This window comes from Lysobacter fragariae (assembly GCF_054779775.1).
Genome location: NZ_BAAGXP010000011.1, coordinates 57187 through 114857 on the forward strand (window position 1 = coordinate 57187; position 57671 = coordinate 114857).

The 57671-nt window shown below is 68.3% G+C and carries 49 protein-coding genes (1 of these 49 running past the window's edge); 14 read left to right on the forward strand and 35 right to left on the reverse strand.

What is annotated here, in order from left to right:
• Positions 1–155: 155 nt before the first annotated feature.
• From ACYVD7_RS11165 to ACYVD7_RS11175, 3 genes are all read left to right on the forward strand, one after another.
• Complete coding sequence (locus tag ACYVD7_RS11165) at positions 156–866, forward strand: SDR family oxidoreductase (protein WP_460763025.1); 711 nt, start codon at positions 156–158, stop codon at positions 864–866.
• Positions 867–1084: 218 nt separating this feature from the next.
• Positions 1085–1567 (forward strand): tRNA (cytidine(34)-2'-O)-methyltransferase, encoded by a 483-nt coding sequence (locus ACYVD7_RS11170; RefSeq protein WP_460763027.1) that lies wholly within the window; start codon positions 1085–1087, stop codon positions 1565–1567.
• Between the two features lie 709 nt (positions 1568–2276).
• On the forward strand, positions 2277–2855 hold the full coding sequence (locus ACYVD7_RS11175; protein ID WP_460763029.1) for an outer membrane beta-barrel protein: 579 nt from the start codon (positions 2277–2279) through the stop codon (positions 2853–2855).
• Positions 2856–3590: 735 nt separating this feature from the next.
• Here ACYVD7_RS11175 and ACYVD7_RS11180 read toward each other — a convergent pair.
• The 5 genes from ACYVD7_RS11180 to ACYVD7_RS11200 all read right to left on the reverse strand — a co-directional run bounded on the left by ACYVD7_RS11180 (position 3591) and on the right by ACYVD7_RS11200 (position 7118).
• Complete coding sequence (locus ACYVD7_RS11180) at positions 3591–4604, reverse strand: NAD(P)H-dependent glycerol-3-phosphate dehydrogenase (RefSeq protein ID WP_460763410.1); 1014 nt, start codon at positions 4602–4604, stop codon at positions 3591–3593.
• 37 nt (positions 4605–4641) lie between these two features.
• Positions 4642–5160 carry a protein-export chaperone SecB gene (gene secB / locus ACYVD7_RS11185; protein WP_460763031.1) on the reverse strand — a complete coding sequence of 173 codons (519 nt, stop codon included), beginning with the start codon at positions 5158–5160 and terminating at the stop codon, positions 4642–4644.
• A gap of 280 nt (positions 5161–5440) precedes the next feature.
• On the reverse strand, positions 5441–5878 hold the full coding sequence (locus tag ACYVD7_RS11190; RefSeq protein WP_460763033.1) for a rhodanese-like domain-containing protein: 438 nt from the start codon (positions 5876–5878) through the stop codon (positions 5441–5443).
• Positions 5879–6080: 202 nt separating this feature from the next.
• Positions 6081–6497, reverse strand: coding sequence for a hypothetical protein (locus ACYVD7_RS11195; protein ID WP_460763036.1), 417 nt, complete (start codon positions 6495–6497; stop codon positions 6081–6083).
• 150 nt (positions 6498–6647) lie between these two features.
• Complete coding sequence (locus tag ACYVD7_RS11200) at positions 6648–7118, reverse strand: YiiD C-terminal domain-containing protein (RefSeq protein WP_460763038.1); 471 nt, start codon at positions 7116–7118, stop codon at positions 6648–6650.
• A 209-nt stretch (positions 7119–7327) separates the two neighbouring features.
• Here ACYVD7_RS11200 and ACYVD7_RS11205 point away from each other — a divergent pair, with 209 nt between their 5' ends.
• The 3 genes from ACYVD7_RS11205 (at position 7328) to ACYVD7_RS11215 (ending at position 10494) form a co-directional block, all read left to right on the forward strand.
• Complete coding sequence (locus ACYVD7_RS11205) at positions 7328–8026, forward strand: uroporphyrinogen-III synthase (RefSeq protein WP_460763041.1); 699 nt, start codon at positions 7328–7330, stop codon at positions 8024–8026.
• Between the two features lie 59 nt (positions 8027–8085).
• Positions 8086–9078 (forward strand): uroporphyrinogen-III C-methyltransferase, encoded by a 993-nt coding sequence (locus ACYVD7_RS11210; RefSeq protein ID WP_460763043.1) that lies wholly within the window; start codon positions 8086–8088, stop codon positions 9076–9078.
• A 165-nt stretch (positions 9079–9243) separates the two neighbouring features.
• Complete coding sequence (locus ACYVD7_RS11215) at positions 9244–10494, forward strand: heme biosynthesis HemY N-terminal domain-containing protein (RefSeq protein ID WP_460763046.1); 1251 nt, start codon at positions 9244–9246, stop codon at positions 10492–10494.
• Between the two features lie 64 nt (positions 10495–10558).
• Here ACYVD7_RS11215 and ACYVD7_RS11220 read toward each other — a convergent pair whose 3' ends face one another.
• The 3 genes from ACYVD7_RS11220 to ACYVD7_RS11230 form a co-directional block, all read right to left on the reverse strand.
• Positions 10559–11581, reverse strand: coding sequence for a DUF4349 domain-containing protein (locus tag ACYVD7_RS11220; protein ID WP_460763049.1), 1023 nt, complete (start codon positions 11579–11581; stop codon positions 10559–10561).
• A gap of 128 nt (positions 11582–11709) precedes the next feature.
• Positions 11710–13092, reverse strand: coding sequence for a M1 family metallopeptidase (locus ACYVD7_RS11225; protein WP_460763051.1), 1383 nt, complete (start codon positions 13090–13092; stop codon positions 11710–11712).
• Between the two features lies 1 nt (position 13093).
• Positions 13094–14386 carry an acetyl-CoA C-acetyltransferase gene (locus tag ACYVD7_RS11230; protein ID WP_460763412.1) on the reverse strand — a complete coding sequence of 431 codons (1293 nt, stop codon included), beginning with the start codon at positions 14384–14386 and terminating at the stop codon, positions 13094–13096.
• A gap of 134 nt (positions 14387–14520) precedes the next feature.
• On the opposite strand from ACYVD7_RS11230, the gene ACYVD7_RS11235 reads away from it, so the two are divergent.
• Positions 14521–15441 (forward strand): hypothetical protein, encoded by a 921-nt coding sequence (locus ACYVD7_RS11235; RefSeq protein WP_460763415.1) that lies wholly within the window; start codon positions 14521–14523, stop codon positions 15439–15441.
• A gap of 116 nt (positions 15442–15557) precedes the next feature.
• Here the strand turns inward: ACYVD7_RS11235 and ACYVD7_RS11240 are convergent, their stop codons facing one another.
• From ACYVD7_RS11240 to glnA, 9 genes are all read right to left on the reverse strand, one after another.
• Entirely contained in the window at positions 15558–16106 is a 549-nt protein-coding gene (locus ACYVD7_RS11240; RefSeq protein ID WP_460763054.1) for a superoxide dismutase family protein, read from the reverse strand.
• Between the two features lie 118 nt (positions 16107–16224).
• On the reverse strand, positions 16225–16461 hold the full coding sequence (locus tag ACYVD7_RS11245) for a hypothetical protein (protein ID WP_460763057.1): 237 nt from the start codon (positions 16459–16461) through the stop codon (positions 16225–16227).
• A 127-nt stretch (positions 16462–16588) separates the two neighbouring features.
• Entirely contained in the window at positions 16589–18064 is a 1476-nt protein-coding gene (ntrC, locus tag ACYVD7_RS11250; protein ID WP_460763060.1) for a nitrogen regulation protein NR(I), read from the reverse strand.
• Complete coding sequence (locus tag ACYVD7_RS11255) at positions 18061–19149, reverse strand: two-component system sensor histidine kinase NtrB (RefSeq protein ID WP_460763062.1); 1089 nt, start codon at positions 19147–19149, stop codon at positions 18061–18063. The genes ntrC and ACYVD7_RS11255 overlap by 4 nt, the downstream gene beginning before the upstream one ends.
• 59 nt (positions 19150–19208) lie before the next feature.
• Positions 19209–20015 carry a M15 family metallopeptidase gene (locus tag ACYVD7_RS11260; RefSeq protein WP_460763066.1) on the reverse strand — a complete coding sequence of 269 codons (807 nt, stop codon included), beginning with the start codon at positions 20013–20015 and terminating at the stop codon, positions 19209–19211.
• Between the two features lie 137 nt (positions 20016–20152).
• Positions 20153–21556 carry an ammonium transporter gene (locus ACYVD7_RS11265; protein ID WP_460763418.1) on the reverse strand — a complete coding sequence of 468 codons (1404 nt, stop codon included), beginning with the start codon at positions 21554–21556 and terminating at the stop codon, positions 20153–20155.
• Between the two features lie 93 nt (positions 21557–21649).
• The gene (locus tag ACYVD7_RS11270; protein WP_460763068.1) at positions 21650–21988 is read right to left on the reverse strand and encodes a P-II family nitrogen regulator; all 339 of its coding nucleotides are present in this window, start codon (positions 21986–21988) and stop codon (positions 21650–21652) included.
• 87 nt (positions 21989–22075) lie between these two features.
• On the reverse strand, positions 22076–22840 hold the full coding sequence (locus ACYVD7_RS11275; protein WP_460763071.1) for a TorF family putative porin: 765 nt from the start codon (positions 22838–22840) through the stop codon (positions 22076–22078).
• A gap of 482 nt (positions 22841–23322) precedes the next feature.
• Positions 23323–24732 carry a type I glutamate--ammonia ligase gene (gene glnA, locus ACYVD7_RS11280; protein WP_460763074.1) on the reverse strand — a complete coding sequence of 470 codons (1410 nt, stop codon included), beginning with the start codon at positions 24730–24732 and terminating at the stop codon, positions 23323–23325.
• 284 nt (positions 24733–25016) lie between these two features.
• Between glnA and ACYVD7_RS11285 the strand changes: the two genes are divergently transcribed.
• The gene (locus ACYVD7_RS11285) at positions 25017–25841 is read left to right on the forward strand and encodes an undecaprenyl-diphosphate phosphatase (protein WP_460763076.1); all 825 of its coding nucleotides are present in this window, start codon (positions 25017–25019) and stop codon (positions 25839–25841) included.
• A gap of 79 nt (positions 25842–25920) precedes the next feature.
• Positions 25921–26403: an META domain-containing protein gene (locus ACYVD7_RS11290; protein WP_460763079.1), complete on the forward strand. Its 483-nt coding sequence runs from the start codon at positions 25921–25923 to the stop codon at positions 26401–26403.
• A gap of 153 nt (positions 26404–26556) precedes the next feature.
• Here the strand turns inward: ACYVD7_RS11290 and ACYVD7_RS11295 are convergent, their stop codons facing one another.
• The 16 genes from ACYVD7_RS11295 to ACYVD7_RS11370 form a co-directional block, all read right to left on the reverse strand.
• On the reverse strand, positions 26557–27168 hold the full coding sequence (locus ACYVD7_RS11295) for a YbhB/YbcL family Raf kinase inhibitor-like protein (RefSeq protein WP_460763082.1): 612 nt from the start codon (positions 27166–27168) through the stop codon (positions 26557–26559).
• A 120-nt stretch (positions 27169–27288) separates the two neighbouring features.
• Positions 27289–29370, reverse strand: a complete 2082-nt coding sequence (locus tag ACYVD7_RS11300) for a tetratricopeptide repeat protein (RefSeq protein WP_460763085.1) — start codon at positions 29368–29370, stop codon at positions 27289–27291.
• A 93-nt stretch (positions 29371–29463) separates the two neighbouring features.
• Complete coding sequence (locus tag ACYVD7_RS11305; protein WP_460763421.1) at positions 29464–30444, reverse strand: YheT family hydrolase; 981 nt, start codon at positions 30442–30444, stop codon at positions 29464–29466.
• A gap of 8 nt (positions 30445–30452) precedes the next feature.
• Complete coding sequence (locus ACYVD7_RS11310) at positions 30453–30665, reverse strand: hypothetical protein (protein ID WP_460763087.1); 213 nt, start codon at positions 30663–30665, stop codon at positions 30453–30455.
• A 19-nt stretch (positions 30666–30684) separates the two neighbouring features.
• Positions 30685–31488, reverse strand: coding sequence for a lysophospholipid acyltransferase family protein (locus ACYVD7_RS11315; protein WP_460763090.1), 804 nt, complete (start codon positions 31486–31488; stop codon positions 30685–30687).
• Positions 31489–31775: 287 nt separating this feature from the next.
• Entirely contained in the window at positions 31776–32249 is a 474-nt protein-coding gene (locus ACYVD7_RS11320; RefSeq protein ID WP_460763093.1) for a hotdog fold thioesterase, read from the reverse strand.
• Positions 32250–32355: 106 nt separating this feature from the next.
• Complete coding sequence (locus tag ACYVD7_RS11325) at positions 32356–32550, reverse strand: hypothetical protein (RefSeq protein WP_460763095.1); 195 nt, start codon at positions 32548–32550, stop codon at positions 32356–32358.
• Between the two features lie 289 nt (positions 32551–32839).
• Positions 32840–34813 carry a phospholipase D family protein gene (locus ACYVD7_RS11330; RefSeq protein ID WP_460763098.1) on the reverse strand — a complete coding sequence of 658 codons (1974 nt, stop codon included), beginning with the start codon at positions 34811–34813 and terminating at the stop codon, positions 32840–32842.
• Complete coding sequence (locus tag ACYVD7_RS11335) at positions 34810–35358, reverse strand: YceI family protein (protein WP_460763424.1); 549 nt, start codon at positions 35356–35358, stop codon at positions 34810–34812. The genes ACYVD7_RS11330 and ACYVD7_RS11335 overlap by 4 nt, the downstream gene beginning before the upstream one ends.
• A gap of 129 nt (positions 35359–35487) precedes the next feature.
• Positions 35488–35964 (reverse strand): SixA phosphatase family protein, encoded by a 477-nt coding sequence (locus ACYVD7_RS11340; RefSeq protein WP_460763101.1) that lies wholly within the window; start codon positions 35962–35964, stop codon positions 35488–35490.
• Positions 35965–36063: 99 nt separating this feature from the next.
• Positions 36064–36708 (reverse strand): nucleotide-binding protein, encoded by a 645-nt coding sequence (locus ACYVD7_RS11345; RefSeq protein ID WP_460763103.1) that lies wholly within the window; start codon positions 36706–36708, stop codon positions 36064–36066.
• Positions 36709–36845: 137 nt separating this feature from the next.
• Entirely contained in the window at positions 36846–37283 is a 438-nt protein-coding gene (locus ACYVD7_RS11350) for a hypothetical protein (RefSeq protein WP_460763106.1), read from the reverse strand.
• A 96-nt stretch (positions 37284–37379) separates the two neighbouring features.
• Positions 37380–39092, reverse strand: a complete 1713-nt coding sequence (gene ggt / locus ACYVD7_RS11355) for a gamma-glutamyltransferase (RefSeq protein WP_460763108.1) — start codon at positions 39090–39092, stop codon at positions 37380–37382.
• Positions 39093–39281: 189 nt separating this feature from the next.
• A complete protein-coding gene (locus ACYVD7_RS11360; protein ID WP_460763111.1) occupies positions 39282–42218 on the reverse strand; it encodes a hybrid sensor histidine kinase/response regulator in 2937 nt (978 codons plus the stop codon).
• Between the two features lie 348 nt (positions 42219–42566).
• Complete coding sequence (locus ACYVD7_RS11365) at positions 42567–43760, reverse strand: EAL domain-containing response regulator (RefSeq protein WP_460763114.1); 1194 nt, start codon at positions 43758–43760, stop codon at positions 42567–42569.
• 165 nt (positions 43761–43925) lie between these two features.
• Entirely contained in the window at positions 43926–44558 is a 633-nt protein-coding gene (locus ACYVD7_RS11370) for a tetratricopeptide repeat protein (protein ID WP_460763117.1), read from the reverse strand.
• Positions 44559–44929: 371 nt separating this feature from the next.
• Between ACYVD7_RS11370 and ACYVD7_RS11375 the strand changes: the two genes are divergently transcribed.
• Positions 44930–48643 (forward strand): indolepyruvate ferredoxin oxidoreductase family protein, encoded by a 3714-nt coding sequence (locus ACYVD7_RS11375; RefSeq protein WP_460763120.1) that lies wholly within the window; start codon positions 44930–44932, stop codon positions 48641–48643.
• Positions 48644–48874: 231 nt separating this feature from the next.
• Positions 48875–49639 carry a 3-hydroxybutyrate dehydrogenase gene (locus ACYVD7_RS11380; RefSeq protein WP_460763123.1) on the forward strand — a complete coding sequence of 255 codons (765 nt, stop codon included), beginning with the start codon at positions 48875–48877 and terminating at the stop codon, positions 49637–49639.
• Positions 49640–49725: 86 nt separating this feature from the next.
• On the opposite strand, the gene ACYVD7_RS11385 is transcribed toward ACYVD7_RS11380, so the two are convergent.
• On the reverse strand, positions 49726–50316 hold the full coding sequence (locus ACYVD7_RS11385; RefSeq protein ID WP_460763125.1) for a DUF938 domain-containing protein: 591 nt from the start codon (positions 50314–50316) through the stop codon (positions 49726–49728).
• Positions 50317–50610: 294 nt separating this feature from the next.
• Here ACYVD7_RS11385 and ACYVD7_RS11390 point away from each other — a divergent pair, with 294 nt between their 5' ends.
• Entirely contained in the window at positions 50611–51078 is a 468-nt protein-coding gene (locus ACYVD7_RS11390; protein WP_460763128.1) for a guanyl-specific ribonuclease, read from the forward strand.
• Positions 51075–51515, forward strand: coding sequence for a barstar family protein (locus ACYVD7_RS11395; RefSeq protein ID WP_460763130.1), 441 nt, complete (start codon positions 51075–51077; stop codon positions 51513–51515). Before ACYVD7_RS11390 ends, ACYVD7_RS11395 begins: the two co-directional genes overlap by 4 nt.
• Positions 51516–51748: 233 nt before the next feature.
• Here ACYVD7_RS11395 and ACYVD7_RS11400 read toward each other — a convergent pair whose 3' ends face one another.
• Positions 51749–53005 (reverse strand): TCR/Tet family MFS transporter, encoded by a 1257-nt coding sequence (locus tag ACYVD7_RS11400; protein WP_460763132.1) that lies wholly within the window; start codon positions 53003–53005, stop codon positions 51749–51751.
• A gap of 635 nt (positions 53006–53640) precedes the next feature.
• On the opposite strand from ACYVD7_RS11400, the gene gltB reads away from it, so the two are divergent.
• Positions 53641–57671 carry the 5' portion of a glutamate synthase large subunit gene (gene gltB / locus ACYVD7_RS11405; RefSeq protein ID WP_460763135.1) on the forward strand. The gene runs 550 nt beyond the window's last position, so only the first 4031 of its 4581 coding nucleotides appear in the window; its start codon is at positions 53641–53643; its stop codon lies off the right edge, out of view.

Below are 57671 nucleotides of genomic sequence, written 5' to 3' on the forward strand. Positions count from 1 at the left end.
GGGATCTGTTTTTCGTCGCAATCGGCCGCGTTCGCCGGCCGCTGGTGCCTTGCGCTGCGGACGCGGCATCAACAACACGGCGTCCTGGGCCGACTCGACGCCGCGCTCGAGATGAGGGCTGACTGGCCGATACTCTCCGCTCCACAGGAGCCGTCATGCCCACCCAATCTCCGCCACGACGCAGCCTCGTCACCGGTGCCAACCGCGGCATCGGCCTGGAATTCGTCCGCCAGCTGCTCGCCCGCGGCGACCACGTCATCGCCGCCTGCCGCCATCCCGGCAAGGCCACCGCGTTGAACCTGCTCGCCGGCGAACATCCGGGCCGACTGCACGTGTTGCCGCTGGACGTGGCGGACGAGAAGTCGCGCACCGCCTTCGCCCACGAACTGCCGCTGGTGACCGACGGCATCGACCTGCTCATCAACAACGCCGGCGTGCTGCATCCGGGCGAGCGCTGGGGCCACGTCGAAGCACGCGTGCTGGAAGACAGCGTGCGCACCAACGCGTTCGGCCCGTTCCTGCTCACCCAGGCACTGGATGCGCAGCTGGCCGATGGCGCTTGCGTCGCCAACATTTCCTCGATGATGTCGTCGCTCGGCGACGACCCCGGCTTCAACGCACCCAGCTACCGCATCAGCAAGACCGCGTTGAACATGGCGACGGTGATGCTGGCCAAGGCGCTGGTGCCGCGTGCGATCAAGGTCGTCGCGCTGTGCCCGGGCCGGGTGCTGACCGACATGGGCGGTGACGGCGCGCAGATTCCCGCGGCACAGTCGGTGCAGGGATTGCTGCAGGTGATCGCTGGGTTGTCCGCCGAGCAGAGCGGGCAGTTCCGCAACTGGGAAGGGCGGCAGATGCCGTGGTGATGTCGCGTAGGGCGGGTTTTAACCCGCCGCCCACGTATCGATTGATGCGCGACCGAGGAATGCGACGGTGATCGCTCAAGGGTTGTGCATGTTGATCGCGATGAACCGAACACGGCGGGTTAAAACCCGCCTTATCGCAACCGCTGTGTGACGAACGCGACCGACAGTTCCGTCCGTAGCCCCACCAAGCTCACGTCCCCAGCCCCTGATTCCCAGCCATGCTCCACGTCATCCTCTTCCAGCCCGAAATTCCGCCCAACACCGGCAACGTGATCCGCCTGTGCGCCAACACCGGCGCGCAGCTGCACCTGGTCCGGCCACTTGGCTTCACCCTCGAGGACGCGCAACTGCGCCGCGCCGGGCTGGACTACCACGAGTACGCGACGCTGCGCGTGCACGACACGCTCGATGACGCCGTGCAGGCGATCGCGCTGGCGAACGGCCAGGCGCAGGCGCGCCTGTTCGCGCTGAGCACGCGCGGCCGCACCCGCCACGACGCGCCCGCCTACGCGGACGGCGACGCCTTCCTGTTCGGCCCGGAAACGCGCGGCCTGCCTGACGCGGTCCTGGACGCGGTGCCACCGGAGCAGCGCCTGCGCCTGCCGATGCGACCGGACAACCGCAGCCTCAACCTCTCCAACACCGTCGCAGTGGTGGTGTTCGAAGCCTGGCGCCAGCTGGGATTTGCCGGCGGGGCGTAGCGCTGTGTTCCGTCATCCCCGCGAAGGCGGGGATCCAGCGACTTCAAGTCCGTTGAAGGCAAGGCGCTGGATTCCCGCCTTCGCGGGAATGACGGCAACAAAGCTGCTGGCCCACATGCCACCGAGTCGGTTCCAGAACCCGCCCGACCCATCCCGACATACCTCCGAGTCGATTCCGGAACCCTCGCGACCTTTCCCGGCATACCTCCCAGTCGATTCCGGAACCCTCCGGACCGATCCCGGCATACCTCCGAGTCGATTCCGAAACCCTCGCGACCTATCCCGGCATACCTCCCAGTCGGTTCCGGAACCCTCGCGACCTATCCCGGCATACCTCCCAGTCGATTCCGGAACCCTCGCGACCGATCCGGGCATACCTCCCAGTCGATTCCGAAACCCTCGCGACCTATCCCGGCATACCTCCCAGTCGATTCCGGAACCCTCGCGACCTATCCCGGCATACCTCCGAGTCGGTTCCGAAACCCTCCGGACCTATCCCGGCATACCTTCACCCCCCTGGAATGCGGGCTGTCCCCGCCCCGAACGCTCCCGCAGGCACCCCGACCACAGTTCGCCTGCATAGTTCCTGTACCGGCTGGTACAGGATTCAGTCTCGATTCGGCGGCGGTTTGAATACTGGGCGCACCGGACCTGGCGCCCCCTCCCCCAGCCAGGTCCGGCCCCCAACAAATAGAAGGCTGAGACCTTGATGAAGAAGTCCTTGCTTGCCCTGACCCTGATGTCCGCCCTGCCCTTCGCCGCGTCCGCTGCCGAAGGCCTGTCCTACAACTACGTCGAAGGCGGCTACGTCGCGACCAACACCGACAACGGCGATGCCGACGGCTGGGGCGTGAGTGGCTCCGGCGCCATCGCCGACAACTTCCACATCTTCGGCGGCTACAGCGGCCAGAAGACCGACGACCAGACCATCGGAGGCGTGCGCTTCAACGGCGTGGATGTCGACCAGTGGCGCGCCGGCGTGGGCTACAACCACCCGATCGCGACCAACACCGACCTGCTCGCCCGCGTCGCCTACGACAACTACAAAATCCAGGGCGCCGACCGCCTCGACGGCTACAGCGCCGAAGTCGGCGTGCGCAGCGCGCTGACGCAGAACCTGGAAGGCTACGCACTGGCCGGCTACGAAGACGGCGACCAGTTCGATGGCGATTTCTACGGCCGCGTCGGCGCGCAGGTGAAGTTCAACCAGAACTGGGGCGTCAGCGGCGACGTGAAGTTCGCCGATGGCGACACGCAGTACTTCATCGGCCCGCGTCTGACGTTCTGATCGCAACAACGGCCCGGTTCGCCGCAACGCGATCGGGCTACGAAGCAACATCGCGGCAACTCTCTCTCCCCTGGAACGTCGCGATTGGAGCCCGGCTTGATAGCCGGGCTCTTTTTTTGCGCGCGGTTCGTGTCCGGTCTGGGCGGAGCGCGGCGTTTTCATTGAAAAGGCTTGAAGGAAGCCTGCGAAGTCGAAGGAGCTGGCAATGTCCCGCTTGCGCAACATCCTTGCTTTGCTGCTGATGGGTTTTGCATTGGCGGTGGCAGGACATGCGCATTCGATGCCACTCCGGGCCATCGCCGATACGGTGCATGCGCGATAGCCGGCGTGACCGGTTGTCATCGGCATCCGCGCTTCGCACCGGCTCGATTCGTACCGGCAAGCCACCTTGTTCTCGGTCCGCGCGCGGCATCCTGATCGCGCGCCCTCACGAGCCCACGACGCGACATCGCTCTCTCCTCGACGTCGCGATCAGGCCCGGCCTCGCCGGGCTTTTTTTTGCCGCACCCAACGCTCGCCGCGATGATGGGGGCATCGACGCGAGCAACTGCGACATCGGCTGTCGTGATGGAACCATCACTGCCCGCAACATCGATCCCGCGGGCCTGCAGTTCTTTCAAGCATCCGGCATTGGCGAATCGCGCTGGAATATGTACCCGCGACCACTGGACGCGTGCGCCAAGTCGCAATGCCAGGAATCGGACCGTCCGCGGGCGATGCGCCCGCCCCGAGCGCTCAGCCGAACAGGCCGGCCGGATATTCCGGTTTCTGCTCGCGCGACAGCAGCAGCTTCAGCCCTTCGGCGGGCGTGATCTCGCCATGCAGCACCTGCTGCACCGCGCTGGAGATCGGAAGTTCGATGCCGTGCCGGTCCGCCTGGCGCATCACTTCGTCGGCGGTCTGCACCGATTCGACCACCTGGCCGATCTCGCGGACGGCGTCCTCGATCGACTGGCCGCGTCCCAGCGCCAGGCCGAGGCGACGGTTGCGCGAGAGATCGCCGGTACAGGTCAGCACCAGGTCGCCCAGGCCGGCCAGGCCCATGAGCGTCTCGGCTTTGCCGCCGATGGCCTGGTTGAGTCGCAGCATCTCGTTGAGGCCGCGGGTGATGATGCCGGCGCGCGCGTTCAGGCCCAGCTGCATGCCGTCGGCGACGCCGGTCGCCACCGCCAGCACGTTCTTCATCGCGCCGCCGAGTTCGGCGCCCAGCATGTCGTCGCCGGTGTAGGCGCGGAATGCCGGGCCGTGCAGCACGTCGGCGACCTGCTGGGCGAAGGCGGCTTCATCCGAATGCACGGTGAGCGCGGTCGGCAACCCGATCGCGACTTCCTTGGCGAACGAAGGTCCGGTGACGACGGCCAGCGGCACGGCCTCGCCCAGGACTTCTGCCGCGACTTCGTGCAGGAAGCGGCCGCTGCCCGGTTCGAAACCCTTGGTCGCCCAGGCCACGCCGGCACGCGCGGGCCGGTGCGGCGCCACGGCGTGCAGGGTGTGCGCGAACGCGTGCGACGGCACCACCACCAGCACCAGGTCGGCGCTACCGACGCAGGCGGCGAGGTCGGTGGTGGCGCGCAACGATTCCGGCAGGGCGATGCCTGGCAGGTAGCGCGGGTTTTCCTTGCGCTGGTCGATCGCCGCGACGCACGCGGCGTCGCGGCCCCACAGCACGGTCGGGCAACCGTGCCGGGCGATCAGCGCGGCGAGTGCGGTGCCCCAGGAACCGGCACCGACCACCGCCACGGCGGGCATCTGGACTGGCAAGGCGATCCCTGCGGCCGGGCGGGGATCAGGCGTTGCCGGCCGTCTCGGCGTTGGCGAGGGCGTCGCCCGCCTGCGCCTGCTGGGCGGCGCGCTGGCGCAGGCCTTCGCCGTACAGGCCTTCGAAGTTGATCGGCTGCAGGAAGAACGGCGGGAAGCCGCCGGCCTGGATCAGCTCGCTCACCAGCTGGCGGGCGTACGGGTACAGGACAGTCGGGCAATGCACGCCGAGCATGGCGTCCAGGCCCGCGGCATCGAAACCGGACAGGCCGAACACGCCCGCCTGCTTCACTTCGGCCATGTACAGGGTCTTGTCCTCGACCTTGCACGACAGGGTGATGGTCAGGGTGACTTCGAAGGCGGCGTCGTTGAGGCGGTTGACGCCCTGCTGCATGTTCATCTGCAGCTGCGGCTGGGCTTGTTCGTTGAAGGCGGCCGGAGCGCCGGGGACCTCGAAGGAGACGTCCTTGGCGTAGATCTTCTCGACCGTGAACACCGGGCCATTGGTCTCGGCGGGCGCGGTGCCGTTGGCGATTTCGTCGGACATCTTCGTAGCTCCAGCAGGTGAATTTCAGGAAAGAGGGCGATTATGGCACGGCACTTCTGGCCGGCCCGGGTTCAGATCTGGAGGTGATCCAGGCGGTTGCAAGGGGTGGGCGTGGGGAGGATTTGAGCTCCAGCGTAGGGCGGGTCTTGACCCGCCATCTGCCGATGCGCGCCATCTCCAACGCCCGCCACCTGACAATGCCGCCATCTGCATTCACCGGCACTCGAGAGGGAGGCCTCTCAGCGGTGCCGAGGGCGGGTCAACACCCGCCTACACGCTGTCAGCCGCGACCCTTGATCAGCGGCAGGTCGGCCTGCTGCCAGGCAGCGATGCCGCCATCCAGCCAGTAAACCTGTTCGAAGCCGGCCTTCTTCAGCCGCTGCGCGGCCGACGCCGACGCCATGCCGTTGCGGCACACCACCACCACCGGCAGCGCCTTGGCCGACGCGACCAGCTTGTTCTCCGGGTCGAACTGGCTGGGCTGCACCGACTTGCTGCCGGCAATGTGGCCTTTCTCGAAGTCGGCGCTGGCCGACAGGTCCACCACCACGGCGTTGTCGCGGTTCATGAGCTGGGTCAGCTCGGCGGGGCGCAGCGACTTGTAGCCGCGGAACAGGCGGGCGACCTCGGTGTAGAGGATCGCCAGGGTCAGGCCGACGAAGGCCAGCGACAGGATCGGGCTAGCTTCGGCGAAGGCCAGGAGGGCTTTGAAGTCCACGTGCGGTCACGGCGGTAAAAACGGGCCGCGATTGTCGCCCACGCGGTGGTGGGGCGCAAAACGGGCCGTCGCCCCGTCTCGGCTTGCGACATCGGGAACGACCGTGGTTTCTTTCCCGCGCGGGCCGGTTTCAGCACTGCCGGTCCATCAGGCCGACTTTTCAGCCACCGGCCCCGCGCTCGCGATCGTTACGCGACTGCGCTCATTGCCCGTCCCACAAGTCCGGCAGCGAGCTGGTCAGCCACCAGGTCTTGCCTTCCTCGTCCCAGCGCCAGACTTCGCGGTAGCGCACGGTGCGCTCGGTCATGTTGTAGCGGTTGATCACACCGATCTCGATGTCGCGTACCGCCTTGCCTCCCTTGACGTCGGCGCTGGCGCCGAGGTCGCGGTAGGCGGAGATCTGCACCTGCTTGTAGCGTTCCATTTCCGCGGCCGAGACCTTGGTCTTCTCGCGGATCTTCGGGTCGATCATGCTGATCGCGCCTTCGAAATCGCCCCAGCGGATCGCCGCGGACCACGCGTACTGCGACTGGTCGAGCTTGTTCGCCGGCGTACCGATGTTGGAGCACGCGGCCAGCACCAGCAGGCTCAGTGACATCAGGATCTTGATCAGGCGCATGGCGACTTCCCGTGGGCGAAGGCCGCATCGTAGCCGACAACCTGCCGCCCGCGGTGCGCACGCGCTCCCGGTATGCGCGTTCCAGTCATGCGCATTGCTGCGCATTCGCCATGAGGCCGCGCGCCGCTGATCTGGCGATGCAACCGGCGCTTACTTGAGGATCGCGACGTAGCGTGCGGTGAAGTCGGCGGCGAACGGTCCGCGCACCCGTGCTTCCGGCGGCAGCAGCGCCTGCGCGACGATGGACAGCCGCGCCCGCCCGCGCGTGCGCAGGGTGTCGATGAATTCGTCCAGGTCGGCGTCGGCGGCGGGTTCGGCCGACACCTCCAGGTCGGCGAACAACGGCGCGAGGTAACGCACCTGGCTGTCGGCGACGAAGACCTCGGCCGCAAGGCCGGCACGCTCGATCAGCAGCGACACCACGCCCCACGATGCCAGCGTCATCAGCGAAGCCAGGCTGCCACCGAACGCGCAGCCCTTGTCGTTGACGTGCGCCGATAGCGGCGCATGCAGCTGCAGGCGACGGCCGTCGTAGCCGTTGATGCGCAGTTGCATCGCGGCAACGGGAGGCATCGCCTGGTAGTGGCTGTCGAGGTGGGCGAGGTCGGCGGCGTGGGGCATGTGGGGCGGTTCGGTTGTGTCGGTGGGCGGTTGTACGGCAGTCGGCGGTTCCGTGGGTCATGCCGGACGAAGCAGCCTTGTTGCTTCGTCCGATCGCACGACCACCGGACCACGGTGGCGGGTGTGCGAAGCTTTGCGCCATGCCGGCCCGAACCGCCTCGACATCATGGTACGTGGTCTCGTTGCGGCCCAGTGGCGAGCACGAGGCCTTGCGCCGTACTGCCGCGCTCCACGGCGCGCGCCTGGTCGCGCTGTCGCCGTGGCGACTGCGCCTGCTGGACGATGACGACACGCGCGGACAACTGGACGCGGCGCTGGCGGCGACGCGCGTGGTGTTCACCAGTCCTGCCGCGGTGCGTGCGGCGCGCGCGCTGCAACCGTTGCGACCGCGGCGCGGACAAGCCTGGTGCGCAGTCGGCGCGGGCACCGCAGCTGCGCTGCGACGCGCCGGCGTCGCCGAGGTCCAGGCGCCTGCACGCATGGACAGCGAGGGGCTGCTCGACCTGCCTGCGCTGCAGGTCGCCAACGGCGACAGCATCGGGCTGGTCACGGCGCCCGGTGGCCGCGACGCGATCGCCCCGGCATTGCGGTCGCGCGGCGCACGCGTGGTGCGCGCTGACGTCTACCTGCGCGAAACCATCGCCCTATCCCCGCGCGCGCTGGAACGACTTCGCGCGATCCGCGGCCCGCTGGTACTGGCACTCAGCAGTGGCGAGGCATTGCAGCAAGTGCTGGCCAGCGTGCCGGACGACATCGCCACCCGCCTTCGCGACGCGCGCGTGGTCGCCGCCAGTCCGCGGTTGCAGGCACTCGCGCGCACGCTGGGTTTCGTTGACGTCGTGCTCGCGGCCGGTCCGCGCCCCCGCGAGCTGCTCGCCGCCGCGGGGCCCATGGATCGTGTTGGGTAAGGTCCGGTTGGTGCAGTCGAGCGAGGATCCAGCGGAGACGGCCGCACGCATCCGGTAGCATGAAGGCCCCGACCGCGACCAACGGAATATCCGCCGTGTCGACCACGCCCGAGCAGTCCGCCCCGCGCCGCGCCCACCACGCCCTGTGGCTGATTCCGCTGGTGCTGGTCGCGGCCAGCGGTTACCTGGGCTGGCAAAAGTGGCGGCAACACGAGAGCGAAGACCTGGCGCAGGCGCGACAGCAACTCGACGCGATGGGCGAACGCATCAATACGCTGCGCAACGAACAGCGTTCCCACGGCCGTCGCCTGCAACAGGCGGACTCGCTCAACCGGGTGCTGCGCGACGAACTCGACGGCATCACCCAGCGTGCCGCGTTGCTCGAGGACACCGTCAACAAGCTTGCCGATCCCGACCGCCACGGCGCACAGGCGCTGCGCCTGGATGAAACCGAGATGCTGCTGATCCTGGGCGAACAGCGCCTGCAGGTTGCCGGCGATCTGGACGGCGCGCGCCGCGCGTATGCGCTGGCCAGCGGCGTGCTCGACGGCATCGACGATCCCGCCTACCTCAGCCTGCGCCAGACATTGCTGCAGGAACGCGCCGGCCTGGACGCGCTGGGCGTGGATCCGCGCGTGCGTGCGATCGCGCAGCTGGATGTCTTCGCCCAGGGCGTGACCGCGCCCGATTCCGGCGGCGTCGCCACGTCGGCACCCGCGCAGTCGTGGTGGCAGCGCGCGTTCGGCACGGTGCTGCAGGTACAGCCCAGCGACCGCGCCATCGCCGTGCAACCGGCCGACCGTGCCGCCGCGCTGGCCGGATTGCAGCTGGAAGTCTCGCTCGCCCGCGCCGCCGCCGAACGCCGCGACACACGCGGTTACGACGATGCGCTGCATCGTGCCGATGCCTGGCTGCAACGCCTGGCGCCGGATTCGCCGGCGCTGACGCGGCAGCGCGCGTCCCTCAAGGCGATCGCCGCGCTGCCGCTTTCACCTGCGCTACCCACGCTGGGCAGCACACTCAAGCAACTGCGGCAGCTGCGGACGCGGTGAAGCGGCGATGCGACGTCGCCGCCGCACCTGCGAACCCGCTGGCGTGACGCGGGACCCGCGGCGCGCGCACGGAAGCGATGGTCATCGTCGCGATTGTCCGCGTAGTCGCCGACAGCATCGCCGCCGCCACGACCACCGCCTGGAATCCACGCACACGGAGCCTGCATGAACCTCTTCCGCAACCTGCTGTTCTGGCTCGCACTGGCGCTGCTCGGCGCGCTCGTCGCGCAGGTGCTGGTCCGCGATCCGGGCTACGTGCTGGTGCGCTACGGCGGCAACGACTACTCCTCGACGTTGTTCGGCGCGCTGCTGATCGGGCTGGGCGTTTTCCTCGCCGTGTGGCTGGCGTGGAAGGTGCTCAGCCTGCCCTTTGTCGCACTGCGTCGGCATCGCAAGAAGCAGGCCCGCGCGCGGCTCACCGAAGGCCTGCTCGCCGCCGAACAGGGACACTGGGAACGCGCGGAGAAATCGTTGCTGCAGGCAGCCAAGAGCGATGACGTCGCGACCGTCGCCCGCCTCGCCGCCAGTCGCGCGGCCCGCAAGCGCGGCGACCTCGACCAGGCACGCGTGCACGCCGATGAGCTGGCGTCGACACAACCGGCCTCGCATGCCGTCGCCATCGCCGAACTCGCCCGCGCGCAGGGACGTCACGCGGACGCACTCGCCGCGCTCGACGCGCCGTCCGCGCAGCCCTTGCCGCCGCGCGGACTGGCCCTGCGCGCGCAGACGCTGGCCGCATTGGGCCGCGCCGGTGAAGCCTATGGCCTGCTCGGCGCGCTGCGCCGGCAGCAGGCGCTGCCGGCCGCGCAACTGGACGAACTGGAAGCGCACTGGGCGCAGGCCGGCCTGATCGAAGCCAGCGACGCCAACGTCCTGGCGGATCGCTGGGAAGCGTTGCCCAAGCCGCTGCGCAGCAACGCCGCGATCGTCGCCGCCTACGCACAACGCGCGGCCGCGCTGCGCTGGGACGATGCCGCGGCGAAGAGCATCGAATCCGCGCTCGACACGCAGTGGGACGAATCACTGGCCGCGTTGTACGGCCGCCTTCAGATCGGTCGCATCGAAACGCGCACCAGCAACGCGCAGCGCTGGTTGCAGCAGCGTCCCGACAGCCCGTCCCTGCTGCTCACGCTGGCACGGCTCGCCCGCGCACAAAACCAATGGCCGCAGGCCGAAGCGCTGTTGCACCGTGCGATCGGCCAAGGCGCGGGGGCCGAGGCGTGGGAGGAGCTGGGCCACGGCTTCACCGCAGCGGGCGATGAAACCCGTGCGCGATTGAGCTATGTCAACGCACTGCGCGCCACCCGCGGCGAAGCAGTGACCGAGCTGCCCGGCCGCGACCTGCGCCAGAAGATTTCCGACCAGGCCGCGATCGAGGAACGCGACGCACTCGGCCTGCCGCGCCTGCGCCAGTAAGTCCGTGCACCCGCAAGCCGCGTCGCTCATGCCGACGCGGCCTACGGACATCGGGCAACCGTGATCAGCCTTCGCGACGTCCCGTGCGCCGCCAGCGACGCAGCGCAACCGTCAGCGCCGCCACCACCAGCCACAGCGGCCACAACCCGGCCAGCGCGACGACGACGTCGAGCAGCGCGTACCAGCCCACGGCCAGCGAGTGACCCAGCCGGGTGAAGAAACCCGGGCCGCTGTCGCGCACGATCGCCGCCACGTCCGGCCGCTCGGTACGGCGCACCTGTTGCGACTGGTACACCGACAGATCGATGGTGGCGAAGGCGATGCGGTCTTCGTACGTGCGCTGCGCGATCATCGCTTCGTCGCGCTGCGCCTGCGAACCGGTGCGCGCGGCGACGACGTCGGCCCTGTCGCCGACCTTGCCCGGCCCCTGCGCGATGTCGCCCAGCGCGCGCTGCGCCTGCTGCTCGCGTGCATAGGCCAGCTGCTGCCGCAGCAATTCGAACTGCGCGTCCATCGCCTCGAAATTGCGGCTGTCGAGGAACTCCACCTGCCCCGCCATCGCGCGCAGGAACGCCTGCGCCCGCGCACTGGGCACGCGCACCTGCAGGTCGCCGTTGACGCTGTAGGTCGCCAGCTCGATCAGCTTGCCGTCGCCACTGGGATGCGACTGCACGCTCTCGACCTGCGTGCTGATGTTGTTGCGCACGACAAATCCGCCGTGCTGCGCGACCAGGTCCTCGATCGCGAGCGCGGCGCTGTAGACCTCCTTCACCCGGAAGCGCGCGCTGGCAGTGCGGATGAACTTGCGCTCACCGTCGTCCTGCGTCGTGGCCGTCGATTGCAGTTGCGACTGCACGTCGGGTTCGGGCGCGGTAGTGGTGGCGGCGTCGGCAGCCGCGTCTGCGCTTTGTGCCGAGCGCATTGCCATCTCGGCCGGCGGCGCTGCCGCGGGTGCGGCTTCGGCGGTAGCCGCGGCATCCGCGGCATCCGCGGCAACGGATTCTGCCTGTTGCGGCGCTCGCGAACAGGCGCCTATTCCAACCACCATGATGAAAGCCAGCAATCCCGTGCAAAGCCTGGTGCGCATCGAACTATCCCCTGTGAGTGGTTGGCGTGGGACGCCAGCGACGGCCGCATTGGCCGTGTGGCGCGCTCGGACTCTAACGAGCGCGCTGCGGATTCGGGGTTGGTCGGACGCGCTTTCGCAGGCGGCGTTTAGCGGCGATAAATCCACTGCGCGAAGAACGGCGCCAGGTCGTCCGGGCTGTGTCGCTGCATCGCCACCTGCAGGTCGCGGGTGTCCACCGTGCGATCGATGTGCGTCCGCGTGTAGTCCCGCAGTCCCGCCCAGAATGCGTCTTCGCCCAGGCGCAGTCGCAACAGGTGCAGCACGTACGCGCCCTTCTGGTAGACCACGGCCCGGTCGTCGCCGCTGGGGTGATTCCAATCGGGAAATACCAGCGGCTTGTCCTTGCCTTCGGCGCGAAGGCGCTCGACGCGCGTGCGCCAGCGCTCCACCTGCGCGTCGTAGATGACGCGACCGAACCGATGCTCCAGGTAAGCCGCCGCCATGAACGTCGCCACGCCTTCGTTGAGCCAGAACTGCTCCCAGCCCGCGCAGGTGACGCGGTTGCCCCACCACTGGTGCGCGGCCTCGTGCGCGATCAGCCCTGAGCGTTGCGGATCCGCGAGGACTTCGTGGCCGTAGTCCTCGGACAGCAGGGCGAAGCCGGCCAGCTCCTGCCCCACCGTGTTGTCCACCAGCGCCTGCGTGTAACGCGTGCCCGCGTACGGCACGCCGGCCTTGTCGGCGAAGAAGGCCAGCATGTCGCGCGTATCGGTGAAGACGCGCTGCAGCTCCGCCGCGTTGAAGCCCTCGCCCAGGTAGCGCAGCCGGACGTTCCCCGCGTTGCCGAAGGCCTCGTTGAAACGACCGGCGGCAAATCCGTAGACATACGACGGTACGGAATCACGCAGGCGCCAGCGATGCAGCACGCGCGCATCGCCTTGTCGTCGCGGCGACAGCGCCTGGCCATTGCCGACGGCCTGCAGGTCGGCGGGAAGCAGCACCGCCAGGTCGAGCGTGGCGCGTTCGTCCGGTGCATCCACCACCGGCAGCCACTGGCTGGTGGAGAACACGGTGTAGACCTGCGCACGATCCGGTGCGAACTCCAGGCCGTAGGCCGGCGTGCCGTGGTAGCGCAGCGTGATGCGATGACGTTCGCCCGCGCGGGCGGTGCGGGGCAGTCGGATGCGCACGCGCGTGCCTTCGTCGCTGAATTCCAACGCATGCCCGTCTTCTTCCACGGCGTCGATGACCAGCGCACCGCGATCCAGTGCGATGTCCGCCGTCGGCGCGGTGGTGCGCAAACGCACGGTGACGGCGCCACGGATGGAACGCGTGGCCAGATCGGGCTCAACCTGCGCCCGATACGCGACCACGTCGAACGCACGCGGCATCGCCGCCTGCAGCGGCGCGGCGACCAGCAGCGCAACGAGCAGTACCCTTGCGGCAGGCCTGCGACGGCTCACTGGCAAGGCCACGCGCATCGCAGCGACCACGACGCGACCGGCTTCCGCGATCGACGCGCGTTTCAACTCAACGCTCGAGGATAGCCACCACGCCCATGCCGCCGGCGGTGCAGATCGAGATCAGCGCTCGGCCGCCGCCGCGTTCCTTCAGCTGCTTGGCCGCGGTCGCAACAATGCGCGCGCCGGTCGCGGCGAACGGATGCCCCGCGGCGAGCGAGGAACCCACCGGATTGATCTTCGCCGGATCGATGCGGCCCAGCGGCGCGGACAGGCCAAGCCGGTTCCTGCAGTAGTCCTCGCTTTCCCAGGCGCGCAGCGTGCACAGCACCTGCGCGGCGAAGGCTTCGTGGATCTCGTAGATGTCGAAGTCCTGCAGGGTCAGGCTATTGCGCGCCAGCATCTCCGGCACCGCCACGGTGGGCGCCATCAGCAGGCCTTCGCCATGGACGAAATCGACCGCGGCGACGTGCGCGTCGCGCAGGTGGCACAGCACTTCGTGGCCGTTCTTCGCCGCCCACTCCTCCGACGCCAGCAGGCAGGCGGACGCACCATCGGTCAGCGGGGTGGAATTGGCGGCCGTAAGCGTGCCGCGGCCGGAGGTCTTGTCGAACGCCGGCTTCAGCGAGGCGAGTTTCTCCAGCGTCGAGTCCGCGCGCAGGATGTTGTCGCGCGACACGCCGCGGAAGCTGACCACCAGGTCGTCGAAGAAACCGCGCTCGTAGGCGGCGGCGAGCTTCCTGTGCGAGGACAGCGCCCACTCGTCCTGCGAGTCGCGCGAGATGTTCCACTCCTTCGCCATGTCCTCGCAGTGCTCGCCCATCGACTTGCCGGTGCGCGGCTCGGCCACGCCCGGGAAATCGGGCTTGAGTTCGCGGAAGGAGAAACCCTTGAACGCGCGCAGCTTGTCCTGCGTGGTCTTGCCCATCGCTGCGTTGAGCAGGCGTCGGCGCAGCGTCTTGCCGTAGACGATCGGCACGTCGGAGGTGGTGTCCGAACCGCCGCCGATGCCGGCTTCGATCTGCCCGTTTGCGATCTTGTTGGCGACGGCGACGATCGTGTCCAGCGAGGTGCCGCACGCGCGCTGCATCGTGATGCCCGGGGTCAGCGGCGACAGGCCGGAGGAGAGCGCGGCTTCGCGGCCGAGGTTCCAGTCGCTGGAATGCTTGATCACCGCGCCCATGGCGACTTCGCCCAGCTGCTGGCCGTGCAGCCCGAACCGCTCGACCAGCGCCCCGAGCGTACGCACCGACATGCCCAGGTTGCCGACGTCCGCGTAAGCGGTGTTCTGGCGGCAGAATGGAATACGGACGCCGCCGAGCACGGCAACGGGACGGACTGGACGCATCGGGACACCTCGAATGGGGGACGGACCGCGCGGGCGGGCCACCGGAAAACTGCTTCCCGCCCGCCATACCCATGCGGACGGTGATAATGAGCGAGTGTAGCGCCGCATTCCGGTGCGAGAAACCCACAAAGGACCGCGTCTTGACCACGATTCCCGCCACCGCCGACGCCACGCCGCATGAACCACTGCACGTGCTGGGTGCGTTGGCGCTGGAGCTGCGTGGGGACGCGCCGGTCGCGCGCGCCAGCCTGACCCGCGACGAGGCCGCCGCGCTGGTCGAAGGCATCGCCCGCGACCTGGCCGGCTTCGCCCCGGACGCGGCGCAGTTGCAACTGGTCACGGTCGGCGCGCATTACGACCCGGTGGAACTGCTGCGTCCGGGCTGGGCGCTGCATCGCGAACTCGACCAGCTCGCCGCGCGTGCGCCCGGCGACGCCAGCGGCCGCGTGATCGCCTTCGGCGCGCACGACGGCCAGCTGCCCGGTGCGCTGGCGCCGTCAGCGGATTATTTCGGCGGGCCGCTGCGGCTGGTGCCGTTCCTGCTCAGCGGCGCGGCGACTGGCGACGACGCGGCGCGGGTGTCGCGCGTCGGTGACGCCTTCGAGACCGAACTGATCGAACGCGGCATGGCCGGCGCGGCCACCGCATTGGCGGCGCAGCAGGCCTTCGGGCTGGTGGTCGAACACGCGCGCTACCTCACCGCCCACGACCTGGCCGCGATGACCGCGCTGCAGTACGAACACGCGGGCCTGGGAGCCTTGTGGCCGCTGCTGGAAACCGCGCTGCTCGACCCGCAGGGCGAAGCATGGCTGGACGCGCTGCCCGAGCCGCTGGTGCACTACGTCGACGGCGAAGCGCGGATCGCGATGCTCGAACCGCGGGCGTGGAAGGCGCGTTACGCCGCCGAGGCGTCGTGCGACACACCCGAATGCCGCGAACGACTGGAACGCCAGCACCAGCACTTCCAGGCGCGGCAACGGCAGATCGCCGCGGTGCTGGGCGCGCACGGGGTGGCGGTGACGTTCGTGCATTGCGGAAACGACGAAGCCGACGCGCGCGACGCACTGTAGGGCGGGCCTTGGCCCGCCATCCGTTGCATGGACTGCTCCACGTCTCGCGAAATGACTTCCCCGATTGAGAGCGCTCGCGATGGCGGGCCAAGGCCCGCCCTACGAGCTTTGTCCCGCTACTTCGCCCTGATCACGCCGCACGCCACACGCGCCCCGGCATTGCCCGCAGGCTGGCTGTGATAATCATCGGCCACCGCGTGCACGACGATGGCGCGGCCGATCACGTCGGTCGATGCATCGCCGCCGAGGGTCACGCCAAACGCCTGTACATCCACGTGGGCGACGCCATCGCCACTGGCGATGATGTTGTCCATGTCGCCGCCGTGGTGCGGGCCGCTGTCCGCCTTGCCGTGCGGCTGCGCCCGCGGATTGAAGTGACCGCCCGCACTGGTCGCGTCCACCGCCGAGCAATCGCCCTTCTCGTGGATGTGGATGGCATGGGTACCGATCGGCAGGCTGCCGAGCTCACCGGTCACGCGCACGCCGGTCGGCGTCGGTACCAGCGCCAGCTTGCCGCTGACCAGGCTGCCCGAGGCAGGTGTCACAAGTACGCTAGCGGACGCCACGGTCGACACCACCGGCCCGCTCGATCGCGTAGGCGCCGATCCGCAGGCGCTCAACGCCAGGGTCGTGCCGGCAATTCCGGCTAGCAAGACGGTTCTCATGGTGGACCTCCAGATGTCACGGGACGATGTCGCGAATGAGGCACATGGGGCGCCTTCGAAGCGATGGAATCAAGTGCCGGGCGCGTTGCAGCGTGACGCAGCAAGGGGAAAGGTGGCGTCAAGCAGCCGGTGTGGAATGCGCGCTCGGCGTCTGCGCCAGGGAGGGTCTGAATACGTCAAATGTCGTCCCGAGCGCGGCGATGGAGCTGCTGTTTTCGCCGCGGAAAACAGATCCCTCGCTGCGCTCGGGATGACAGTGCAAGACTTTGTTCAGAGGTTCCCTGGTCACGAAGGAAGGGTGACTGCTGCCGTCATCCCCAAGCGCGAAGCGATTTGCAGCAGCGAGGTCGGTCATCAAAACGTCCCGCCGATGAGCAACAGCGTCCCTGGATGATCGGCTTCGCCGTTGTGAAGCGCTTCCGCCTCACGCGGGGATGACGATCAAGGGCGAGTCATCCAGACGCCCGCCATCGCACCGGCATTCACTTCCGTCCGCGTCCCGGCCCGAGCTTGCGGGTGAGCGTGTTGCGACCCAGCCCCAGCAATGCGGCGGCCTGCGAACGACGTCCGCCGGTGTGTTCCAGCGCGGCTTCGAACAGGGCGTGGTCGAAGCGCTCGCGCGCGAGCGCATGCAGGTCTTCGTGCCCGGCGGCGAATTGCGCGCGCGCCCACGCTGCCAGCTGCGCATCCCATGCCCCGGCATCCGCGGGCGTTGCGGCGGCGGTCGGTGGCGTCATCACCGTGTCGAGGTCGCCCGCGCCGATGAGGTCGCCCGGCGCCAGTGCGGCCAGTCGCCAACACAGGTTTTCCAGTTCGCGGACGTTGCCGGGCCAATCGTGGCCGAGCAGGCGTTCGACCGCATCGCGGCGCAGGCGCTTGACCGGTGCGTCGAACCGGCGCGCGGCCGATGCGAGGAAACGCTCGGCCAGCTTCGGCACGTCCTCGCGGCGCTCGCGCAACGGCGGCAGGCGCAGGCGGACAACGTCGAGCCGGTGCAGCAGGTCGGCGCGGAAACGGCCGTCGCGCACCTGCGCTTCCAGGTCCTGGTGGGTGGCGGCGATCACGCGCACGTCGACGCGGATAAGTTCACGCCCACCGACGCGGAAGAACTCGCCTTCGGCCAGTACGCGCAGCAACCGCGTCTGCAGCGGCAACGGCATGTCGCCGATCTCGTCGAGAAACAGGGTGCCGCCGCTGGCCTGCTCGAAGCGGCCGGGATGGCGTCGCGTGGCACCGGTGAAGGCGCCGGCTTCGTGGCCGAACAGCTCGCTCTCCAGCAGCTCGGCGGGAATGGCGGCGGTGTTGAGCGCGACGAAGGGTTTCGCAGCGCGAGGCGATTCCCGATGCAGGGCGCGCGCGACCAGCTCCTTGCCGGTGCCGGTTTCGCCGGTGATCAGCACCGACAGCGGCGCTTGCGCGAGGCGGCCGATCGCGCGGAACAACGCACGCATCGCGGGCGTGTCGCCAATCAGCTGGGCCGACGCGGGGAGATCCGATGCGGTGGGATCCGTGACCGCTGGCGCCGCCTGGTCAGGCGCGGACCCGGAACCCATACCCACACTTCCCTGTGCGGGCAATGAATCAATACGCAAAGGCAGGGCGCGACCGGCCAGCGCCACCGCGTCGTCCAGGTCGAAGGGCTTGGACATGAACTCGTGCGCGCCACCACGGAAGGCGCCGGCGGTGCTGGCGACATCGGTATAGGCGCTCATCACGATCACCGGCAGCGCGGGATGGGACGCCTTGAGCTTCTCGAGCAGCACCAGGCCGTCGTCGCCGGGCATGCGCACGTCGGTGAACAGGAGTGCGGGCGCTTCCCGCGTGCGCAGCGCGGCCAACGCGTCGGCGGCGCTCTCGAAGGCGTCGACGGCATACCCGGCATCGCGCAGCGCGGTGGCGAGCACGAAGCGGACGGCGCGGTCGTCATCGACGATCCAGATGCGGGCGTCAGGCGTCATTCGTGGCTGCCTTCATCGTCGGTGCCTTCTTCGCGGACGGCTTCGCCGCGGTTGTTCTCGATCGCCATCGGCAGCAGCAGCGTGAATACGGTGTGCCCGGGCCGCGAGCGATACGACAGCGAACCGCGGTGCTCGCGCGCCACCGTCTGCGCGAGCGCCAGGCCCAGCCCCGAACCCTCGGCGCGCCCGGTCACCAGTGGCATGAACACGCGCTCGGCCAATTCTTCAGGCACGCCGCGGCCGTCGTCGATGATTTCCAAACGCAGCGCGAGCGAATGCGGGTCGTCGCCGATGCGCGCGCCATGTTCGGCGCGGGTACGCAGGGTGACGTTGACCGCGCCGGCTTCGATCGCGTTGCGCACCAGGTTCCATGCTGCCTGGGTCAGGCGGTCGGCGTCGCCGGTCACGTCGGGCAGGCTGGGGTCGTAGTCGCGTGCGAGTTTCACCGCCCAGCCGGCGTCGGCTTCGGCCAGGCGCAGCACGCGTTCGAGCACGGCGTGGATGTTGAGCGGCTCGTGCGGGCGTGCCGGCGTGGGCGAGAGCAGGCGGTCGATCAGCGCGGTCAGGCGCGCGACTTCGGCATCGATCAGCTCGACCAGTTCACGCGAGTCTTCGCCCTCGGCGGTGCTGGCATCGATCCGCCTGGCCAGCAGTTGCGCCGCACCCTTCAGCCCCGCGAGCGGATTGCGCAGCTCGTGCGCCATGCCCTTGAGCGCGGCGGCAAGCGCGGACGGCAGCGCCAGTGCCGGGTCTTCGCCGGGAAATTCGTCGACCGGATGAGCCTCCACCAGCCAGCCGCCGCCCCAGCGGGTCAGGGTGAGATCAGCGAAACGCACTTCGCCTTGCCCCGGGAAAGCCACGGCCAGGTGGCGCAAGCGGACGGCGTCGCGATCGGACCCCGACAGCACGCCGGCCAGCACGCGGCCGCCGGCCTCGAGCGAAGCCAGCGGCAATCCCGGCAGGCGACGGATGCTGACGCCCAGCCAGTGCGCAAACGCCGGATTGCTCCCGGACACGGCGCCCGCGGCGTCGGTCCACGCCAGGGGGGTGGCCAAGGCGTCCAGATCGGGCGGAGGAAGTGGCATTGCACCATCTTAGTGCAATGCGTGGGACTGGCCGGCGCCGATCGCCCGAAGCCGGGTCGCTAGAGACGCGCCGCCTGGATGTGCATCCAGTCGTAGTTGCGGGTGCGGCCCAGCGACACCCAGCCCTCGTCCTCCCAGATCTTCCAGAAGGCGTCGCAGTCCGGGCGCGCCAGGCGTGCGGTATCGCGGGTGGAATGCAGGCCGTTGCGGTCCGGATCGAAATCGATGGCGATGCCCCACGAGTGCATGGACCAGCTCTCGCCGCCGCGCATCCGCCGGACATTCAGGCAGCCACCAAACAGGTCCAGGCCGAGCTCGCGCCGGCGTGTCGCGCTGTAATTCCTCTCGATTGCACCGAAGCAGCGCAGGGCCGAGGCATGCGCCTTGCGATGGATGGAGAAGCCGTTCACGACGTAGGAAGTGTCCCAGGCCAGGCGCATCGGGAACGGGAGTTGCAGGCGCACCTGGTTCACGCCCTTGGGCCCATAGAACGCCTCGATGTCGCGCTGGCGCGGCCAGGTCGTCGGCGCGGTCGCCGGCTCGGCTGTCGCCGGTTCGATGTCGCGTTCCGGGATCCGCGCCTGTCCGCCACCGTCGAGCCGATCGGCATACACCGCGAACGCGTGGCGGGTCTGCGGTCCATCCAGGCCATCGATCGCGCCGACTTCGATCTGGTCGTGGCGACACACGAGCTGCTTCGCGGCCAGAACCCGGCGCGCCTTTGACCATCCGGGCGGCACCGGCACCCGACCGTTGTTGAGGAAACCGGCTATCGCGTCGAGGGTGGCCCGGTCGACGGTGCCGGAAAGGGGACCCCGATAGAAGTCGAAGCCCTGCAAGCGGCGCTGCAGCTCGCGATCGTCCATGACGTCCCGCTCCTTCGTGTTGGCCTAATCCATCCAACGCGCCGGATCGGGCAGCCCGGTCGCCTGCAACCGGACTGCCCGACGAACGGTGCCCGGCGACCGGCCCGACCGGGCCGGCCACGCGGACGCCGCGCCGCTCAGTTCTCGTACGCGGTTTCGCCATGCGAGGAGATGTCGAGGCCTTCGCGCTCGGATTCCTCGTTGACGCGCAGGCCGACGGTGTACTTCACGATCAGGAAGGCCACCAGCGCGACGCTGCCCGACAACGCCACCGTCACCAGCACGCCCTGCGCCTGGATCCACAGCTGCGCCGCGATGTCGTAATCCGGCAGCGCGGTTTCGGTGACGTAATCCCAGATGCCGGCGCCGCCGAGTTTCGGCGAAGCGAACACGCCGGTCAGCAGCGCGCCAAGAATGCCGCCGAGGCCGTGCACACCGAACACATCCAGTGCGTCGTCCGCGCCGAGCAATCGCTTCAACCCGCTCACGCCCCACAGGCACACCACGCCGGCGAGCGCACCGATGACCAACGCACCGCACAGACCGACGAAGCCGGCGGCTGGCGTGATCGCGACCAGGCCCGCGACCGCCCCCGAGGCCGCACCGAGCATCGACGGCTTACCCTTGCCGATCCATTCCACCGTGGTCCAGCCCAGCACCGCGGCGGCGGTCGCGAGGAACGTGTTGACGAAGGCCTGCGCGGCCACCGCATTGGCTTCCAGCGCGGAGCCGGCGTTGAAGCCGAACCAGCCGAACCACAGGATCGAGGCACCCACCATCGTCTGCGTCAGGTTGTGCGGCTTGATCGCCTCGCGGCCGTAGCCCACGCGCTTGCCGATGACGTAGGCGCCGACCAGGCCGGCGACAGCCGCGTTGATGTGCACCACGGTACCGCCGGCGAAATCCAGCGCGCCCTTGGCGAACAGATAACCCGATTGCGCCAGCACGCCCGGCACCGCGTCATTGCTGGTGAACGCATCCGGGCCCGGGAAGAACCACACCATGTGCGCCATCGGCGCATAGGCGAAGGTGAACCACAGCACGGTGAACACCAGCACGCCGGCGAACTTCACCCGTTCCGCGAACGCACCGACGATCAGTGCGCAGGTGATGCACGCGAACGCGCCCTGGAACACGAAGAACACCAGTTCCGGGATGTAGACGCCCTTGGTGAACGTCGCCGCCATCGCGCTGGCGGTGAGCCCGTTCGCGAACAACCGGTCCCAGCCGCCGATGAACGCGTTGCCGCCGGTGAACGCCAGCGAATAGCCGTACAGCACCCACAACACCGCCACCAGCGAGAACACCAGCAGGCACTGCATCAGCACCGACAGCACGTTCTTGCCGCGCACCAGGCCGCCATAGAACAGCGCCAGTCCCGGCAAGGTCATGAAGATGACCAGCGCCGAGCACACCAGCAACCAGGCGATGTCGCCCTTGTTCGCCACCGGTGCGGGCGCGGCTTCCTGCGCGAATGCGGCCAGCGGCGCTAATCCTGCCGCGACCCCGGCCGCGATGCCCAGCGCGCATCGGCGCAGCATCGTCCTGATGCGCGTCGTCGTGTTGTTATCCATCATTTTCCCGCGTTCGCGGGGTTCGATCGTCATCGTATGCATGTCGAATCTCGCTTGGGGTCAGAGGGCGTCGTCATCGAGCTCGCCGGTGCGGATGCGCACCGTGCGTTCGAGTGCCTGTACGAAGATCTTGCCGTCGCCGACCTTGCCGGTCCGCGCGGCGTTGGCGACCGCCTCCAGCGCCGCTTCCAGCGCGGCTTCCGTGACCGCGCATTCCACCTTGAGCTTGGGCAGGAAATCGACGACGTACTCGGCGCCGCGGTACAGCTCGGTATGTCCCTTCTGTCGACCGAAGCCCTTGACCTCGGTGACAGTGATGCCCGATACGCCGACGTCGGTGAGTGCTTCGCGCACCTCGTCGAGCTTGAACGGACGGATGATCGCGGTGATCAGTTTCATCGATCGGCTCCCATGGTTTTGCTGTTGCGTGGTTTTGCTGTGCGTGATTGCGTGAACGCGTGATTGGAGCGTGTGCAGGGAAACCGCTCAGAACGTTTTCGTGATCGTCAGCAGCACCGTCTCGCCGGCCAGCTTGTTGCCGTAGGCGTTGGTGTAGAACGGCTGGTCGGCGTCGGTGTCGGAGTACGCCAGCGCCGCGGAGAAACCGTTGTCGAAGCCCTTGGTCACGCCCACCTTCCATTCGGCGTATTCGGCGACGTCGTTGTTCTCGACCCACTGCTTTCCGCCATGGACGTTGAGCGTCCAGGTGGGCACGAATTCCCAGTTGGCGTTGAGGTCCAGGTAGCCGCTGCCGTCGGAGGCGGCGTAGCCGAACAGGTCGGTGACGGCGTAGGAGTACTTCGCACCCAGCGTGGTGTGGGCGAACGGGCCCGCGGTGACGCCGACGTAGAGCTCGGCGGTGTCGGCGCTGTTGAAGCCGGAGGGGAAATCGCCGGGATACGCGTAGTAGATCGCGCCGACGTCGAAGGCAACCTTGTCACTGAACTTGCCGCGATAGCCGCCGTAGACATCGAGCTCAAGACTGCTCGACACCGGAATGCCGGCGGCGGTGAGATCGGACAGCCAGCTGATGTTGCTGCCCCAGGTGCCGACGTACAGGCCGCTGTCGGCCGCGTATTCCAGGCCCGCCTGCAACGCGGGTTCCTGGTTGGTTTGCGAGACGCCACGGAAGACGTAATCGCTGGCGAGCGTCACCGAACCGGACGTGCCAGCGTTCGCCTCACTCGTGGCAACGAGGAAGAGCAGGGTCACGGCGATGGTCGTCGTCAGCGCTTTGGCGGCGCGGGTCATGACGACGGGCACTGCAGGCACGACAGTGGAAGCGGATGCTGCGGCTACGGTGGAACGGGCAACTGCGTAGTAACGATGCGACATGACTCAAGGCCTCTCATGGTTGGTGGCCCCTCCCCGGTCAATGGCTTCGTGGTGCGTGTTGCGTGCTTCCCTTCGGTAGCGCTCCGGATACCTGGCCTACGCAGTCCAGGCGCGCGACTGCCCGTGCGCCCTCGCGGGCGCCACAGTCGTTCCTGGTTACTGCGGGAGTGTTGCGACGTCGTGTTGCAGGTGTCGCTTCGCCCGTGCGCGGTGCGCCGGGACGGGGCCTTCAGCCGCCTTGTCGTGCTGTTGTTGTTGGAGACGTCAACAACAAGGCAATTCGCGCCGGTGGCGCTCGTGCTGCGGGCCCGGAACACGCCCCATGGCGCGGGCCACGGGGCGTTTGCTGCGCGCTCCCGCGACGCATGCGCGGGGAGCGTGTTGACGACTGCAGGCGGTTAGATCGTGTAGTACAGCTGGTATTCCAGCGGGTGGGTCGCGGCGCGGAACGCGGTGACTTCCTTCATCTTCAGCGCGATGTAGCCATCGATGAAGTCGTCGGTGAACACGCCACCGGCCTTGAGGAAGTCGCGGTCCTTGTCCAGCGCTTCCAGCGCCTGGTCCAGCGAGTGGCACACGGTCGGGATGCCCTTCTCTTCTTCCGGCGGCAGGTCGTACAGGTCCTTGTCGCTCGGTGCGCCCGGGTCGATCTGGTTCTTGATGCCGTCCAGGCCGGCCATCATCAGCGCGGCGAAGATCAGGTAGCCGGTGTTCATCGGATCGGGGAAGCGGATCTCGATGCGGCGCGCCTTCGGGTTGGCGACGTACGGAATGCGGCACGACGCCGAACGGTTGCTCGCCGAGTAGGCCAGCATCACCGGCGCTTCGTAACCCGGCACCAGGCGCTTGTAGCTGTTGGTGGTCGAGTTGGCGAACGCATTGATCGCGCGGGCGTGCTTGAAGATGCCGCCGATGTACCACAGCGCCATCTGCGACAGGCCGCCGTAGCCGTCGCCGGAGAACAGGTTGACGCCGCCCTTGGCGAGCGACTGGTGCACGTGCATGCCGCTGCCGTTGTCGCCGACGATGGGCTTGGGCATGAACGTCGCGGTCTTGCCGTTGCGGTGGGCGACGTTCTTGATGATGTACTTCATCGTCAGCAGGTCGTCGGCCTTCTTGGTCAGCGAGCTGAACTTGGTGCCGATCTCGCACTGGCCGGCATTGGCGACTTCGTGGTGGTGCACTTCGACTTCGATGCCGACCTGTTCCAGCGTCTTGCACATCTCGGCGCGGATGTCGTGCAGCGAGTCCAGCGGGGCGACCGGGAAGTAACCGCCCTTCACCATCGGACGGTAGCCGGTGTTGCGGCCGTCGTAGTCGCGACCGGAGTTCCAATGCGCTTCTTCGGAATCGACGTGGAAGAAGGTGTGGCCCATTTCATTGGCGAAACGGACGCTGTCGAAGATGAAGAATTCCGGTTCCGGACCGAAGAACGCCTGGTCGGCGATGCCGGTGGACTTCAGGTAGGCCTCGGCGCGCTTGGCGACGCCGCGCGGATCGCGCGAGTAGGCCTGCATGGTCGCCGGGTCGAGGATGTCGCAGGTCAGCACCAGGGTCGGATCGGCGGTGAACGGATCCAGGAACGCGGTCGACGGGTCGGGCAGCAGCACCATGTCGGACTCGTTGATGCCCTTCCAGCCGGAGATCGACGAACCGTCGAACATCTTGCCGTCTTCGAACAGCCCCGGCTCGATGATCGACTTGGGGAAGGTCACGTGGTGCTGCACGCCGCGCATGTCGGCGAAGCGCAGGTCGACGAATTCGACCTTGTGGTCCTTGATGAGTTTTTCGATGTTCTCGATCGACATGGCGGCTCCGGGAGGTGTGGATGGCGAAGGTTTGAAGCGGGACGAAGTCTGTTACGCAAGCGGCGTGCCAACGTTTTTGCGCCCCTAACCAATTGATTCAATTGGAGTAGAGTGGCTTGGCAATCGCAAACTGCACCATTTTGCGTCGCACGCAACCGTGGCGCACCTGAATGGTGCATCTGGTCGCGATTGCGGCCGGCCGCTACCCTTGCCGCTTGCGTCAGGTCCGGCGGTGCAGCTTGCGCCGGTTCCCGTGACACCGACATCCCTCCTGAGCCCGCTTCATGACCGACCCCGCTCTCGTCGACCTGCTTGCCGCCCTGCTGCTGGGCATCATCGAAGGCATCACCGAGTTCCTGCCGATCTCCAGCACTGGGCACCTGCTGATCGCCGAGCGCTGGCTCGGGCAGCGCAGCGACCTGTTCAACGTCGCCATCCAGGCCGGCGCGATCCTCGCGGTGGTGGTGGTCTACCGGCAGCGGCTGTGGCAGCTGGCAACGGGCTTTTTCAGCGATCACGCGAGCCGCGACTACGCCGGCAAGCTCGCGGTCGCGTTTGGCGTCACCGCGGTGCTGGGCGTGATCGTGAAGAAGCTCGGCTTCCAGCTGCCCGACACGGTCGACCCGGTGGCTTGGGCGCTGATCGTCGGCGCGGTGTGGATGGTCGGCGCCGAACACTTCGCCGCCAAGCGCGCGGCCGTGTTGGGCGAACGCGAGGCGATCACGTGGACGGTCGCCCTGCTGGTCGGTCTGGCGCAGGTGGTTGCGGGCGTGTTCCCGGGGACGTCGCGCTCGGCCGCGACGATCTTCGTCGCCCTCCTCGCCGGCACCACCAGCCGCGCGGCGGCGACGGAATTCGCGTTCCTGGTCGGCATCCCGACGATGTTCGCCGCCACCGCGTACGAACTGCTGGAAATGGCGGGCGACCCGCAGGCCGCGCCGGAGGACTGGGCGGTGCTGGGCGTGGCGTTCGTCGCGTCGGCGCTGACTGCGTTCGTCGCGGTGAAATGGCTGCTGCACTACATCCGCAGCCATCGGTTCACCGCCTTCGCGGTGTATCGCGTCGCGGTGGGCGTGGCGCTGCTGTTGCTGGTGCCCAACGGCGGCTGACGGTTCCGCGTCGCCGTGCCTTCATCGCCGCGGCGCGCGCTTGCGGCTATCGTCGCGACAAAACCACGGAGCCATGACGATGCTGATGCCCCGACTGACTGCCGCCTTCGCCACTGCGCTGCTGGTGGCGTGCACCACCGCATCCGGCAGCGGCGAAGCCACGCCCGGCGGCGACGCGACTGGCGCGCCGACGCACGCGGCGCGTCCCACGCTGGAAGGGCAGGCCTGGTCGCTGGTGCGCGCCAGCGATCGCAACGGCCAGGGCATCGCAGCGCTGCAACCGTTACCGGCGCGGCCGTTGCGGGTGGAATTCGCCGGCGGCCGCATCGCCATCGGTGGCGGCTGCAACCGCATCAGCGGTGGCTACGCGCAGCAAGGCGACTCGCTGCAGGTTTCGGCGCTGATGCAGACGAAGATGGCGTGCATGGATTCGCGGCTTATGAAACTGGACGACGCCATCTCGCAGCGCCTGCAGGGCGCGCTGCGCATGACCGGCGATGGCGCGTCGCTGCAGCTGCTGACCGCAGACGGCGAACGACTGGAATTCGCGGCGGCGCCGTAGCGTCACGCGACCGCGGTGCACGCGCCGCGTGGCGCATCATCGTTTCCCTGACGCTGGCATCAGCGAAGAATCGCTCGCCTGGCTCAGCTGCAGGCGGATGAAATGGCCGGGCGCGGCCTGTCTGGAGTGCGCCGAAGGTTCAGCGTTGCCTGCTCAACCCACCACCGCGGGATTGAGCGAATAGGTCCCGTGGATCGTCGCCTCGCCAAGCACGTGGCCGTGCATCGCACGCAGCGCGTCGGCGGCGGTGAAGCGCGCGGGCACGGCGAGCGTGGCGACGTCGAGCGCGAACAGGCGGAAGAAGTAACGGTGCAGGCGCAAGTCGTGCGGCGGCGGGAACGGGCCGTCGTAACCAAGCCAGTCGCCACCCATGTCGGCGTCGCCGGCGAACCAGCCGGTGTAGTCGTTCAGTCCCTGGCGACTACCGGCCGGTCCGGCGGGCTGCGCCTTGCCATGCGGCACGACGCCATCGCTGCAGCTGCCCGCCGCAATCTCGCGCACGTCGGCGGGAATGTCGACCATGGCCCAGTGGGTGAAATCGGTGCGCGGCTGATCGGCGGGAATCTGCGCGCCGCTGGCATCGGTGGGCACGTCCGGATCGATGCACAGCAAGGCGAAGGAACGCGTGCCGGCGGGCACGTCATCCCACGCCAGGTGCGGATTGCGGTTGGCGGCAAAACCGAAGCCGTCGCCGCTGGGCTGGCCGGCGGCGAATTGCGCGGGAATACGCTGGCGGTGTTCGAAGCTGTCGCTGCGGATCTTCATGCTCGTCCCCGGCTCCCTGCGTGATCAGGCCCTGGCGGACGCCACGCGGCATGCGTGTGGCGTCCGGATTTTCGTGCACCGCGACCGCGGCGACCCGTTGCGAAGCGGGTCGGCGCGACCTCAGTTTTCCGGATAGCCCAGGCGCACCGCCACCGGCGTGAGCAGCGCGAAGGCTTCCGCCAGCGGCTGCGCGAACGTGCGCCAGTGGCCTGCACCGAAGCGCTGCGTGCCGAATGCGTTGGCCGGCGCCGGCGGCAGCTCCAGGCCCAGGGTCGTGTTCACCATCTGCGCCAATGCCTGCGGATTGCGCTCGATGTCGTCCAGCGGGATCAGCGCGTTCTGCAGTTGCTTGCCTTCGTACAGGTCGGCGATCTGTCCCAGCATCTGCGCCATCCAGGTCGCGCCGGCGAGCGGCGATTCCAGTGCGAACGGCGTCGCCGCGCCCCAGGCCAGCCAGTCGAGCAGCATGTCGCGCGGGTCGCGCAGGCCGACCATCAGCAGCGCCTCGGGCAGGTGCGGACGCAGCGCCTGCAGCAGGGCGTTATCCCACCACAGCAGCCAGTCGAAGACCGGACCGCCGGTGTTGCCGCGTGCCGGCAGTGCCGCGCGCCACTGGCTGACCATGAAGCCGCCGTCGAGCGTGCCGTCGCGCAGTTCCTGCGCGGTGCCGTAGCGCTGCAACGGATCGCGCGGCGGTTGGGCGCTGGTGCGATCGACGAACAGCGGCGCACCGCCGGCGGACAGGGTGGCGGCGATGGCTTCCACGCGCGAACCCGGCGGACCCCACAGCAGCAGCACGCCCGGGGTGCCTTCGGGGACGTCGGCCAGCGGCGGCAATTCGACATCGGTCGGCGGCACGCTCAACGGCGGCAGCGGCAGGCGCTCGGCGACGACTTCGGCCTGTAGCTCCACCCAGGTGGCGACCGCGGCGACTGGATCGCCAGCCAGGTCCTGGCAGCGGCCCAGCAGCTGGCGGGTGGCGCGGCGCAACGAGATGTCGTTGGTCTTGGCCAGCATGCCTTCGACATGGACGACGGCTTCCTTGGGGTCGCGGCGCAGCAGGATGTCGACGATGCGCAGCTCGGCCGAGCTGCGGCCCGGATCCAGCGCGGCCACCTGGTAGGCGATCGCGTCGGCCAGTTCGGTTTCGCCCTTCTGGTCGTGGATGGTGGCGCGGGCTTCAAGCGCGGGGATGTGGTCGGGCATCGCCTTCAACCAGCGCTCCACCACGTCGGTCGCGCCATCGCCGGCGAAGGGTTCGAACAGCAGGCGCGCGCGCCACAGCGCGTTGCTGGTCGGGCGCTGGGCGAGCGCCGATTCCAGCGCCGTGCGCGCACCGTCGATGTCGTTGCCGTAGCGCCAGGCGTCGACCAGGCCTTCCAGCGTCGGGAGGTCATCGGGATCGCGCTCGAACGCCGCCAGCAACGGCGGCAGGGCGCGCTCCGGGCGGCCGGCCTCGATTTCCAGCCGGGCGTAGGTGCGGCGCAGGCCGGGCGTGGCTTCTTCACTGCGCACCAGCGTGGCCAGGCTGTCGGCGGCTTCACCGGGACGGCCCTGGCGGCGCATCAGGTCGGCGACCAGCGTGCGCAACGGCAGCGAGTCCGGGTTGCGGTCGAGCAGGCTGCGGAAGGTCTGCTCGGCGAAGGCGAAATGCCCGTTCATCAGGTAGGCGAAACCCAGCGCCGGGCGCAGGCTGACGTCGCCGGGTGCGCGCTGGGCGGCATCGGTGAGGATCTTCAGCGCCACGTCGTGTTGGCCGCGGTACAGGGCGACCATGCCGTCGATGCCGGCGATCTGCGGGTGGTTGGGGGCCAGGCGCGATGCGGTACGGGCCAGGCGGTTGGCTTCCTCCAGGTCGCCACGGCCGAGCGCCAGCTGGCCCTGCAGGATGTAGGCGGGGAACTGGTTCGGGTCCAGGCCCAGGGTGCGGGCGAGCGAGGCCTGCACTTCGTCGAGCTGGGCCGGGTCGCCCATCAGCAGGTTGGCGCGCTCCAGGTGCAGGCCGGCATCGTCGGGCGAGAGCGCCAGGGCGCTGTCGATGGTCGCCAGGGCGGCGCTGCTGTCGCCGGACATGCGCTGCGCGGCGGCGAGCAGGCGCTGGGCGTCGGCGTCCTGGGGCTGTTCGGCGACGGCCGCGCGGGCGGCGGTCAGGGCTTCGGCGGCGGCGCCACGGCGCAGCGCATCCTGGATGTTCTCGTACATGGGTGGGGTGCTTCGGGGAAAACGCCGATTGTAGCTGTGGCGACGGGCTCATTCCGGGCGCCGGGCGGGGATTCGTGAAAGCGCCCGACCAGGTCAACCCTGCAGCTGGTCGGCCACCCACCGTTCGGCGAAGCCCTCCAGCCGACGGTTCTCCAGGAAACCGCAGTGGCCGCCCCACGGCGCGATTTCCAGTCGGGCGCCGGCGGGCAGCTGCAGCTGGCGGAAGCCTTCGACCGGGATCACCGGGTCGTCGGCGGCGGTCAGCACGCTCACCGGCACCTGCAGCCCGGACAGGCGGTCGCCGGCGATGCAGTAGCCGTCGAAGTAGTTGTCGAGGGTGCCGAAATCGGTGTGCCGTTCCACCATCCACCGGGTCAGCGGACGCATCCGCAAGCCGAGCACGTCGTCGTCGAAGGCGTGCAGCTGCGGGAACAGTTCGCGCTTGCGCGCCAGCGAGCTGCGCCACTTGTGCTCGAAGTACCACAGGTACAGCGGCAGCCCCTGCTCCATCGATTCCATCGTGCGGGCCGGGTCCAGCACCGGGCACACCGCGGCGACGCGGGCGATCTCCAGTCCCGCCGCCGGCGCACGCAGCGCCAGCCGCAGCGCGAAGTTGCCGCCCAGCGAATAACCCGCCACCACCAGCGGTCGCTGCGCGAAGCGCTGGGCGACGTCGCGGGCCGCGTGCACGACTTCGTCGATGCGATTGGAGTGGAACAGGCCTTCGTTGAGGTGGTGCGTGTCCCCATGGTCGCGGAAGTTGAGGCGGAACACCTCGAACCCGCGGCGCAGCAGCTGCGCGGCCGTCAGGCGCATGTAGCTGGAATCGACGCTGCCTTCCCAGCCGTGCAGCAACAACGCCAGGCCGCGCGACGCCGTGCCGGGAACCGCGCTGTGTAGGCCCTGCAGGCGCACGCCGTCACCGCCGTCGATCAGGTGCGCGGTTGTGACCGCACCGCACTGCGCCAGCGACCACTCGCCGCGACGTCGCCGCCAGGGACTGCTGCTCAGCACCGACTGCACGTGCGCGTTGCGCAGCCAGCGAGGCGGTTGGTAGTCGGCGGCGGTGAGCATGGGGGAGGTCACGGAAACCAGGCCAGGAACGGATGGACGGGAAGCAGGGAAACAGAAAAACACATCACCCCACGCGAAACGAGGAATCTGTCATTGCTTTTGCAAATCGGCATTTGCAAATCGACGGCCAGTCCGTCGTCGCGCCCGGAATGACAAGTCATGTGAATATCGGTCGGCGTTGGCGAATCCGAAACCATCCACGCCGCGCGGCGTAGCGCCACGCGCGGCGATGCTGCGCGCCTACACCGTCATCGCTTCGACAATGCGGCTGCGCGCCAGTTCGGCGATGCGGCGCCGGCCTTCGGCTTCGCCCGGCGCGATCGGTTCCAGGAAATGCACTTCGGCCACGCCCGCCGGCTCACCAAGCAGGCGTACGAAGTTGCCGAAGAAACTCTCGCGCGGCGCGAACGCGACCACGTGCTGGGCGCTGCCGCCTTCGCCATAGCGCAGCGCCACCGGCTGCACCGGCACGCCGGCCTCGACCGCGGCCAGGAAGATGCGCGCGTGGAACGGGCCGATTTCGCGTCCGCCACGGGTGCCGCCTTCGGGGAACACGCCGACGCTGCGGCCGTTGCGCAGCCGCGACAGCATTTCATGCAGCACGCCGCCGAGCGATTCGGTGCTGCCGCGGGCATGGAAGATGGTCTCGCCGCGCTGCGCCAGCCAACCGACGACCGGCCAGCTCTGGATCTCGCGCTTGGCGACGAAACCCATCATGCGCTGGCTGTGCAGGGTCTCGATGTCGATCCAGCTGACGTGGTTGGCGACGAACAGCGTCGCGCCCGGCAGCGGCGTGCCGACGCGGCGCAGGCGGAAGCCGAACACGTGCAGCAGCCCGGCCGACCACGCGCGGATCACCCGGTGTTCCAGGCGTTCGCCACCGATGCGCAGGTTGGCGGTGAGCGGCGTGGTCAGGAGCATCGCCAGCGGCAGGTGCACCAGCACGTGCCAGGCCAGCATCGGGACGCGGTAGGAATAGCGGAAAGCGCGCGCCAGACGCGCCCCGGGCGCGTTGGCGCCGGAAGTGGGGGGCGGCGCAGTCATGGGGTGGCACGATACCGGCCCACGACCATATTTGCATGCGAAAGCACTGATGCCGCGCCGGCGGCCGACCCACCATGGAACGCACTTGCGGCATCTGCTGATGCCGCGTCGGCGGCCGGCATACGCAAAAACGCGAGCGTGGCCGCACCACGCTCCGCACGGCTGCGTACGTTCCGCAGCGATCGCGGCACTGTTGGCGAAGCGCTCGGGGAGTCGCGCTCAGGCTGTCGCGCGGATGTGGCGAAAGCGCCGTTCCCTGGCATTGCCGGCCGCCGGCGCGGCATCAATCATTTCGATGCCTTGGCTGAGTCGAGGGCCGGATCGAGAGACACCACGGCCAACGTCAACCGCGAGATGCACACCAGCCGGCCCGCTTCGTCTTCGATGCGGATTTCCCACACCTGCGTGCTCGCGCCGACATGCAGCGGTCGCGCGGTGCCGGTGACGATGCCATTGCGCACGCCGCGCAGGTGGTTGGCGTTGATCTCGATACCGACCACGCCCCTGCCTTCCGGCGCGGCCAGGCCGCCGGCCGTGCTGCCCAGGGTTTCGGCCAGCAGCACCGAAGCGCCGCCGTGGAGCAGGCCGTAGGGCTGCTTGGTGCGCGCATCGACGGGCATGGTGCCGCGCAGGTAGTCGGCGCCGACTTCGGTGAAGGCGATGCCCAACGGAATCATCGCCGTGTCCTTCGACAGGGCGTTCAGGTCATCGAGCGTGGTGTTGCCGCGGAACAGCGGCCGGGAGGCACGGGGACTGGTCATGGGCGGCACCTTAGCCGCCATCCGGCCTTACCGGCCAGCGCGCAACGTCAGGGGAGGGACCGTTGTCGCGCTGGCCGGGGCCTTGCCCATGCGAGAGAGAGTCGTCTTACGCGCAGCGGAAGTACGGCTGGACCCAGTTGTCGGTGTAACGGCGGTTGCTCGCGTAGCCGCTGCTGTTGCCGTAACCGACGCCGAAGTCGCGTTCGCGGTGCAGATGGCGGACCGGGGCTTCGTTGGGGATGGTGGGGGCCGGCTTGGTAGTCGTGGTCGGGCGGGGTTCGAAAGTGCGGACGACGTTCATGGTTGTTTCCTCTCTGCTTGGGCGGGTGTGCCTTGGTGTGTTGGTAAAGTACAACACCGCACCTACCAATCACCTGTGCCGGAAGTCACCCAACCCGTGGCCTACGGCCCGCCGGCGATGGGAATCTGGCGCAACACCCTGATTCAGATGCTTTTTCCGGCCTAAGGGTTGCCATGACCTATGGCAAGCGTCACCCGTTCGGGGGATGCCTGGTCGTGGTTGGAGGCCAATTCGGTGGCTTGCGCCCGGCGTTTTTCACGGGCTGTGGCCGGTTTCGGGGGTCAGCAGCTCACAGGATCGGCGCCAGTCCCGCGCCGAACGCGGTAAAGATCCGCGTCGTGAGCAACTTCAGGCCGATGTTGACCTCGGGGAAATCGCCCACCGGCTTGTAGCAGGCACGGAAGCGCGGCGCGTTGCGCGCCAACGGGAACGGACATTCCGGGCCGGGCACGAACTCATAGCTGGTCGCGTAGCGCCGCGGCCAGAAATCGAACACCGGCATGTGCTCGGAGATCTTCCCGATCGAATATTCGAGACCCGGGAACAGCAGCGGCCGGTCGCGTGGTGCGATCGCCCACGCGTTGTCGGGCTGCATGTCGTTGCGGATGCTCGCCGCCAGCGCGCGGGCGAAGGCGGGATCGTCGATCACCACCGCGCTCTCGGTATTGAAGTAATCGGCGCGCGGATCGAAGTTGTGCGTGCCGACCACGCCGATGCGTTCGTCGATCACGATCGACTTTGCGTGCAGGCCGATGCGCACGCCGGCGCGCTTGAGCGGCACCGGTTCGTTGGCGCGTTTCAGGGTGTAGCGCTTGGCGCCGTATTCACTGGCCAGCGGCGCGCGACGCAGGTTGCGCCCTTCGTCGGCGCGGTAGTCGCCACGACCCGATTGCGGCGAGGGCAGCGGCAAGGTTTCGCCCGAGCCGCCGGACGCGCGCGGTCGCGTCGCACCGTCATCGAGCAGGTCCGGCAGCTCCGCTCCGGTCGCGGCGATATCGATCGGCATCGCGGTCGGGAAAGGCTTGGTCTCGAAGATGTCGAAGCCGAATTCGCGCAGGTAGCGGCGCTTGTACTTGTACGACAACGCGTAGGCGATGAAGGCGTCGGTCGCCGCCAGCGAATTGGTCGATACGCGCACGCGCGGCCGCGGCGAACGCGCGTGCATGCGCCGGAACATGTCCTGCGCCGGATCGGACATCACCAGGTAGGGCGTCTGCAGCAACACTTCGGTCTGCGCCGATTCGATCAGCGCGCGCAGCAAGTCCGAGGCCCACCGCTGTTCGCGCCCGGCGCGCCGCTGCTTGACCGGGGTGTCGGTGATGTAGCGCACGTCGCCCACTTCCAGCGCGTGTGACGCCAGCCGGGATTGCACCAGTGCGGTGTCGGCGGCGTCGTTGCGCATCGCGTCCGCGCGCTGCGGTCGCTGGAACACGGGCGCCGGCAACGCCGGCACGCCCGCGTCGGTGATGCGGCGGGCAACATCGCGCAGGTGCTCGACGGGCACGCTGCGCGCATCGTTCCAGAACGTCTCGAACGCCGTTTCCATCGTGCCCGCCGCGGGACCGGCGACGACGAGGTCGCGGTCGCGGAAGTTGAACTGCGGATCCCAGTCGTAATAGTCGTCCTGGTAGTTGCGCCCGCCGGTGATGCCGACGATGTCGTCCACCAGCAGCATCTTCGAATGCATGCGCTGGTTGAGCGTGCGCCAGCAACAGGCGGCTGCCACCGCGTACGCCGGATAGCTGATGCGCGCGCGATGCAGCACCGGGTTGTAGATGCGCATCTCCAGGTTGGCGTGCACGCCAGCGATCGCGGCCAGGGTGTCCACGCGCCGCAGCGCGGAGAGCTGGTCCAGCAGCAGGCGCACGCGCACGCCGCGGCGGGCCGCCTTGATGAGTTCGTCCAGCACCAGCAGGCCGGCGTCGTCCTCGTCGTAGATGTAGGTCTGCAGGTCGATCGACGCCTGCGCACCGCGGATCAGGTCCAGCCGCGCGAGCATGGCGTCGGGACCACGATCGATGATCACCACGTTGTGGCGCGGCGCCTCCGGCGTGGATTCCGCCAGCGCGCGCGTGCCCAGGTCGCGCAGCGGCGACGGCTTCGCGCAATGGTCGGGCGTGGTGCAGTCCAGCGTGGTCGGGCGGGCGGCCGTGACGATCTGCGACACCCGTTCGCGCTGCGTCGCAGTCAAGCCGGCACAGGCCGACAACGACAGCAGCAACCACGCGAGCACCAGTCGGGCCACGCGTTGCAGCCCCGTCACGGTGCGACCTCGCGCAGGCGCACGCGCAGGTTGAACGTCACCTCGTCGGCCAGCGCCCAGCGCCAGGTTTCCAGACCGTAGTCGACGCGGCTGATGCGGCCTATGGCAACGACATCGCAATCGCGCGCCGGGCGTTCGCACGCGCTGGGTGCGAGCATGAAGGTCTCGCTGCGACTGACCCCGCGCAGGTTGAGCGTGCCGCGCAGCGGTCCGCCGGCGCGGACCAGCTCGCCGGCATAGGGATCGGACACGAACTCCAGCCACGGGTGGTGCGCGGCATCGAGGAACCGCTCGCTGCGCGCGAAGCGCGTGTACCGCTGCGAGTCGCGCATCTCTACCGCGCCAGTGGCCAGGCGGATGCGGACCTGATGACGGCCATCGGCCAGGACCAGGACTTCGCCTTCGTAGCGTGGGAAGTCGCCGGGCAAGTGCTGGCCCCAGCGCGTGTGCAGCTCGAAACCGAACCGGCTATGCGCCGGATCCAGCGATTGCGCCTGTGCGCCAGCCGCCAGCAGGCCCGGCAGCAATACGCACAGCCACGGCATGCGACGCACGCGTGCCAGCCGGGAAACCGCCCCGCCTGTCCCGCTGTCGTTGGCCTTGCCGGTTGTCGTGCCACTCGTGGTGGCGGGTTTAGCAGTTGCCCGAATCACAGCTATCCAGAATCTACAAAATCACGGCCACCAGAACGCGCTGAGCTGGGCAATGCCGGGTTCCAGCGCCGTGCCCGCGGGCAGGGTGAGTACAGCGATGCCGCCCGGCGGCATGCCGCGATAGTCGCCGGACTGGCCACTGTGGAGCAGCGCGGCGAGTTGCTCGAAACCGGGGTTGTGGCCGACCAGCAACAGCCGTTCGCTCTGGTTGTGGGTGTCGGCCAGCGCGATCAGGGTACCGGGTGTCGCTTCGTAGATCGACGGCTCAATGCGCTGGTCGACGTAGCCGATCGCGCCGAGCACGGCTTCCAGCGTCTCGCGCGTGCGCCGCGAGGGCGAGCACAGCACGGTGTCGGGAACCAGCCGGTTCTGCGCCAGCCAGCGGCCGGCGGCCTCGGCTTCGGCCAGGCCTTCGGCGGACAGGGGGCGGTCAAGGTCGGCCTGGCCCGGGGCGGCCGGTTCGGCGTGGGCGTGGCGGAGCAGGATCAGTTCGCGCATGGGCAGGCCGAGAGGAAGGGATTGGGGAACAGGGAACAGGGAAGCGGCGCGAAGGTCAACAGCGGCGTTGTGACAGGCGATGGGCCCATTCCCCGGGCGCTACTTCTTCAGCCACTTCAGCAATGACGCCCAGTCGGCCTGGTGCTCGCGCACCTGCGCGGAGTGGTAGTCGAAGATGCTCTTGCCCAGCGCCGTGGTGACCACGTAGCCCTGGCTGTCGCGCACCTGCGCCACCAGCGGATAGGGCCATTGCCCGAGCAGGTCCAGCGCCTGCTGCGAGACGTTGGTCCACGGCTTGAGCTTGTTGCCGACCAGGCCCACGCGCAGCTCGCCCTTGCGCACCCGCGGGTGCCCGGCGAGCGTGTCCAGGAAAGGCACGGTCGCCTCGATGTCGAGCGTCGAGGGCACCACCGGCACCACCACTGCATCGACGACGTCGAGAAAGGATTCCAGCTCGTCCGCCATCGCGCCGGCGGCGCCGTCGATGACCAGGCGCTGGGTGTCGTCGGGGACGTGCTTGCGCCAGCCCTTGCGGCGCGTGCCATCGAGGGCGAGCACCGCGCTGTCGACCCCGGCGCGCCCGTCGAGGGCACGCTTCTGCGCCCAGCGCGTCGACGATGCCTGCGGATCGGCGTCCACCAGCGCGGTGCGCAGGCCGTCAATCGCGCTGTGCGCGGCGAGATGGGTCGCGATCGTGGTCTTGCCTGCGCCGCCCTTGGAACTGGCCACCAACACGGTCTTCATGCACACCCCCGGTCGAAGGAAGCCTGAGGGTAACCGGAAATCGCGTCGGGTCGCAGGTGGGGGCGGGGCGGGCCCGATCGGCCCGCGGTCGGGGCGGTGGACGGCGAAGCAGGGTTCCTCTACCGGGCAGCGGCCTGTCAGGGTGACCAGGTCATCTGCAGCGCGGTCATGAACGGTGCCTGCGGCGGCTTGAAGTAGAGCTGTCCCAGCGCCGCGTCGCGCATGCAGGTCGCTACCGTCGTTTCGGTGTCGACCCAGCCGTGCACCACATGGCCGTCGGCGTCGAGCTTGAGCACCAGCCCGAAGGGCGACAGTTCGGCGCGCGCCTTGCCGGCCGCGCACTTGCGGGTGAATTTCCTGGCGAAGTTCGCCTGCGCCTGGGCCAGCGAGGCCATCTGTGCGCCATCGAGCTTCGCCTCGTCGCCGTCGGCCATCTGCTTGGCCTGCGGGTATTCGATGCCGTTGGCAGTCGCCGGCACCAGCACGGCGGTCGCCGCCAGTCCCACCGCCAGCATGGCTGCGAGCCGCCATACACGGCGACGTCCGCCCCCGCCCTGTCCGTTCGTTGCCGTCATGGTCGTGCCTCCGGTTGGATCGGACGACGCAGGTGCGCCGCCACGCTGGTTCGAACGTGGCGCGGCGACCGGTGGGGTCACGCGACGACGCGAAATTCAGTATCCCGCCGCCTGGCCGTCCTTGCGCGACTCGCTGGCGCCGATATAACCGCCGTTCGGATTCACCATGATGGCCTGGTAGCCGCCGTAGGGACCGTCGGCGAACCGCACGCTGTGGCCCTTGCGCATCAGCGCGCGCACGGTCTCGTAGGGGAAACCCGATTCCAGGTCGAGCTCGCCGCCATCACTCATCGCGGTGTTCTGGCCGGCGGGTTCGGTGGACCCGTCGTGCTGGATGCGTGGCGCGTCGCCGGCTTCCTGCAGGTTCATGCCGAAGTCGACCAGGTTCATCACGATCTGCGCGTGGCCCTGCGGCTGCATCGCACCGCCCATCACGCCGAACGACAGCCACGGCTTGCCGTCCTTGGTCACGAACGCGGGAATGATGGTGTGGAACGGGCGCTTGCCGGGCGCGAAGGAATTGGGATGGCCCGGCTTGAGCACGAACTGCTCGCCGCGATCCTGGAAGATGAAACCCAATCCCGGCGGCGCCATGCCGCTGCCCATGCCGCGATAGTTGGACTGGATCAGCGACACCATCATGCCGTCGGCATCGGCGACGGTCATGTAGATGGTGTCGCCTTCGTTGAGTTGCGGGATCACGCCGGGTTCCGCGGATTTCATCGCGCGGTCCATCGCGATCAGCTTGCCGCGTTCGCGGGCGTAGTCCTTGGAGATCAGTTTCGCCACCGGCGTCCTGTAGAAATCCGGATCGGCGTAGGACGCGGCGCGATCGGCGAATGCGAGCTTCTTCGCCTCGGCGAACAGGTGCACGTGCTCGGGGCTGCCGAATCCGTATTTCTTCAGGTCGTAGGGTTCGAGCAGGTTGAGGATCTGCAACGCGGCGATGCCCTGGCCGTTCGGTGGCAGCTCCCACACGTCATAGCCGCGGTAGTTGGTGCTGACCGGATCCACCCACTCGCCGTGGTGCGTGGCGAGGTCCTCATACGACAGAAACCCGCCGTTGGCCTTGAAGTAGGCGTCGATGGCGTGCGCGATCTCGCCCTTGTAGAACGCGTCGCGGCCGCCAGTGGCGATCTTCTCCAGGGTGTTGGCGAGGTTCGGGTTCTTCCACATCTCGCCGGTGCGCGGGCCGCGCCTTTTGCCGGCGCCGTCGTCTACGGTGAATTGTTCGGCGAAGCCGGGCCACTTCGACAGCGTCGGCACGCTGCGACCCCAGTAGTACGCGATCACCTCGTGCACCGGATGGCCGTCGCGCGCGTAGCCGATCGCCGGGGCGAGGTCGTCGCTCATCGGCTTGCGACCGAAGCGGTCATGCAGCGCGAACCACGCATCGACCGCACCCGGCACGGTGACGGGCAGCGGTCCGTGCGATGGCACTTCGGTGAGGCCGCGCTTCCGGAATTCGGCCAGCGTGAGCGACTTGGGCGAACGACCGGAGCCGTTGTAGCCGTAGAGCTTTTTCGATTTCGGATCCCAGACGATCGCGAACAAGTCGCCGCCGACGCCGCTACCGGTCGGTTCCATCAATCCCAGCGCGGCATTCGCGGCGATCGCCGCATCGACCGCGCTGCCGCCCGCCTTCATCACGTCCAGCGCGATCTGCGTGGCCAGCGGGTGCGAGGTCGCCGCCATCGCGTGCGGGGCGTAGACCTCGCTGCGGGTGGCGAATGGCTTGCCGGTGATGCGGTCGGCGCACATGGCGGAGAAAGGTAGCGCGAGTAGCGCGGCGACAACGAGCGTACGCATGTGTCGGAACCCATGTCAGGACTGCCGCATCCTAACGCCGCGACCCAGGCGCGGTGACGCGTGCAATCACGGCCCGCGGGAAAGGCCTGAACCGGCAAATGCGCTGCCCGGGTGACGGGTTCGTCGCGATGCAGCGAGGGAACTCGCCGCTTGGGATGACAGCGAAGAACCAGCCGTTCGTACGCCGGCTCAGGCGGGAAACCGCTCCGCCACGAACAACTTCAGCCGCTCGGCGGCGGTGTCCACGCCGGCGGCGTGCGGCAGGATCGCCGCCCAGTCCGCGCTGTGGCCGGCGGCTTCCAGTTCCTGCGCGGCCTGTGCGAGTTCGCTCGCGCCGACCAGGCGCGCGGCGCCCTTGATCTTGTGCGCCTGGCGGGTGAGTGCGGGGATGTCGCCGCCGTCGCGGGTCTGCGCGAGCACGGCGAGATCCTGCGCGGTGGCATCGAGGAAGTCGCGCAGCAGCGCCGCGGTTTCGCTTTCATCACCGCCGCTGAGTTCATTCAGTGCGGCCATGTCGAGCAGCGTGGGCGTGGCTTCCAGTTGTGGCAGGCCGGCAGGCGCCAGGGCCGCCTGCACGTTCGCCGCTTCGAAGCCACCGGGCGCGCGCGGCGCGTCGTCGCTCGCCAGCGTGTGCGGCAACCAGCGCTGCAGGCACGCAGCCAGCGTCGGCACCGCGACGGGCTTGGCGAGGTAGTCGTCCATGCCGGCGGCGAGGCAACGCTCGGCTTCGCCCTTCAATGCGGATGCGGTGAGCGCGACGATCGGCGTGCGCGACAGGTCGCGCTTTTTTTCTTCATCGCGGATGCGTCCGGCCAGGCCGTAGCCGTCGAGGTGCGGCATGTGGATGTCGGACAGCACCAGCGCGTAGCGGCCGCTGCGCCATTTCTCCAGTCCTTCCAGGCCGTCCTCGGCCGATTCGCTGGCGTAGCCGGCGAGGGCGAGCTGGCGTGCGATCACCATGCGGTTGGTCGGGTGGTCGTCGACCAGCAGGACCAGGCTGCGCTCGCGCAGGGCGTCCTCGACGCTGGGCAGGCGGCGCGGCTTGAATGCCGGCGCGGCGGCGGCGTAGAGCGCGTCGCTGGGCAGTTCCGATTCCAGCGCGCGCGGCACGGTCAGCGCCAGGCGCATCGTCGTGCCGGCATGGGGCACCGATTCCATCGTCACCAGGCCGCCCATCAGTTCGGCCAGGCGCGCGCAGATCGCCAGGCCCAGTCCGGTGCCGCCGTAGCGCCGGGTGGTGTCGCCTTCGGCCTGTGCGAACGGCTGGAACAGGCGCTGCTGCGCTTCGGCGCTGACGCCGATGCCGGTGTCGGTGACGCGGAAGCTGAGCAGGTCGGCGCCGTGCGGATCTTCCGTTCGCGCAGCCGCTTCGCCACGCCATTCCAGGGCGACCTCGACGCCGCCCTTGGCGGTGAACTTGATCGCGTTCGATAGGAAGTTGCTGAGGATCTGGCGCAGGCGCAGCGCGTCGATGCCGTGGGCCGGGCCGATGCGCGGGTCGATGTCGCAGGTCAGGGTCAGGCCCTTGCTCGAGGCGGAGCCGGTGTAGTTGGCAACCGTGCTGCGCAGGACCGTCGCCAGGTTGACGACGCTGGGCGATATCTCCAGCCGCCCGGCTTCGATCTTCGAGAAGTCGAGGATGTCGCCGATGATCTGCAGCAGCGACTGCGATGACTGCTGGATGACGTTGAGCGCGTGGCGCTGGTCGTTGTCGAGTTTCGAGTGACTGAGGATCTCGATCATGCCGGTCACGCCGATCATCGGCGTACGGATCTCGTGGCTCATCGCGGCCAGGAACGAGGACTTGGCGTGGTTGGCCTGCTCGGCGCGCGCCTGGCTGGCACGCAGGTCGGCTTCCAGCTGCTTGATCCGGGTGAGGTCGACGGCGACGCCGAGCAGGCCGTTGCCGCCGTGGCGTTCGTCCGGGATCAACGCGAGCGCGAGCAACGTGTGCACCACGTGGCCGTCGCGATGCAGCATCACGGTCTCGGCCGGCGGCATGCCGAGTTCGGCCGCTTTCATCAGCGCGCGCCAGTCCGGCGGCACCGGCGTGCTGGTGCGATCGCCCAGCATTTCGGCGAGGCGGCGATAGCTGTCGGCCGGCACCAGCGCCGGGGCGAAATCGCCGACGGTGTCCATCTTCGGCGCGTCCTTGCCGATGAAGTCCTCGGCACGGAAACCGAACAGCCGTTCCGCGCCCGGGTTGAAGAGGAAGTAGCGACCCTCGCTGTCGATCGCGGCGATCGCGGTGGGCGCGGCCTCGATCAGCGAACGCTGCAATGCTTCGCGCCGGACCAGTTCGCCGCGGATGCGTTCGTTGCGGCCGAGCTGTTCGGTGAGCTCGGTCTCGAAGCCGAGCACGTCCTCGCGCATTTCCAGCAGCGCATCCATCACCGTGCGCAGCTCGCCCGCCTGCGGCATGTGCCGCGGCTGCGCGGTGTAGTCGTGCTTGCGCATCCGCCTGGCGATGAAGGTCAGGCTCTCGATGCCGCGGTAGGCGTTGCGTAGCACGCGACGGCCCACCAGCGCGACCACGAACAGCGCCGCGAACGACAGCCCGGTGCGCAACGCACTGACCTGGCGGTTGCTGCGCAGGTTGTCGCGCACCACGGCGTCGGCCTTGGCGGTGGCCAGGTCGGACAGCAGCTTCAGGCGTTCGGTGACCGGGTCGATGGAGGGGAACAGCCGGGTGTCGGCGAAATGCCCGAGTGCGCGGATGTCGTGGCGGACCAGGGTCGTGCGCAGCTCGGCCATCGCGGCGTCCGCGGCGACGCGTTCGCGCGCGGCAGCCTGGAAATGCACCTGCTCCTGCGGCGTGCGCGGCAGGTGTTCCAGCGCCTTCCAGCTGGTGTCGATGCGCTGGCGTGCGGCGTCGAGCGACGCGATGCCCTCGTCCCAGCCGATCAGGTAGTTGCGGGTGCGGAAGGTGGCGCCGCTGACCTCGAGCCCGTAGGCGTCCGACACGGTCTTGAACTCGCGCAGGCTGAGCAGCGACTGTCCGCGCAGTTCCAGCAGTGATTCGCGCGCGCGGTACTGCGCGACTTCATCGAGCACCAGCACGGTGGCGCCGGTGAACAGGAACAGGCCGAACAGGGCCCAGAGCTGATGGCGGATGCCGAATTTCATGCCGCGGTGTGGCGCACCTTTGGTTGCTTGGACGTGTCCGGATTTTCCTGGCTGTCATCCCGGGCGCAGCGAGGGATCTGTTTGTCGAAAACTCCCGCACCGCGGTGAATCACCTTCCTGGATCTTCTTGAAGCGCAGTGGCTTGTGCTGCCTCGGCCCGTGCCTGCAAGAAAAAGCAGATCCCTCGCTGCGCTCGGGATGACAACTTCCTTGTGCGTTCGGGACGGCGGCTTCCCGCTGCCTCCGAATCCCACTTCGGCCCCATTTCGAATCCCGCTTCGAAGAAGCGCGACAACGGCAGGTGGATCGTCGCGCCACGAATCGCTCCGCCTGCCCCCGCATCGCCACCTACACCGGCCGGCGCCAGCGCCCGATCGCTTCGGCCAGCTCCTCGCCGGGCACCGGTTCGGCGATCAGGTTGCCCTGCGCCATGCCGCAGCCGAGGTCGGCGAGCATCTGCCACTGTTCGACGGTCTCCACGCCTTCGGCGACGACGTCCAGGTTGAGCTTGCGCGCCAGGTCCAGGCTGGCTTCGATCACCGCGCGCTTGCGCGGCTGGGTGCTGGCGCCGGAGACGAAGCCCTGGTCGATCTTCAATTCGGTGAAGGGAATCTGCGAGAGCTGCGACAGCGACGAATAACCGGTGCCGAAGTCATCGATCGACAGGCCGAAGCCCTTGAGCCGCAGCCGTGCCAACACGCCCAGGCCGCGCGCGGCGTCGGCCATCACCGAGCTCTCGGTGATCTCCAGGACGATTTCGGCCGGATCCACACCCTGTTTCTGCACGATTTGCTGGTAGCGGTCGGCGGCGGATTCGTCGGACAACACCTGCGGCGACACGTTGATCGACATGTTCAGGCGCAGGCCGCGCTGGTCCCAGTAGTGCTTCCAGCGGCAGGCCTGGACGAGCATGTGGTCGGTGAGTTCACTCACCAGGCCTTCGCGTTCGATCAGCGGGATGAAGTTGGCCGGCCGGATGATGCGGCCGTCCTTGCGGCGCCAGCGGGCGAGCGCTTCGGCGGCGACCGGGCGGCCGTTGCCCAGTTCCACCTGCGGCTGGAACCACGGGCCGATCTCGCCGGCGTTCATCGCGGCGCGCACGGCGTCGACGCTGACCTCGACCACTTCGACTTCGTCGTAGGCGTGCAGCGTGTCGTCGAAGCCGTTGAGCACGGCCGAGAGCTTCTCGCGGGTCAGCGGTTTCTCGACGCTGCCAAGCACGCGCAGCCCGTAGGCGCGGGCCATCGTCTGCACGGTGTTGAGCAGGGCAGGATCCAGCGCGCTGGCCACCACCACGGCGCGGGCCAGGCGATCCTTGGCGACATGGCCGATGAACTCGATCCCGTCCATGCCCGGCATGTCGAGGTCGACGATCAATACGTCCGGTGGGGCGCGGCCGTTGCCCAGCAGGCTCAGTGCGGCGTGGCCGTCGGCGGCCTCGCTCAGTTCGCCGATGCCCAGGTCGGTCAGCAGGCGCAGCGCCATGCGGCGCTGGAAGCCGTGGTCCTCGACCACCATCACGCTCAGTTCCGACATGGACATCCCGTCCCCCTTCAGGCTGATGTCGTGCGTCGCTATCCCGGTACAGACGCTCCGGTCCTGCCTGCACTCTAGCCGTGCGCGGCGACGAAAGGGAGTCCCGACCGGCGGGGCATCGCCGTCAGCGCGCGACGCGCCCGTTCATCCGTCGCGTCCGGGTCATATCGCTCATGGCCAGGGCGGTGGATTGGCCGCCCATGCCTCCAGCACTTCGCCCAGCTTCGCGCGCTCGCTGTCGCTCCAGTCCGGAAGCAGGTCGGCGTAGCGCGCGCTGGTCCGCCACAGGTTCGGTTCGGTGCGCACGGCGGCGGCATACCACTGCACGGCTTCGTCCTTGCGGCCGAGCGTCCACAGCGTCAGGGCGAAGGTCGGCGGCATCCAGGAGCCGTTGACGCCGCGCGAAGCCTGCAGCGTGCCCCATTGCTGCAATGCACCTGCGGCGTCGCCGGCGCGGTAGAGGTCCCAGGCATAGTTCCAGGTCCCGGGCCGCCAGACCGAGCTGCTCTTGTCCAGGCGCGACAGCGCGCGCTGGTAGAGCGTCCGGCCGGCTTCGACCTGGCCGCCCTGCATCGCCAGGTGCGCCAGCTGCAGTTGCTCGGCGCGGGCATGCGGGTCGCGCTCGATTTTCTTCATCAGCTTCTGCATGGCGGCGTCGCCGGTTTCGCTCATGACTACCAGTGGCTTGAGCGCACTGGCGTCGGCGTCGAAGTAAAACTCGCCCGGCTTGGCCAACGATTGCGCGTTCGCCGTGCCCGCCACCGCCAGCATGGCCACCAACAACAGATTGCGTACGACGAACATGATGTCCCCTGTGTGTGTGGGCCGCGCCAAGGCTGGCGGGCTCATCGCGGATCGGGCCGGCGGCCGCATCAGGCACTCGCCAGCGCGCGCCCGTGGGCGCTTCCATCCGTGCTGCCGTCCGACGTGCATCCCCTGCGAACGCGTGGTGAAGCCTGCTATTCGCCGGCGTATGGCGATAGTGCCGCAAGTTGGCCTACTGCGAGCCAGGTCTCACCCGGCTTGACCCAATCTGGCCGGATTCAGCAAATCGCCGCGACTGCTACAATTCCGCTGATTTTCAGGGCGTTTTTGGTTGCGGTTGCAACCAATCCCTCACTGCCCCTCCCCCGCAGCCACCCCGCGGCCCATCCGGCCGCGCCCGGAGCCTTCGCATGACCAGCACCGCCGAACTCAGCTCGCCGTCCTCGGCGAACACGTCGCTCACCAATTCCGTGGTCGACCCCGACTACACGCTGGACCACAAGTACAGCCGGGTCGAAGGCCGCATCTACCTGAGCGGCGTCCAGGCGCTGGTGCGCCTGCCGCTGATGCAGCGCCTGCGCGACCAGGCTGCCGGCCTCAACACCGGCGGCTTCATCTCCGGCTACCGCGGCTCGCCGCTGGGCGGGTTCGACCTGGAACTGTGGCGGGCGAAGAAGCACCTGGAAGCTGCGGGCGTGAAGTTCACCCCGGGCCTCAACGAAGACCTCGGCGCGACCATGGTCTGGGGCACGCAGCAGACCAACCTGTTCCCGGGCGCGAAGGTCGATGGCGTCTATGGCATGTGGTACGGCAAGGGCCCCGGCGTGGATCGCTGCGGCGACGTGTTCAAGCACGCCAACGCCGCGGGCACCGGTCGCTTGGGCGGCGTGCTGGCGCTGGCGGCCGACGACCACAACTGCCGTTCGTCGACGCTGCCGCACGGCTCGGAACACGAATTCGTCAGCGCGATGATGCCGGTGCTCAACCCGGCCGGCGTGCAGGACATCCTCGACATGGGCCTGGTCGGCTGGGCGATGTCGCGCTTCACCGGTCGCTGGGTCGGCTTCAAGACGATTGCGGAAACGGTGGAGTCGTCGGCCTCGGTCGACGTGAACCCGCTCGCGCTCGACATCGTCATCCCGACCGATTTCGAGATGCCCGACGGCGGCCTCAACATCCGCTGGCCGGATCCGCCGCTGAACCAGGAAATGCGCCTGCACCAGTACGCCGTGAAGGCGGCGCAGGCGTTCGCGCGTGCCAACAGGATCGACCGTCTGGTGATCGATTCGCCGAACGCGCGCCTGGGCATCATCACCACCGGCAAGTCCTACCTCGACGTGCTGCAGGCGCTGGAATACCTGGGCCTCGACGCGCGCGCCTGCGCCGACCTGGGCATCCGCGTGTACAAGGTCGGCATGACCTGGCCGCTGGAGCCGGTCGGCCTGCGCAACTTCGCACGCGGCCTGCAGGACATCCTGGTGGTCGAAGAGAAGCACGCCTTCATCGAAAGCCAGATGAAGGAGTCGATGTACAACTGGGACGGCGGCGGCCGCCCGTCGATCGTCGGCAAGTACGACGAGAGCGGCGAGTGGATCCTGCCCTCCACCGGCGAACTCACCCCGGCGCGCATCGCCGGCGTCATCGCCAAGCGCATCCAGCGCTTCCACAACTCCGAGCACATCGAGAACGTGCTCAAGTGGATGGCGGAGAAGGAATCCGAACTCGCCCTGCCGCGCGCGCAGTTCCCGCGCGTGCCGCATTACTGCTCGGGCTGCCCGCACAACACCTCGACCGTGGTGCCGGAAGGTTCGCGCGCGCTCGGTGGCATCGGCTGCCACTACATGGTCACCTGGATGGATCGCAACACCGACACCTTCACCCACATGGGCGGCGAAGGCGTGACGTGGGCGGGGCAGTCGGCATTTACCGAAACGCCGCACGTGTTCCAGAACCTCGGCGATGGCACGTATTTCCATTCGGGCTCGCTGGCGATCCGCCAGTCGGTCGCGGCCGGCGTCAACATCACCTACAAGATCCTCTACAACGACGCGGTCGCGATGACCGGCGGCCAGCCGGTGGACGGCACGCTGTCGGTGCCGCAGATCGCGCACCAGGTGCGCAGCGAAGGCGTGCAGACCATCGTGCTGGTGTCCGACGACATCGCCAAATGGAACAAGCGCGAGATCTTCCCGGGCGACATGGAGTTCTTCGACCGCAAGGACCTCGACGCGGTGCAGAAGCGCCTGCGCGAAGTGAAGGGCGTCTCGGTCATGATCTACGACCAGGTGTGCGCCACCGAAAAGCGCCGCCGTCGCAAGCGCGGCAAGATGGTCGATCCGCAGAAGCGCGTGATGGTCAACTCGCTGGTGTGCGAAGGCTGCGGCGACTGCGGCAAGAAGTCGTTCTGCGTGTCGGTGCTGCCGAAGGAAACCGAATTCGGCCGCAAGCGCGAGATCGACCAGTCCAACTGCAACAAGGACTACAGCTGCGTCAACGGCTTCTGCCCGAGCTTCGTGACGGTGGAAGGTGGCTCGCTGCGCAAGAAGAAGGGCTCGTCCGCGAAGGATCGTCTGAACGACCTGCCGATGCCGACCCTGCCCGCGCTCGACCAGCCCTGGAACATCCTGCTCACCGGCGTCGGCGGCACCGGCGTGGTCACCATCGGTGCACTGCTCGGCATGGCCGGCCACCTGGAAGGCAAGGGCTCGACCGTGCTCGACCAGACCGGCCTGGCGCAGAAGGGCGGCGCCGTCACCACGCACATCCGTATCGCCAACACGCCGGCCGACATCCATGCCGTGCGCATCGCCGCGGGCGAAGCCGACCTGGTGCTCGGTTGCGACATGGTGGTGGTGAACGACTACTGGGTGCTGTCGAAGGTCCGCAGCGGCCGCACCAGCGTCGTGCTCAACAGCTACGAAGCGATGCCGGGCACCTTCACCACCCGTCCGGACATGCAGTTCCCGGCGACCGACATCGTGTCGGCGATCAGCAAGGCGCTCGGCGATCGCGAACAGGCGGCCGACAAGCTCCACGTCGTCGACGCCACCCAGCTCGCCACCGGGCTGATGGGCGATGCGATCGCGACCAACCTGTTCATCCTCGGCTACGCCTGGCAGCAGGCGCTGGTGCCGATCGCGTTCGACTCGCTGATGCGCGCGATCGAACTCAACGGCGCCGCGGTCGAAATGAACAAGACCGCGTTTGCCTGGGGCCGCCTGGCCGCGATCGATCCGACCGCCGTGGCCGAGGCCGCCGGCCTGATCCGCAACGCCCAGACCGCTGCCGAAGCCACGCCGCGCGAGCTGCCGATGCTCAAGGCCGGCGCATGGGAAGGTACCGAGTGGGGTGCGAACGCCGCGCCACTGAAGACCCGCGACGGCGACGAGCTGCGCCACGTGCCGTCGCATGCCGGCGAAGGCGACGACAACGTCGCGTTCCTGCCGCTGGACGACGCACGCCTGTCGCGTTCGCTGGATGAGCTGATCACCCGTCGCGTCGCCTTCCTCACCGACTACCAGGACGCCGCCTACGCGAAGCGTTACAGCGACTTCGTCGGCAAGGTGCGCGAGGCCGAGGAAAAGAAGGCCGCCGGCAGCACCGACCTCACCGAAGCCGTCGCCCGCTACGCGTTCAAGCTGATGGCCTACAAGGACGAGTACGAAGTCGCGCGCCTGTACACCAGCGGCGATTTCCAGAAGAAGCTGCAGCAGCAGTTCGACGGCGACTACAAGCTCAAGTTCCACCTCGCACCGCCGCTGCTGGCGAAGAAGGACGCGAACGGCCGCCTGATCAAGCAGGAATTCGGCCCGTGGGTGTTCACCGCGTTCAAGTGGCTGGCCAAGGCCCGCCGCCTCCGCGGCACCGCGCTCGACATCTTCGGCAAGACCGAGGAGCGCAAGATGGAGCGTCAGCTGATCGTCGATTACTTCAAGACGATCGACGGCCTGCTGGGCACGCTGGATCGCGGCAATGTCGACCTGGCTACCGAGATCGCCAGCGTTCCGGAGCACATCCGCGGCTACGGCCACGTCAAGGAAGACCACCTGCACAAAGCCAAGGCGCGCGAGGCGGAGCTGCTCAAGGATTGGGGCAACCCGCTGCGGATCGTCAAGGTCGCCTGATCGCAGGCATGGCCGATGAAAAACCCCGCCTCGGCGGGGTTTTTCTTGTGCGCCGTCATTTCCGTGGGATGACGGGCAAAAGCATCTGTCCATGGTTGACCGGCTTCGTCCTTGTGGGCGCTTTCCGCCTTCGCGGAAACGACGAGCACAAGCATCATGCGCGCGACCCGGGATCGTTCTAGGCTTACGCGGCTCGACGGCCGCACCCACCGGCCTTCCACAGGACCTGCCATGACCTCACGCTGCATCCTCATCACCGGCGCCGGCAGCGGCATCGGTGCCGGCATCGCCACCGAACTCGCGCGCGCCGGCCACCACCTCGTCGTCACCGACGTGAACCTCGATGCGGCGCAGGCCGTCGCCCAGTCGCTGCGCGACGCAGGCGGCAGCGCGCAGGCGCTCGCGCTCGACGTCACCTCCGACGCCAGCATTGCCGCGGCGCTGGCCGCGGTGTCCCGCCCGGTCGACGTGCTGGTCAACAACGCCGGCCTGCAGCACGTCGCGCCACTGGAGGAGTTCCCGATGGAGAAATGGGAGTTCCTGGTGCAGGTGATGCTGGTTGGCGTCGCCCGCCTCACCCGCGCGGTGCTGCCTGGCATGCGCGAACGCGGCTTTGGTCGCGTGGTCAACATCGGTTCGATCCACTCTTTGGTGGCCAGCCCGTTCAAGAGCGCCTACGTTGCCGCCAAGCACGGCCTGGTCGGCTTCTCCAAGGTGATCGCACTGGAGACGGCGAACACCGACATCACCGTCAACACGATCTGCCCGACCTACGTGAAGACCCCGCTGGTCGACAAGCAGATCGCCGACCAGGCGCGCACGCGCGGCATCCCGGAATCGCAGGTGGTGAGCGAAGTGATGCTCAAGCCGATGCCGAAGGGCGTGTTCATCACCTTCGAGGAACTGGCGGGCATCACCGCGTTCCTGATGTCAGCGCATGCGCGCAACATCACCGGCCACACCGTCGAGGTCGACGGCGGCTGGACGGTGCAGTGAGGAACGGCCCGGCTACAAACGGCGCGGCTGCAGCGGCGCCGGCTGCTCCGCCTACTGGGCTGAACTGACCGGGTTGTCGCCGCACACTAGCGGCGCCACACCAGCGTGCGGTTATTCGCCGGCATCGCAAGATCGGCGGCCAGGTGCAGGCCGATCGCGCGTGCCAGCGCGTCCACTGCTTCGAAGTCACGGATCGCCGAGCGTGGGTCGCGTGCCTTCAGCCATGCGTCGAAATCGCGATTGCTGTCGCTGGTGTAGGCACCGCCGTAGTTGAACGGGCCGTAGACCGTGAGCGTCGCGTCCGCCGCCAGCACCGTGTCGAGCGCGGCGAAGGTGGCTTCCACCTCCGGCCAGCCCATGATGTGCAGGGTGTTGGCGGTGAATACCGCGTCGAAGCGGCGCGCGGGCCACGCCGCGCGAACGTCCAGCGCGATGGGTGCGGGCGTGTTCGGCAGCGCGGCCTCATCCAACCAGGCCGTGATCCCCGGCAGGTTTCCGGCGACGTCCGAGCATTGCCAATCCAACCAGGGCATCGCCGCGGCGAAATACACCGCGTGCTGGCCGGTACCGCTGCCGATCTCGAGCACCTGCCTGCGCCCGGCCAAGTGCTCGCGCAGCACCGCGAGGATCGGATCGCGGTTGCGGTCGCAGGAGGGAGAATGCGGTTTGTCGATCATCGGCGCGGTCGCTCCTGTCGGCGGTGCTCGCAAGTCGTTGAGAGGCTTCGTGCTGATGCGAACAAAGCTCCGCGCGGTTGCGTTGCGGCGCCAGGATCGGCGTCGACGCGCGCGCGGGCCCGTCGCCACATTGCCCCGACGAGTGACGCGGAGCGTCCAACTGCGCTGCCTCGAAGGTCGGCGTAGCCTGTCCCTGCCTGCATCGCCGGTCGCGCGAAACACCCGGATTCTAGGGGGCATCCGCGGGCAGGAACGCATTCCAACCCATGGCACTGTCCTTGCATAAAGATTCACATGCGACGCCTCCCTTGGATCCTGGTAGCCCTGTTCGTGCTCGGCCTCTGGCTGTGGGCACAGCCGCGCACGCCTTCGACCGCCGTGCCTGGCCCGGTGCCCACGGCCTCACTGCCGACCGCGTCGTCGACGACGACGGCCCCGGTCGCCTTGCCGCCCGCCAGCGACGACCGCGTCGCGCAACGCCCCGACTTCCTTCCGCCCGAAGCGCACGCGATGTTGCGGCGGATCGCCGCCGGCGGGCCGTTCGAGCATCGTCAGGACGGCAGCGTGTTCGGCAATCGCGAACGTCGCCTGCCGGCGCAGCCCCGCGGCTACTACCACGAGTACACGGTAGAGACACCCGGCTCGCGCGACCGCGGCGCGCGCCGCATCATCACCGGCGGCGAACCTCCGCTCGAGTACTGGTACACCGACGACCACTACCGAAGCTTCCGCCGCTTCGAGCTGCAAGGGAACGCACCATGAGCCAATCCGTCGACGCGCGCGCGCTGCTCGCCGATGCCACGCAGGCCGGCGCCTATTTCGTCGAACTGCACGACACCGACGCCATGGCGGAAGCCGCCAGCGGGCTGGATTTCAAGGTGCTGCGTGTCGCGCTGGCGGGCGTCAACGGCAAGGACGACGTGCTGCAGGCGATTGCGCAGGCGCTGGAGTTCCCGGAATGGTTCGGCGGCAACTTCGACGCGCTGGCCGACTGTCTGGGCGACCTGTCGTGGCTGCCGGGCGCCGGTTACCTGGTGCTGTTCGACGGCGTGGACGGCTGGCGCGACGCGGACGACGAGAATTTCGCCACGCTGCTGGACGTCCTCAACGAAGCCGCGGTGAGCTGGAGCGAGCGCGACGTCCCGTTCTGGTCGCTGTTGCCGCTGCCGGCGGAACAGCTGGGCGCGCTGGGGCCCTGAGTCGTCGCCGCTGGCGTTCGCGCCGTCGTGAGGACACGCGCAGGCAATCGCACTCGGCACTTGCCGTTCTCGCCTAGGCGTCTCTCGTCATACCCCGACCATCCTGCTGACCCTTGAGTTGTCGTCCTGAGCGAAGCGAAGGACCTGCTTTTTGCTTGAACAGCAGGCGCCTCACTGCGTTCGGACAGCAGTGGTGCTGACCACGGTTGGCCACGTCACCACGACAAACCGCCTCAGGCCGCGCCGGGCGCTTCCGCCGCCGCCGGCACATGCGCGCGCACGTAACGCCACGCGATCACCAGCGCCGTCGCCAGCAGCACACCCGCCGCGAGGAACGGCGCGCCCGGCAGGTGCAGCGGCGCGTGCTTGCCGATGAAGAACGCGAACACGCTGGTGTAGAACGCCGGCCCGACGATTCCCGCCAGGCTCACCAGGCTGCTCAGCGCGCCCTGGATCCGGCCCTGTGCTTCCGGCCCGACCTCGCGCGTGATCAGCGCCTGGGTGGACGGCATCGCGAACGCCCACAGCGACATGATCGGGATCCCGCACAGGAACAGCAGGCCCGTCGGCGCGATCCCGTAGATCACGAAGCCCACCACGCCCGCAGTCAGCCCGATCAGCAGCGTGCGGCGTTCGCCGAGCTTCGCCACGGCGCGCTTCACCAGCACCGCATTGACCAGCACGCTGAACACGCCGACCACGCCGAGCACGTTGCCCACCAGCTTCTGGTCCCAGCCATAGCGGTAGTCGGCGAACAGCACGAACACGCTGGGAAACACGTAGTGCGCGAGGTTGAGCAGCAGCACCACGCCGACCAGGCTCCAGATCTGCGGATAGCTCTTCAGCAGCTTCACCGAGCCCATCGGCTTGGCGTGCGCCCAGTCGAAGCGCGGCGTGCGGCGTTCGCGTGGATGCGATTCGGGCAGGACGAAGAACCCGTAGGCGAAGTTGCACAGCGCCAGCAGCGCCGCGCCCCAGAACGGCAGGCGCACGTCGATGGCGCCAAGGTGGCCGCCAAGCACCGGCCCGATGATGAAGCCCAGTCCGAACGCCGCACCGAGCATGCCGAAGGCCTGCGCGCGTTTTTCCGGCGGCGTCACGTCGGCGATGTAGGCATTGGCGGTGGTGAAACTCGCGGAGGTGATCGCCGAGATCACCCGGCCCACGAACAGCCACGGCAGCGAGTTGGCCAGCGCCATGAAGATGAAATCCAGCCCCAGGCCCAGGCACGACAGCAGGATCACCGGGCGCCGGCCGTAACGGTCCGAGAGCGCACCCTGCACTGGCGCAGCGAAGAACTGGATCAACGCGAACACGGTGCCGAACACGCCGACCCAGTGCGCCGCCACGCCGGTATCGCCACCGACGAAGTCCTGCACCAGGTGCGGCAGCACCGGGATGATCAAGCCAAACGCAAGGATGTCGATCAGGACGGTGAAGAAGATGAACGTCAGCGCAGCTTTGCGCGCGCCGGTGGTCGATTCGGTCACGGGGGATGGTTTCGAAAAAACGAGAGCCAAGTCTATCGCGGTGCTGTTGTCGCCGTTGTGCACGGATCGCGCGGAGTGCTTCGGTTGCGCGTCGTGGCGTTCAACGTGAAGTGCAACGAGCTGCAGTGCCGGGCTTGCTCGGCACCTGCCTGACAGTACCCGCATCGTCGTCGCGTTCTGGAGCGCGTGCCGAGCCATTGCGGAGCTGAGTAATTTGCCGTCATCCCCGCAAAGGCGGGGAACAGTGACTTTCAAGCCAATGAGAACAAGGTCACTGGACTCCCGCCTTCGCGGCAATGACGAGAAAAACGAGTCTCTTGGGCCGCCCCCGGCCGGCATCCCGGCGGCGCCGCGCGTTTGAAGTTTCGGCTCTAAAAACAGTTTCATTTTCAACTGCTTAGCCGCATGAAAAGCTATTTGCGGCAGCGCACAAATTGTGCTTGATTAGGGCCATCCAAGGGTGTCAGGCCGGCCGGACCGCGCAAGCGAACCGCGGCACGGCGTCCCCGCGATCCGAATGGATGCACAGGTGTTGAACGGATGTTCCGACGCCTCCCGCATGGAGCTCCGCCGCACCGCTGCACGCCTGCTTCGCGTTGTTCCCGCTTCGATCCGAATCGCTTTCGAGGAACGCCATGGACCCCAACCAACCGGGCCCGCAAGGTTTGTACGACCCGCGCGACGAGCGCGACGCCTGTGGCTTCGGCCTGATAGCGCAACTCGACGACACGCCCTCGCCGGAACTGGTGCAGCGCGCGATCAACGCGCTGGTGCGGATGACCCATCGTGGCGGCGTCGCAGCCGACGGCCTCAGCGGCGACGGCTGCGGCGTGCTGATCCGCAAGCCCGACGCCTGGCTGCGCGCGTTGGCCACGGAAGCCGGCATCGCATTGGGCCCGTTGTATGCGGCGGGACTGGTGTTCCTGCCGCACGACGAAGCCGCGGCAACGCGCGCGCGCGCCACCTTTGCAGACGTGTTGCGCGACACGCAGCTGGCAGCTGCGGGCTGGCGGACGGTGCCGGTCGACGTCAGCGCCTGTGGCGAACGCGCGCGCGCGTCGATGCCGCGCATCGAACAGCTGTTCGTGGTGCCAGCGCAGGACAGCAACGGTGCGCAGCCGACGCCCGAACGCTTCCAGCACGCGTTGTACCTCGCGCGCCGCCGGGCGGAACAGCAACTGGCTTCCAGCCAGGATTTCTACGTGGTGACGCTATCCGCGCACGCGATCGGCTACAAGGGCATGGTCCTGCCCGAGCGCCTGGCGCAGCTCTATCCCGACCTGCGGCGCAGCGAGCTCGCCAGCAGCGCCGTCGTGTTCCACCAGCGCTTCTCCACCAATTCCGCGCCGCGCTGGCCGCTGGCGCAGCCGTTCCGCCTGCTCGCGCACAACGGCGAGATCAACACGATCTCCGGCAACCGCGCCTGGGCGCAGGCGCGCGCGCATGCGTGGCGCACCGCCGACTTCGACCCGCGCGAGTTCGATCCGGTGATCGGTATCGATGGCTCGGATTCGCAGTCGCTCGACAACATGCTGGAGCTGCTGCAGGCCGGCGGCTGGGACCTGCTCAAGGCGATGCGCGTGCTGATTCCGCCGGCCACGCAGTCGCTGGAGTACAAGGACGCGGACCTCGCGGCGTTCTACGACTACTACGCGATCAACTCCGAACCGTGGGACGGTCCGGCCGGAATCGTCACCACCGACGCGCGCTTCGCCGCGTGCACGCTCGATCGCAACGGCCTGCGTCCCGCCCGCTGGGCCACCACGCGCGACCGGCATTTCATGATCGCGTCTGAGGCCGGCGTGTTCGATGTCGCCGAGCGCGAGGTGGAGGCCAAGGGCAAGCTCGGCCCGGGCGAGATGATCGCGGTCGACCTGCAGGGCGGCGTGCTGCTCGACAGCGACGCCATCGACGCCATCAATCGCGCGCGCGCGCCGTACAAGCGCTGGCTCAAGCAGGGCATGACCTACCTGCATAGCGAACTGATCGATCCCAGCCTCGCTGCCGAACCCTTCGACCACGAGACACTGGCCCGCTACCAGAAGCTCTTCCAGCTCACCCGCGAGGAGCGCGAACAGGTGCTGCGTCCGCTCGCCGAAACCGAGCAGGAAGCCGTCGGCTCGATGGGCGACGATGTGCCGATGGCGGTGCTGTCGCAGCAGGTACGGCCGCTGTACGACTGCTTCCGCCAGGCGTTCGCGCAGGTGACCAACCCACCCATCGATCCGCTGCGCGAGGACTGCGTGATGTCGCTGGTCACGCAGCTGGGGCAGGAAGGCAACATCTTCGACGACGGGATCGACGACGACGGCACCGATGGAAGCGGCGGCGGCGGCCTGGTGCACCACGTGATGCTCAATTCGCCGGTGTTGTCGCAGCGCAAGCTGCGGCAGGTGCTGTCGATGCCGCCGTTCGCCGGCGCGCACCAGGTGATCCACCTGAATTACGACGCAGAAGAAGGCCTGGAAGCGGCGCTGCGACGCATCTGCGCCGAGTGCGAGGCCGCAGTGCGCGACGGCGTGATCTTCCTCCTGCTGAGCGATCGCTATCCCGAGCGCGACAAACTCGTCGCGCATGCATTGCTCGCCACCGGCGCCGTGCATCACCACCTGATCCGGGTCGGACTGCGCTGCAACGCCAACATCGTGGTCGAGACCGGTACTGCGCGCGACCCGCACCATTTCGCCTGCCTGATCGGCTTCGGTGCGACCGCGGTGTATCCGTATCTGGCGTACCAGACGCTGCACGACCTGGGCGTGCGCGGCATCCTCAAGACCAAGCACGACGAGGTCGCGCAGATCGGCCGCAGTTACCGTCGCGGCGTGAAGAAGGGCCTGCTCAAGATCATCTCCAAGATGGGCATCAGCACCATCGGCAGCTACCGCGGCGCGCAGCTGTTCGAGATCATCGGACTTGACCGCGATGTGGTCGACCTGTGTTTCGCCGGTACGCCGGCGCGCATCGGCGGCGCCGGGTTCGATGCACTGGATCGCGATGCGCAGCACCTCGCCGAACACGCCTGGAACGCCAACGCACTGCCGGAGATCGGTGGCCTGCTCAAGTATGTGCCCGGCGGCGAATACCACCTGTTCAACCCAGACGTGGTGACCCGCCTGCAACGTGCGGTCGCCAGCGGCGAATGGCGCGACTGGCAGCATTACGCCGAAGCGGTGAACGACCGCCCGACCGCGGCGCTGCGTGACCTGCTGCAACTGCGCGTCGCGGCGACGCCGATTCCGATCGAGGACGTCGAGTCGATCGAAGCCATCGTGCGCCGCTTCGACACGGCCGCCATGTCGCTGGGTGCGCTGTCGCCGGAAGCGCACGAAGCGCTCGCGATCGCAATGAATCGCCTCGGCGGTCGCAGCAACTCGGGCGAAGGTGGCGAGGATCCGGCGCGCTACCGCACTGACAAGGTGTCGAAGATCAAGCAGATCGCGTCCGGCCGCTTCGGCGTCACCCCGGAATACCTGGTGAATGCCGACGTACTGCAGATCAAGATCGCGCAGGGCGCCAAGCCCGGCGAGGGCGGCCAGCTACCCGGCCACAAGGTCAACGCGCTGATCGCACGGCTGCGCTACGCCATGCCCGGCATCGGCCTGATCTCACCGCCGCCGCACCACGACATCTATTCGATCGAAGACCTCGCCCAGCTCATCCATGACCTCAAGCAGGTCAATCCCGACGCGCTGGTGTCGGTGAAGCTGGTGTCGCACGCGGGCGTGGGCACGATTGCCACCGGCGTGGTGAAGGCGGGCGCAGACCTTGTCACCATTTCCGGCCACGATGGCGGCACTGGCGCGAGTCCACTGTCATCGATCCGCTACGCCGGCACGCCATGGGAACTGGGCCTGTCGGAAGCGCGACAGGCGCTGCTGGCCAACGACCTGCGCGATCGCGTGATCCTGCAGACCGACGGCGGGCTCAAGAGCGGCCTGGACGTGGTCAAGGCGGCCTTGTTGGGCGCGGAAAGCTTCGGCTTCGGCACCGCGCCGATGATCGCGTTGGGCTGCAAGTACCTGCGCATCTGTCATCTCAACAACTGCGCCACCGGCGTGGCCACGCAGGACGACGCGCTGCGCCGCGACCACTTCACCGGCCTGCCCGAGCGCGTGGAGACCTTCTTCCGCCTGCTCGCGGAGGAGGTGCGGCAGTGGCTGGCGCAGCTGGGCGTGCGTTCGTTGGGTGAGGTGGTGGGTCGTACCGATTTGCTGAAGCAAATCGGGGGCCGTACCGATCTGCTCGAACAGGTCGGCGTTGGTGTCGCTGGCGACGCCTCGAACCCGTCGCAACGGATCGCGGACAACGAGCGGTATCGGCATCCTGACCTTGCGCCGCTGCTCGCCGGCGACGGCCTGGCGCACGGCGGTCATTGCGGCGCACCGGCACCGGCCGTCGCGGCGGAAGGGCTCACGGCGGTTCTCGACGCCGAGTTGCACGACGCCATCGCCAACAAGCGCGGCGGCGAGTTCGCGCACGCGATCCGCAACACCGACCGCAGCATCGGCGCGCGCCTGTCGGGCTTCATCGCCCGCACGCATGGCGACCGTGGCATGGCCGATGCGCCGGTCACGGTGCGCTTCACGGGTGTCGCCGGGCAGAGCTTCGGTGCTTTCCACGCCGGCGGCCTGCACTTCGAACTCACCGGCGAGGCCAATGATTACGT

Coding starts and splice junctions, on each gene's coding strand:
- ACYVD7_RS11165 (WP_460763025.1), top strand. CDS start 156: ATGCCCACCCAATCTCCGCCACGACGCAGCCTCGTCACCGGTGCCAAC.
- ACYVD7_RS11170 (WP_460763027.1), top strand. CDS start 1,085: ATGCTCCACGTCATCCTCTTCCAGCCCGAAATTCCGCCCAACACCGGC.
- ACYVD7_RS11175 (WP_460763029.1), top strand. CDS start 2,277: ATGAAGAAGTCCTTGCTTGCCCTGACCCTGATGTCCGCCCTGCCCTTC.
- ACYVD7_RS11180 (WP_460763410.1), bottom strand. CDS start 4,604: ATGCCCGCCGTGGCGGTGGTCGGTGCCGGTTCCTGGGGCACCGCACTC.
- secB (WP_460763031.1), bottom strand. CDS start 5,160: ATGTCCGACGAAATCGCCAACGGCACCGCGCCCGCCGAGACCAATGGC.
- ACYVD7_RS11195 (WP_460763036.1), bottom strand. CDS start 6,497: ATGCGCCTGATCAAGATCCTGATGTCACTGAGCCTGCTGGTGCTGGCC.
- ACYVD7_RS11200 (WP_460763038.1), bottom strand. CDS start 7,118: ATGCCCCACGCCGCCGACCTCGCCCACCTCGACAGCCACTACCAGGCG.
- ACYVD7_RS11210 (WP_460763043.1), top strand. CDS start 8,086: ATGAAGGCCCCGACCGCGACCAACGGAATATCCGCCGTGTCGACCACG.
- ACYVD7_RS11215 (WP_460763046.1), top strand. CDS start 9,244: ATGAACCTCTTCCGCAACCTGCTGTTCTGGCTCGCACTGGCGCTGCTC.
- ACYVD7_RS11220 (WP_460763049.1), bottom strand. CDS start 11,581: ATGCGCACCAGGCTTTGCACGGGATTGCTGGCTTTCATCATGGTGGTT.
- ACYVD7_RS11240 (WP_460763054.1), bottom strand. CDS start 16,106: ATGAGAACCGTCTTGCTAGCCGGAATTGCCGGCACGACCCTGGCGTTG.
- ACYVD7_RS11245 (WP_460763057.1), bottom strand. CDS start 16,461: ATGACCGACCTCGCTGCTGCAAATCGCTTCGCGCTTGGGGATGACGGC.
- ntrC (WP_460763060.1), bottom strand. CDS start 18,064: ATGACGCCTGACGCCCGCATCTGGATCGTCGATGACGACCGCGCCGTC.
- ACYVD7_RS11255 (WP_460763062.1), bottom strand. CDS start 19,149: ATGCCACTTCCTCCGCCCGATCTGGACGCCTTGGCCACCCCCCTGGCG.
- ACYVD7_RS11260 (WP_460763066.1), bottom strand. CDS start 20,015: ATGGACGATCGCGAGCTGCAGCGCCGCTTGCAGGGCTTCGACTTCTAT.
- ACYVD7_RS11265 (WP_460763418.1), bottom strand. CDS start 21,556: ATGCTGCGCCGATGCGCGCTGGGCATCGCGGCCGGGGTCGCGGCAGGA.
- ACYVD7_RS11270 (WP_460763068.1), bottom strand. CDS start 21,988: ATGAAACTGATCACCGCGATCATCCGTCCGTTCAAGCTCGACGAGGTG.
- ACYVD7_RS11275 (WP_460763071.1), bottom strand. CDS start 22,840: ATGACCCGCGCCGCCAAAGCGCTGACGACGACCATCGCCGTGACCCTG.
- glnA (WP_460763074.1), bottom strand. CDS start 24,732: ATGTCGATCGAGAACATCGAAAAACTCATCAAGGACCACAAGGTCGAA.
- ACYVD7_RS11285 (WP_460763076.1), top strand. CDS start 25,017: ATGACCGACCCCGCTCTCGTCGACCTGCTTGCCGCCCTGCTGCTGGGC.
- ACYVD7_RS11290 (WP_460763079.1), top strand. CDS start 25,921: ATGCTGATGCCCCGACTGACTGCCGCCTTCGCCACTGCGCTGCTGGTG.
- ACYVD7_RS11295 (WP_460763082.1), bottom strand. CDS start 27,168: ATGAAGATCCGCAGCGACAGCTTCGAACACCGCCAGCGTATTCCCGCG.
- ACYVD7_RS11300 (WP_460763085.1), bottom strand. CDS start 29,370: ATGTACGAGAACATCCAGGATGCGCTGCGCCGTGGCGCCGCCGCCGAA.
- ACYVD7_RS11305 (WP_460763421.1), bottom strand. CDS start 30,444: ATGCTCACCGCCGCCGACTACCAACCGCCTCGCTGGCTGCGCAACGCG.
- ACYVD7_RS11315 (WP_460763090.1), bottom strand. CDS start 31,488: ATGACTGCGCCGCCCCCCACTTCCGGCGCCAACGCGCCCGGGGCGCGT.
- ACYVD7_RS11320 (WP_460763093.1), bottom strand. CDS start 32,249: ATGACCAGTCCCCGTGCCTCCCGGCCGCTGTTCCGCGGCAACACCACG.
- ACYVD7_RS11325 (WP_460763095.1), bottom strand. CDS start 32,550: ATGAACGTCGTCCGCACTTTCGAACCCCGCCCGACCACGACTACCAAG.
- ACYVD7_RS11335 (WP_460763424.1), bottom strand. CDS start 35,358: ATGCCGTGGCTGTGCGTATTGCTGCCGGGCCTGCTGGCGGCTGGCGCA.
- ACYVD7_RS11340 (WP_460763101.1), bottom strand. CDS start 35,964: ATGCGCGAACTGATCCTGCTCCGCCACGCCCACGCCGAACCGGCCGCC.
- ACYVD7_RS11345 (WP_460763103.1), bottom strand. CDS start 36,708: ATGAAGACCGTGTTGGTGGCCAGTTCCAAGGGCGGCGCAGGCAAGACC.
- ACYVD7_RS11350 (WP_460763106.1), bottom strand. CDS start 37,283: ATGACGGCAACGAACGGACAGGGCGGGGGCGGACGTCGCCGTGTATGG.
- ggt (WP_460763108.1), bottom strand. CDS start 39,092: ATGCGTACGCTCGTTGTCGCCGCGCTACTCGCGCTACCTTTCTCCGCC.
- ACYVD7_RS11360 (WP_460763111.1), bottom strand. CDS start 42,218: ATGAAATTCGGCATCCGCCATCAGCTCTGGGCCCTGTTCGGCCTGTTC.
- ACYVD7_RS11365 (WP_460763114.1), bottom strand. CDS start 43,760: ATGTCCATGTCGGAACTGAGCGTGATGGTGGTCGAGGACCACGGCTTC.
- ACYVD7_RS11370 (WP_460763117.1), bottom strand. CDS start 44,558: ATGTTCGTCGTACGCAATCTGTTGTTGGTGGCCATGCTGGCGGTGGCG.
- ACYVD7_RS11375 (WP_460763120.1), top strand. CDS start 44,930: ATGACCAGCACCGCCGAACTCAGCTCGCCGTCCTCGGCGAACACGTCG.
- ACYVD7_RS11380 (WP_460763123.1), top strand. CDS start 48,875: ATGACCTCACGCTGCATCCTCATCACCGGCGCCGGCAGCGGCATCGGT.
- ACYVD7_RS11385 (WP_460763125.1), bottom strand. CDS start 50,316: ATGATCGACAAACCGCATTCTCCCTCCTGCGACCGCAACCGCGATCCG.
- ACYVD7_RS11390 (WP_460763128.1), top strand. CDS start 50,611: ATGCGACGCCTCCCTTGGATCCTGGTAGCCCTGTTCGTGCTCGGCCTC.
- ACYVD7_RS11395 (WP_460763130.1), top strand. CDS start 51,075: ATGAGCCAATCCGTCGACGCGCGCGCGCTGCTCGCCGATGCCACGCAG.